The sequence below is a fragment of the Salmonella sp. 5800 genome, assembly GCF_046558195.1.
GTDB classification, from domain to species: domain Bacteria; phylum Pseudomonadota; class Gammaproteobacteria; order Enterobacterales; family Enterobacteriaceae; genus Salmonella; species Salmonella enterica.
Genome location: NZ_JBGDOX010000007.1, coordinates 230,686 through 287,066 on the forward strand (window position 1 = coordinate 230,686; position 56,381 = coordinate 287,066).

58 protein-coding genes and 1 pseudogene (1 of these 59 running past the window's edge) are annotated in these 56,381 nt (G+C 52.3%); 19 read left to right on the forward strand and 40 right to left on the reverse strand.

Features of this window, described 5'->3' with window-relative positions:
- Nucleotides 1-166 carry the 3' portion of a hypothetical protein gene (locus ACLJZ5_RS15005; protein WP_024797771.1) on the forward strand. 29 nt of this gene lie to the left of the window's left edge, so only the last 166 of its 195 coding nucleotides appear in the window; its start codon lies beyond the left edge, outside the window; it ends in the stop codon at nt 164-166.
- 227 nt (nt 167-393) lie between these two features.
- A complete protein-coding gene (gene iolT1 / locus ACLJZ5_RS15010) occupies nt 394-1,827 on the forward strand; it encodes a myo-inositol import MFS transporter IolT1 (RefSeq protein ID WP_000107709.1) in 1,434 nt (477 codons plus the stop codon).
- A gap of 50 nt (nt 1,828-1,877) precedes the next feature.
- Here the strand turns inward: iolT1 and iolR are convergent, their stop codons facing one another.
- On the reverse strand, nt 1,878-2,711 hold the full coding sequence (gene iolR / locus ACLJZ5_RS15015) for a myo-inositol utilization transcriptional regulator IolR (RefSeq protein ID WP_000033840.1): 834 nt from the start codon (nt 2,709-2,711) through the stop codon (nt 1,878-1,880).
- Between the two features lie 490 nt (nt 2,712-3,201).
- The gene (mpl, locus tag ACLJZ5_RS15020) at nt 3,202-4,581 is read right to left on the reverse strand and encodes a UDP-N-acetylmuramate:L-alanyl-gamma-D-glutamyl-meso-diaminopimelate ligase (RefSeq protein WP_001219833.1); all 1,380 of its coding nucleotides are present in this window, start codon (nt 4,579-4,581) and stop codon (nt 3,202-3,204) included.
- Between the two features lie 174 nt (nt 4,582-4,755).
- Here mpl and fbp point away from each other — a divergent pair, with 174 nt between their 5' ends.
- The 4 genes from fbp (at nt 4,756) to ACLJZ5_RS15040 (ending at nt 9,289) form a co-directional block, all read left to right on the forward strand.
- Nucleotides 4,756-5,754 (forward strand): class 1 fructose-bisphosphatase, encoded by a 999-nt coding sequence (fbp, locus tag ACLJZ5_RS15025; protein ID WP_000853764.1) that lies wholly within the window; start codon nt 4,756-4,758, stop codon nt 5,752-5,754.
- A 226-nt stretch (nt 5,755-5,980) separates the two neighbouring features.
- Nucleotides 5,981-6,511 carry an inorganic diphosphatase gene (ppa, locus tag ACLJZ5_RS15030; protein ID WP_000055079.1) on the forward strand — a complete coding sequence of 177 codons (531 nt, stop codon included), beginning with the start codon at nt 5,981-5,983 and terminating at the stop codon, nt 6,509-6,511.
- Between the two features lie 409 nt (nt 6,512-6,920).
- Nucleotides 6,921-8,084, forward strand: coding sequence for a metallo-dependent hydrolase (locus ACLJZ5_RS15035; protein WP_000977207.1), 1,164 nt, complete (start codon nt 6,921-6,923; stop codon nt 8,082-8,084).
- Nucleotides 8,081-9,289: an MFS transporter gene (locus tag ACLJZ5_RS15040; RefSeq protein WP_024797772.1), complete on the forward strand. Its 1,209-nt coding sequence runs from the start codon at nt 8,081-8,083 to the stop codon at nt 9,287-9,289. The genes ACLJZ5_RS15035 and ACLJZ5_RS15040 overlap by 4 nt, the downstream gene beginning before the upstream one ends.
- A gap of 54 nt (nt 9,290-9,343) precedes the next feature.
- On the opposite strand, the gene ACLJZ5_RS15045 is transcribed toward ACLJZ5_RS15040, so the two are convergent.
- The 3 genes from ACLJZ5_RS15045 to tamA are packed head-to-tail and all read right to left on the reverse strand — an operon-like array spanning nt 9,344 to nt 15,200.
- A complete protein-coding gene (locus ACLJZ5_RS15045; protein ID WP_001219167.1) occupies nt 9,344-9,688 on the reverse strand; it encodes a gamma-glutamylcyclotransferase in 345 nt (114 codons plus the stop codon).
- Between the two features lie 2 nt (nt 9,689-9,690).
- Nucleotides 9,691-13,470, reverse strand: coding sequence for an autotransporter assembly complex protein TamB (tamB, locus tag ACLJZ5_RS15050; protein WP_024797773.1), 3,780 nt, complete (start codon nt 13,468-13,470; stop codon nt 9,691-9,693).
- On the reverse strand, nt 13,467-15,200 hold the full coding sequence (tamA, locus tag ACLJZ5_RS15055; protein ID WP_001120235.1) for an autotransporter assembly complex protein TamA: 1,734 nt from the start codon (nt 15,198-15,200) through the stop codon (nt 13,467-13,469). The genes tamB and tamA overlap by 4 nt, the downstream gene beginning before the upstream one ends.
- 212 nt (nt 15,201-15,412) lie before the next feature.
- Here tamA and msrA point away from each other — a divergent pair, with 212 nt between their 5' ends.
- Together msrA and ACLJZ5_RS15065 are read left to right on the forward strand one after the other, a co-directional pair.
- Nucleotides 15,413-16,051: a peptide-methionine (S)-S-oxide reductase MsrA gene (msrA, locus tag ACLJZ5_RS15060; RefSeq protein WP_000051464.1), complete on the forward strand. Its 639-nt coding sequence runs from the start codon at nt 15,413-15,415 to the stop codon at nt 16,049-16,051.
- A gap of 182 nt (nt 16,052-16,233) precedes the next feature.
- Nucleotides 16,234-17,577, forward strand: a complete 1,344-nt coding sequence (locus ACLJZ5_RS15065; RefSeq protein WP_000934970.1) for a hemolysin family protein — start codon at nt 16,234-16,236, stop codon at nt 17,575-17,577.
- Nucleotides 17,578-17,660: 83 nt separating this feature from the next.
- Here ACLJZ5_RS15065 and ACLJZ5_RS15070 read toward each other — a convergent pair whose 3' ends face one another.
- Entirely contained in the window at nt 17,661-17,867 is a 207-nt protein-coding gene (locus ACLJZ5_RS15070) for a DUF1107 domain-containing protein (protein WP_000689229.1), read from the reverse strand.
- Nucleotides 17,868-18,192: 325 nt separating this feature from the next.
- Here ACLJZ5_RS15070 and ACLJZ5_RS15075 point away from each other — a divergent pair, with 325 nt between their 5' ends.
- Nucleotides 18,193-18,750 (forward strand): YtfJ family protein, encoded by a 558-nt coding sequence (locus ACLJZ5_RS15075; RefSeq protein ID WP_000175305.1) that lies wholly within the window; start codon nt 18,193-18,195, stop codon nt 18,748-18,750.
- Here ACLJZ5_RS15075 and cysQ read toward each other — a convergent pair.
- A complete protein-coding gene (cysQ, locus tag ACLJZ5_RS15080) occupies nt 18,740-19,480 on the reverse strand; it encodes a 3'(2'),5'-bisphosphate nucleotidase CysQ (RefSeq protein ID WP_000893398.1) in 741 nt (246 codons plus the stop codon). The two genes, ACLJZ5_RS15075 and cysQ, sit on opposite strands and share 11 nt — an antisense overlap.
- Before the next feature lie 267 nt (nt 19,481-19,747).
- Here cysQ and ACLJZ5_RS15085 point away from each other — a divergent pair, with 267 nt between their 5' ends.
- Nucleotides 19,748-21,691, forward strand: a complete 1,944-nt coding sequence (locus ACLJZ5_RS15085) for a bifunctional 2',3'-cyclic-nucleotide 2'-phosphodiesterase/3'-nucleotidase (RefSeq protein ID WP_000589377.1) — start codon at nt 19,748-19,750, stop codon at nt 21,689-21,691.
- 57 nt (nt 21,692-21,748) lie between these two features.
- Here the strand turns inward: ACLJZ5_RS15085 and ACLJZ5_RS15090 are convergent, their stop codons facing one another.
- Nucleotides 21,749-22,135, reverse strand: a complete 387-nt coding sequence (locus tag ACLJZ5_RS15090) for a winged helix-turn-helix transcriptional regulator (protein ID WP_001201297.1) — start codon at nt 22,133-22,135, stop codon at nt 21,749-21,751.
- Nucleotides 22,136-22,222: 87 nt separating this feature from the next.
- On the opposite strand from ACLJZ5_RS15090, the gene ACLJZ5_RS15095 reads away from it, so the two are divergent.
- The 3 genes from ACLJZ5_RS15095 (at nt 22,223) to ytfE (ending at nt 24,882) form a co-directional block, all read left to right on the forward strand.
- Complete coding sequence (locus ACLJZ5_RS15095; protein ID WP_024797774.1) at nt 22,223-23,071, forward strand: SDR family oxidoreductase; 849 nt, start codon at nt 22,223-22,225, stop codon at nt 23,069-23,071.
- Between the two features lie 80 nt (nt 23,072-23,151).
- Nucleotides 23,152-24,117: a DMT family transporter gene (locus ACLJZ5_RS15100; RefSeq protein WP_000623290.1), complete on the forward strand. Its 966-nt coding sequence runs from the start codon at nt 23,152-23,154 to the stop codon at nt 24,115-24,117.
- Nucleotides 24,118-24,219: 102 nt separating this feature from the next.
- Complete coding sequence (gene ytfE / locus ACLJZ5_RS15105; RefSeq protein WP_000331471.1) at nt 24,220-24,882, forward strand: iron-sulfur cluster repair protein YtfE; 663 nt, start codon at nt 24,220-24,222, stop codon at nt 24,880-24,882.
- A 111-nt stretch (nt 24,883-24,993) separates the two neighbouring features.
- On the opposite strand, the gene cycA is transcribed toward ytfE, so the two are convergent.
- Entirely contained in the window at nt 24,994-26,403 is a 1,410-nt protein-coding gene (gene cycA, locus ACLJZ5_RS15110; protein ID WP_000228322.1) for a D-serine/D-alanine/glycine transporter, read from the reverse strand.
- 295 nt (nt 26,404-26,698) lie between these two features.
- Complete coding sequence (gene fklB, locus ACLJZ5_RS15115; protein ID WP_000235161.1) at nt 26,699-27,319, reverse strand: FKBP-type peptidyl-prolyl cis-trans isomerase; 621 nt, start codon at nt 27,317-27,319, stop codon at nt 26,699-26,701.
- A 219-nt stretch (nt 27,320-27,538) separates the two neighbouring features.
- On the opposite strand from fklB, the gene ACLJZ5_RS15120 reads away from it, so the two are divergent.
- On the forward strand, nt 27,539-28,174 hold the full coding sequence (locus ACLJZ5_RS15120; protein ID WP_001119448.1) for an OapA family protein: 636 nt from the start codon (nt 27,539-27,541) through the stop codon (nt 28,172-28,174).
- Nucleotides 28,175-28,223: 49 nt separating this feature from the next.
- Here ACLJZ5_RS15120 and ACLJZ5_RS15125 read toward each other — a convergent pair whose 3' ends face one another.
- The 5 genes from ACLJZ5_RS15125 to rpsF form a co-directional block, all read right to left on the reverse strand.
- A complete protein-coding gene (locus ACLJZ5_RS15125) occupies nt 28,224-29,150 on the reverse strand; it encodes a DMT family transporter (RefSeq protein WP_024797775.1) in 927 nt (308 codons plus the stop codon).
- 147 nt (nt 29,151-29,297) lie between these two features.
- Entirely contained in the window at nt 29,298-29,747 is a 450-nt protein-coding gene (gene rplI / locus ACLJZ5_RS15130; RefSeq protein WP_001196065.1) for a 50S ribosomal protein L9, read from the reverse strand.
- A gap of 41 nt (nt 29,748-29,788) precedes the next feature.
- Nucleotides 29,789-30,016 carry a 30S ribosomal protein S18 gene (gene rpsR, locus ACLJZ5_RS15135; protein ID WP_000135199.1) on the reverse strand — a complete coding sequence of 76 codons (228 nt, stop codon included), beginning with the start codon at nt 30,014-30,016 and terminating at the stop codon, nt 29,789-29,791.
- Between the two features lie 4 nt (nt 30,017-30,020).
- The gene (gene priB / locus ACLJZ5_RS15140; RefSeq protein WP_001519453.1) at nt 30,021-30,335 is read right to left on the reverse strand and encodes a primosomal replication protein N; all 315 of its coding nucleotides are present in this window, start codon (nt 30,333-30,335) and stop codon (nt 30,021-30,023) included.
- Between the two features lie 6 nt (nt 30,336-30,341).
- On the reverse strand, nt 30,342-30,737 hold the full coding sequence (gene rpsF / locus ACLJZ5_RS15145; protein WP_001216673.1) for a 30S ribosomal protein S6: 396 nt from the start codon (nt 30,735-30,737) through the stop codon (nt 30,342-30,344).
- 386 nt (nt 30,738-31,123) lie between these two features.
- On the opposite strand from rpsF, the gene yjfY reads away from it, so the two are divergent.
- Entirely contained in the window at nt 31,124-31,399 is a 276-nt protein-coding gene (gene yjfY, locus ACLJZ5_RS15150; protein WP_023217933.1) for a DUF1471 family protein YjfY, read from the forward strand.
- Between the two features lie 53 nt (nt 31,400-31,452).
- Here yjfY and ACLJZ5_RS15155 read toward each other — a convergent pair whose 3' ends face one another.
- From ACLJZ5_RS15155 to ulaA, 7 genes are all read right to left on the reverse strand, one after another.
- Nucleotides 31,453-32,010 carry a YagU family protein gene (locus ACLJZ5_RS15155; protein WP_000026294.1) on the reverse strand — a complete coding sequence of 186 codons (558 nt, stop codon included), beginning with the start codon at nt 32,008-32,010 and terminating at the stop codon, nt 31,453-31,455.
- Nucleotides 32,011-32,097: 87 nt separating this feature from the next.
- Nucleotides 32,098-32,784 carry an L-ribulose-5-phosphate 4-epimerase gene (locus ACLJZ5_RS15160; RefSeq protein ID WP_024797776.1) on the reverse strand — a complete coding sequence of 229 codons (687 nt, stop codon included), beginning with the start codon at nt 32,782-32,784 and terminating at the stop codon, nt 32,098-32,100.
- Nucleotides 32,784-33,638 (reverse strand): L-ribulose-5-phosphate 3-epimerase UlaE, encoded by an 855-nt coding sequence (gene ulaE, locus ACLJZ5_RS15165; protein ID WP_000949530.1) that lies wholly within the window; start codon nt 33,636-33,638, stop codon nt 32,784-32,786. The genes ACLJZ5_RS15160 and ulaE overlap by 1 nt, the downstream gene beginning before the upstream one ends.
- Nucleotides 33,639-33,647: 9 nt before the next feature.
- Nucleotides 33,648-34,298, reverse strand: coding sequence for a 3-keto-L-gulonate-6-phosphate decarboxylase UlaD (gene ulaD / locus ACLJZ5_RS15170; protein ID WP_000056761.1), 651 nt, complete (start codon nt 34,296-34,298; stop codon nt 33,648-33,650).
- 13 nt (nt 34,299-34,311) lie between these two features.
- A complete protein-coding gene (ulaC, locus tag ACLJZ5_RS15175) occupies nt 34,312-34,776 on the reverse strand; it encodes a PTS ascorbate transporter subunit IIA (protein WP_000776531.1) in 465 nt (154 codons plus the stop codon).
- Nucleotides 34,777-34,785: 9 nt separating this feature from the next.
- Nucleotides 34,786-35,091 (reverse strand): PTS ascorbate transporter subunit IIB, encoded by a 306-nt coding sequence (gene ulaB / locus ACLJZ5_RS15180; RefSeq protein ID WP_000218358.1) that lies wholly within the window; start codon nt 35,089-35,091, stop codon nt 34,786-34,788.
- Between the two features lie 15 nt (nt 35,092-35,106).
- Entirely contained in the window at nt 35,107-36,504 is a 1,398-nt protein-coding gene (ulaA, locus tag ACLJZ5_RS15185) for a PTS ascorbate transporter subunit IIC (RefSeq protein ID WP_000404876.1), read from the reverse strand.
- 362 nt (nt 36,505-36,866) lie between these two features.
- Between ulaA and ulaG the strand changes: the two genes are divergently transcribed.
- Entirely contained in the window at nt 36,867-37,931 is a 1,065-nt protein-coding gene (ulaG, locus tag ACLJZ5_RS15190; RefSeq protein ID WP_000049161.1) for an L-ascorbate 6-phosphate lactonase, read from the forward strand.
- 104 nt (nt 37,932-38,035) lie between these two features.
- A complete protein-coding gene (ulaR, locus tag ACLJZ5_RS15195) occupies nt 38,036-38,791 on the forward strand; it encodes an HTH-type transcriptional regulator UlaR (RefSeq protein ID WP_000133620.1) in 756 nt (251 codons plus the stop codon).
- Here the strand turns inward: ulaR and yjfP are convergent.
- Nucleotides 38,788-39,537, reverse strand: coding sequence for an esterase (gene yjfP, locus ACLJZ5_RS15200; protein WP_024797777.1), 750 nt, complete (start codon nt 39,535-39,537; stop codon nt 38,788-38,790). The two genes, ulaR and yjfP, sit on opposite strands and share 4 nt — an antisense overlap.
- A 183-nt stretch (nt 39,538-39,720) precedes the next feature.
- Between yjfP and bsmA the strand changes: the two genes are divergently transcribed.
- Both bsmA and yjfN read left to right on the forward strand, forming a co-directional pair.
- Nucleotides 39,721-40,050: a biofilm peroxide resistance protein BsmA gene (gene bsmA / locus ACLJZ5_RS15205; RefSeq protein ID WP_000586836.1), complete on the forward strand. Its 330-nt coding sequence runs from the start codon at nt 39,721-39,723 to the stop codon at nt 40,048-40,050.
- Nucleotides 40,051-40,180: 130 nt separating this feature from the next.
- Nucleotides 40,181-40,456, forward strand: coding sequence for a DUF1471 family protease activator YjfN (gene yjfN / locus ACLJZ5_RS15210; RefSeq protein WP_001518964.1), 276 nt, complete (start codon nt 40,181-40,183; stop codon nt 40,454-40,456).
- Nucleotides 40,457-40,500: 44 nt separating this feature from the next.
- On the opposite strand, the gene ACLJZ5_RS15215 is transcribed toward yjfN, so the two are convergent.
- The 17 genes and pseudogenes from ACLJZ5_RS15215 to hfq all read right to left on the reverse strand — a co-directional run bounded on the left by ACLJZ5_RS15215 (nt 40,501) and on the right by hfq (nt 56,340).
- On the reverse strand, nt 40,501-42,123 hold the full coding sequence (locus tag ACLJZ5_RS15215) for an isovaleryl-CoA dehydrogenase (protein ID WP_024797778.1): 1,623 nt from the start codon (nt 42,121-42,123) through the stop codon (nt 40,501-40,503).
- 84 nt (nt 42,124-42,207) lie between these two features.
- On the reverse strand, nt 42,208-43,371 hold the full coding sequence (locus ACLJZ5_RS15220; protein WP_024797779.1) for a glutathionylspermidine synthase family protein: 1,164 nt from the start codon (nt 43,369-43,371) through the stop codon (nt 42,208-42,210).
- 2 nt (nt 43,372-43,373) lie between these two features.
- Entirely contained in the window at nt 43,374-44,012 is a 639-nt protein-coding gene (locus tag ACLJZ5_RS15225) for a DUF1190 domain-containing protein (protein ID WP_024797780.1), read from the reverse strand.
- Between the two features lie 9 nt (nt 44,013-44,021).
- On the reverse strand, nt 44,022-44,420 hold the full coding sequence (locus tag ACLJZ5_RS15230) for a DUF350 domain-containing protein (protein ID WP_000547736.1): 399 nt from the start codon (nt 44,418-44,420) through the stop codon (nt 44,022-44,024).
- 17 nt (nt 44,421-44,437) lie between these two features.
- On the reverse strand, nt 44,438-45,121 hold the full coding sequence (locus ACLJZ5_RS15235; protein WP_077914045.1) for a YjfK family protein: 684 nt from the start codon (nt 45,119-45,121) through the stop codon (nt 44,438-44,440).
- Nucleotides 45,122-45,242: 121 nt separating this feature from the next.
- Nucleotides 45,243-45,330, reverse strand: a pseudogene (locus tag ACLJZ5_RS15240) (hypothetical protein); the annotation flags it as partial.
- A complete protein-coding gene (locus tag ACLJZ5_RS15245) occupies nt 45,330-46,028 on the reverse strand; it encodes a PspA/IM30 family protein (RefSeq protein ID WP_410958970.1) in 699 nt (232 codons plus the stop codon). The pseudogene ACLJZ5_RS15240 and the gene ACLJZ5_RS15245, both read right to left, overlap by 1 nt.
- A 14-nt stretch (nt 46,029-46,042) precedes the next feature.
- Entirely contained in the window at nt 46,043-46,447 is a 405-nt protein-coding gene (locus tag ACLJZ5_RS15250; RefSeq protein WP_000312605.1) for a YjfI family protein, read from the reverse strand.
- 131 nt (nt 46,448-46,578) lie between these two features.
- Entirely contained in the window at nt 46,579-47,310 is a 732-nt protein-coding gene (rlmB, locus tag ACLJZ5_RS15255) for a 23S rRNA (guanosine(2251)-2'-O)-methyltransferase RlmB (protein ID WP_001293274.1), read from the reverse strand.
- A 90-nt stretch (nt 47,311-47,400) separates the two neighbouring features.
- Nucleotides 47,401-49,839, reverse strand: coding sequence for a ribonuclease R (gene rnr / locus ACLJZ5_RS15260; RefSeq protein WP_000076354.1), 2,439 nt, complete (start codon nt 49,837-49,839; stop codon nt 47,401-47,403).
- Nucleotides 49,840-49,876: 37 nt separating this feature from the next.
- Nucleotides 49,877-50,302 (reverse strand): nitric oxide-sensing transcriptional repressor NsrR, encoded by a 426-nt coding sequence (gene nsrR / locus ACLJZ5_RS15265; protein WP_001177632.1) that lies wholly within the window; start codon nt 50,300-50,302, stop codon nt 49,877-49,879.
- A 219-nt stretch (nt 50,303-50,521) separates the two neighbouring features.
- On the reverse strand, nt 50,522-51,820 hold the full coding sequence (gene purA / locus ACLJZ5_RS15270; protein ID WP_000527972.1) for an adenylosuccinate synthase: 1,299 nt from the start codon (nt 51,818-51,820) through the stop codon (nt 50,522-50,524).
- A gap of 102 nt (nt 51,821-51,922) precedes the next feature.
- The gene (locus ACLJZ5_RS15275; protein WP_001089290.1) at nt 51,923-52,120 is read right to left on the reverse strand and encodes a DUF2065 domain-containing protein; all 198 of its coding nucleotides are present in this window, start codon (nt 52,118-52,120) and stop codon (nt 51,923-51,925) included.
- A gap of 78 nt (nt 52,121-52,198) precedes the next feature.
- On the reverse strand, nt 52,199-53,203 hold the full coding sequence (gene hflC, locus ACLJZ5_RS15280) for a protease modulator HflC (RefSeq protein ID WP_001232417.1): 1,005 nt from the start codon (nt 53,201-53,203) through the stop codon (nt 52,199-52,201).
- A gap of 2 nt (nt 53,204-53,205) precedes the next feature.
- Nucleotides 53,206-54,465, reverse strand: coding sequence for an FtsH protease activity modulator HflK (gene hflK / locus ACLJZ5_RS15285; protein WP_000312505.1), 1,260 nt, complete (start codon nt 54,463-54,465; stop codon nt 53,206-53,208).
- A 214-nt stretch (nt 54,466-54,679) separates the two neighbouring features.
- Complete coding sequence (gene hflX, locus ACLJZ5_RS15290) at nt 54,680-55,960, reverse strand: ribosome rescue GTPase HflX (RefSeq protein ID WP_000460338.1); 1,281 nt, start codon at nt 55,958-55,960, stop codon at nt 54,680-54,682.
- Between the two features lie 71 nt (nt 55,961-56,031).
- The gene (gene hfq / locus ACLJZ5_RS15295; RefSeq protein WP_001051875.1) at nt 56,032-56,340 is read right to left on the reverse strand and encodes an RNA chaperone Hfq; all 309 of its coding nucleotides are present in this window, start codon (nt 56,338-56,340) and stop codon (nt 56,032-56,034) included.
- Nucleotides 56,341-56,381: the final 41 nt, after the last annotated feature.

Here is a 56,381-nt window from a genome sequence, read left to right on the forward strand (position 1 = left end):
ATTAGAAGAAAAATTCCATGCAAAAGATCACGAAATGGAGATGTTCCAGGAAAGAACAAAAAGTACGGCCCCTGACAAATTGAGTTCAGGCATTGTCACGAAAGCAATAAAATCAAGTAAATTCATCAATATATATGAAAGCACTGCGCAAAACGCAGCATCTTAACGATAAAAAACGCCAGGATTATGAAATTCGAAATGTGATACCCATAACAAAACATAAGTTTCATTATTGATCGTTTTGAAATTAAAACATAGGTTGTGAAACGAGAGTTCTCAATAGCTATAAGATCGTCGGCAGAGCTACGGCAATGACCGACATAAGATGAATTTGTCTATTTGTTCACTAAATTCAAACAGATAGATGAAGTTTATTCTGGAGATAATCTACCTATGTCCACATCAGATAGTTGTTATAATACGGGTTACATATTACGCATCTGCGCGATTGCCGCACTGGGCGGAATATTATTTGGCTACGATACTGCTGTTATTTCAGGTGCGATTGGTTCACTGACCAGCTACTTTCATCTATCTCCTGCTGAGACCGGCTGGGCGGTTTCCTGCGTTGTGGTGGGGTGCGTTATTGGTTCGTTTAGCGCCGGATATTTATCCAAACGTTTTGGACGCAAGAAATCATTGATGGTTTCAGCGCTGTTATTCACTATTTCCGCAGTGGGCACCTCCCTCTCCTACACGTTCACCCATTTTGTGATTTATCGCATTATCGGTGGACTGGCAGTCGGCCTGGCGGCAACAGTATCACCGATGTATATGTCTGAAGTCTCACCGAAAAACATGCGCGGCAGAGCATTAAGTATGCAGCAGTTCGCTATCGTTTTCGGTCAGATTCTGATCTTCTACGTTAACTACAAAATAGCATCGATTGCAGCAGATACCTGGCTCATTGAACTTGGCTGGCGCTATATGTTTGCTGCGGGTATTATTCCCTGCATTTTGTTCTGTATTTTAGTCTTTTTAATCCCGGAATCTCCCCGCTGGATGATGATGATTGGTCGCGAGGAGGAGACGCTAAAAATACTGACCAAAATATCCAACGAAGAACATGCCAGACATCTTCTTGCCGATATAAAAACCTCACTGCAAAATGACCAACTAAACGCCCATCAAAAACTCAATTACCGCGACGGGAACGTGCGTTTCATCCTGATCCTGGGCTGCATGATCGCTATGCTGCAACAGGTAACAGGGGTTAACGTCATGATGTATTACGCGCCAATCGTCCTTAAGGATGTGACCGGTAGCGCCCAGGAGGCCCTGTTCCAGACAATCTGGATCGGCGTGATTCAGCTTATCGGTTCCATTATTGGCGCAATGATTATGGATAAGATGGGGCGTTTGTCGCTGATGCGTAAAGGCACTATTGGCAGCATCATCGGCTTGTTGCTCACTTCATGGGCGCTGTACAGCCAGGCAACCGGTTATTTCGCGCTATTCGGTATGCTGTTCTTTATGATTTTCTACGCGCTTTCCTGGGGCGTGGGCGCATGGGTGCTTATTTCTGAAATATTCCCTAACCGGATGAGGTCGCAGGGAATGAGTATTTCGGTCGGATTTATGTGGATGGCAAACTTTTTAGTTTCGCAATTCTTCCCGATGATTAATGAAAACCCGTATTTACTTTCGCATTTCCACGGCGCATTTCCAATGTGGATATTTGCCATCTGCTGCATCTTCAGTTACTTCTTTATCTGCCGTTACCTGCCGGAAACAAAAGGCATTTCGCTGGAGAAAATGGAGAGCGTAGTGTTAGCAAAACGCAGAAAAAAACTGCAGCCAATTCAAACCGAACGTTATTCTGATTAAGTTTCACCACAATGCCGATGATCGCTAAATACGATCATCGGCTTGTTTTTTTACTCCGTCGCCAGCGCCAGTGAAACCGCTAACGTTTGCGCCAGACACATGGACGCGACCTGAGAACGGAAACCATCGACCTGCGCTTCACGTACCACAAAACAGACTTCACTGAACGCTGCCAGCGGGCTGACCTGGCTATCGGTTATCGCAATATGGTGCGCACCGCGTTTCGCGCCAAGCTCGACTAATTCCACCACTTCCTGCGCGTAAGGCGAGTAGCTGATGGCAATAACGACATCGTCGGGGCTGACCATACTTAGCTGTTCAGAGAACATTCCGCCAATACCGTCAATTAAAAATGCCCGTCTCTCCAGATGACGCAATGCGTAGGTTAAATAACTGGCCACGCTAAACGAACGACGTAATCCAATCACATAAATATTGTCGGCTTTCGCTAACAGATTTACCGCCGCATCCAACTGCTCATTTTTAATCTGCACCGGTAATTGTTGTAATACCTGTGCATTCACCATTGAAAATAGCTTCAGAATTTCACCCGGCTTTTCCGGGGTAGGTTCCCCTTCATCCGCATTTTTCTGTCTGAACAGACGCGCCCGCTCGGTATAGCTTACAGTTTCCTCCATCAGGTGCTGGCGAAATACCTGTTTCATTTCATTAAATCCGCTAAAACCAAACGCATTAGCAAAACGAATCAGTGTCGAAGGGGGAACATCGGCATGTTGCGCGATGGAAGCTACCGTGTCAAAAGCAACGCTATTACTGTTATCCAGAATATACTGAGCAACTTGTTTAAGACGTTTGCTAAGGCTGTCATAGCGACTGCGGATATCATCCTGCAGTAAGGAAAGTTGAGTTTGATGTTTAGACATGCATGATACTCTAATAGAACGAAAATTTCGTAAATAACCATATTAGCACAAATGAACTGAACATACAGTTAACAACATTCAAATTGCGCTGTGGTTACCTTCAGTACAGAATTTGCTGGCGGGCTGGGTTCTGAGCAATCTGAATCTGACCGCATAAATGCGACAGGATCAGCATTGTTATGACTGGACGATGCCCGCAGCCAGGCGGCATCGCAAACGTTGAAAGGCAGAAGATGACGTTTATAAATCACGAAACCTTCATCTGTTATTGCGAACTGGCTCTTTTCGTCCCGCATACGGCAACCGGCGGAACACTCTTAGTGTATTACACTGATTACTTTAAGGATATGCGTCTACTCTTTTTCAATACTGAGCGGCAAATGATTTTTCAGTATTGCTTTAACGTCTCCCGGCGAGCGGAATGCGCTTTCGATGGCAAGATGCCCCATATAAAACAGCCAGCCACAAGGCTGGCTGACCGCATAGTCATTTAATACGCTGTTACGTTCTGAGCTTTTTTCGCCAGCCCATCCAGCAATTTCTGATGGATGCCGCCGAAACCGCCGTTGCTCATCACCAGGATGTGATCGCCAGGCTGTGCGGTTTTCACCACCATTTCCGCCAGCGTATCGACATCGCCACTCCAGTGAGCAGGCTGTACGCAGGCTTCAGCGACTTCCGCCACTTGCCACGGAATATGCGGCGGCTGCAGCAGGAACACTTCATCCGCACGCCCTAACGACGGTGCCAGGTCATCCTTGCATAACCCCATCTTCATCGTGTTAGAACGCGGCTCCAGCACTGCGATAATGCGCGCGGTGCCGCCCACTTTACCGCGCAGCGCCGCCAGCGTGGCCAGAATTGCCGTCGGGTGGTGAGCAAAATCGTCATACACCGTCACGCCGTTCGCTTCGCCGCGTAGCTCCAGACGGCGGCGGGCGTTAATAAATGACCCCAGCGCGCTGGCCGCTTCTGCGGGCGCGACGCCCACGTGGCGCGCGGCGGCAATCGCCATCAGACCGTTGTGCATGTTATGTTCGCCGACCAGGCCCCATTTCACATCGCCGACTTTTTCGCCGTCCAGCCACACTTCCCACTCGGAAGCATCCGTAGTCAGCTTCTTCGCCTGCCAGTGTCCCTGCTCGCCCACCAGCTCTTGCTCGCTCCAGCAGCCCAGCGCCATGGTCTGTTTCAGGTTGATGTCGTTTTCCGGCCAGATGATGCGCCCCTGCCCCGGCACGATGCGCACCAGATGGTGGAACTGCTTCTGGATCGCTTTCAGATCGTCGAAGATGTCGGCATGATCAAACTCAAGGTTGTTGAGGATCAGCGTCCGCGGGCAGTAATGCACAAATTTAGAACGTTTATCAAAGAACGCGCAGTCGTACTCATCCGCTTCGATAACAAAGAACGGGCTCTCGCCCAGGCGCGCGGAAACCTCAAAGTTGCCCGGTACGCCGCCAATCACAAAGCCCGGTTTGTACCCGCACGCTTCCAGTATCCAGGTCGCCATGCCTGCGGTCGTGGTTTTGCCGTGGGTACCGGCGACCGCCAGTACCCAGCGATCGCGCAACACAAAGTCGTGCAGCCACTGTGGACCAGACATAAAGGGAATGTTTTTTTCCAGCACCGCTTCCACGCACGGATTCCCGCGCGTCATCGCATTGCCGATAATCACCAGATCCGGCTGCGGATCGAGCTGGCTGGCGTCATAACCCTGGATCAGATCAATGCCTTGCTTCTCAAGTAAGGTACTCATCGGCGGATACACATTGGCGTCCGAACCCGTTACTTCATGACCAAGCGAGCGAGCCAGCATCGCCAGCCCCCCCATGAAAGTGCCACAAATTCCCAAAATATGAATGCGCATACGTCACTATCCTTTTTTTATCTGCGAGCCATTTTACGCACATGTCTGGCAAGTGAGAAACGCATTTCAGGTAAATCTGTACTTTGCTGGCGCGATTCACCTGAGCGCATCATCTGAAATGTTTGTTAAGATTGTTACGGTCGCTTTACTCCAATCAATTGCAGGGAAAGTGTTATGAAAACGTTAGGTGAATTTATTGTCGAAAAGCAGCACGAGTTCTCTCAGGCTACCGGTGAGCTCACTGCTTTGCTGTCGGCAATAAAATTGGGCGCCAAGATCATCCACCGCGATATCAACAAGGCCGGTCTGGTCGATATCCTGGGTGCCAGCGGTGCTGAGAACGTACAGGGCGAGGTTCAGCAGAAACTCGATCTGTTCGCGAACGAGAAACTGAAAGCTGCACTAAAAGCGCGCGATATTGTAGCGGGCATCGCATCGGAAGAAGAGGACGAAATTGTCGTCTTTGAAGGCTGCGAACACGCGAAATATGTGGTGCTGATGGACCCTCTGGATGGCTCTTCTAACATCGACGTTAACGTCTCTGTCGGTACGATTTTCTCGATTTATCGCCGCGTGACGCCCGTCGGCACGCCGGTCACCGAAGAAGATTTCCTGCAACCCGGCAACAAACAGGTCGCTGCGGGATATGTCGTGTATGGCTCGTCCACCATGCTGGTTTACACCACCGGCTGCGGCGTACACGCTTTCACCTACGATCCGTCGTTGGGCGTGTTCTGTCTGTGCCAGGAACGTATGCGTTTCCCGGAAAAGGGTAAAACCTACTCCATTAACGAAGGCAACTACATTAAATTCCCGAATGGCGTGAAGAAGTACATCAAATTCTGCCAGGAAGAGGATAGTTCAACAAGTCGCCCTTATACCTCACGTTACATTGGCTCTCTGGTGGCCGATTTCCATCGCAACCTGCTGAAAGGCGGCATCTATCTCTACCCCAGCACCGCCAGCCATCCGCAGGGAAAACTGCGTCTGCTGTATGAGTGCAACCCGATGGCGTTCCTCGCAGAACAGGCCGGCGGCAAAGCAAGCGATGGTAAAGAACGTATTCTGGATATCATTCCGGAAAGCCTGCACCAGCGCCGCTCGTTCTTCGTTGGCAACCGCCATATGGTTGACGATGTGGAACGCTTTATCCGCGAATACCCGGACGCGTAATCTTTACCACCATGCGGAATAACGCATGAAGCCGCCATTGGGCAATAACATGTCCGATGGCGGCGTTGCCTTATCAGGCCCGTGATTTTTCCGGTTCTTAACCTTTGTCGTTTATGCTCCGCAACGACGCGCCAGATGAGGCGGAAACGAAAACAAGCGAAGACTTTCGGCGTGAGTTGGCTATAATACTCGCCACTTGTTTGTCATAAATTCAAAGGAAACAGACATGAGCTTACTCAACGTCCCGGCGGGTAAAGAACTGCCGGAAGATATCTACGTCGTTATCGAGATCCCGGCTAACGCAGATCCGATCAAATACGAAGTTGACAAAGAGAGCGGCGCGCTGTTCGTTGACCGCTTCATGTCCACCGCGATGTTCTATCCGTGCAACTACGGTTACATCAACCATACCCTGTCTCTGGACGGCGACCCGGTAGACGTTCTGGTCCCGACGCCGTACCCGCTGCAGCCAGGCGCCGTCATCCGTTGCCGTCCGGTTGGCGTACTGAAAATGACCGACGAATCCGGTGAAGATGCGAAACTGGTTGCCGTACCGCACACCAAACTGAGCAAAGAGTACGATCACATTAAAGATGTGAACGATCTGCCGGAACTGCTGAAAGCGCAGATCACTCATTTCTTCGAGCATTATAAAGATCTCGAAAAAGGCAAATGGGTGAAAGTTGACGGTTGGGACAACGCCGAAGCGGCTAAAGCGGAAATCGTTGCCTCCTTCGAGCGCGCAGCGAAGAAATAAGTTCGCTTTTACATAAGCGTCAAGATAAAGGCTCTCATAGTAATGAGGGCCTTTTTATTGGCTAATGAATAGAACACAATTTTTATCATTATTAGTTTAACATTCACGGAATGAATAAGACTTTACCTTATTTTTTATTAAAAAGGGTTGAATACGCTCACATTTTCTCTAAAAAGCTTAAGATAATAATTGTTTTGTGAATGCCCGCAGACTCCACTGGACTTACGCCCTAAATATTAGCAAGCGCCAAATTCTTATTTAGTGCATAGGCCCGATTACCTTTTTAATAAGGTATCCTAAGCTCTCCCTACCAATAACCGTATTTTTAATCCAACATAATATCCGCTCAAAACACACTTTTTAATATATTTTTAAGGGCTGCCATAATTATTTACTATTTTAAGAGATTATGATGAAAAATGATATATTAATTACCGGTGGACATATCATCGATCCCGCTCGTAATATTAATGAGATTAACAATTTACGCATCATTAACGATATTATCGTTGATGCCGATAAATATCCTGTAACTTCGGAGACCCGGATTATCCATGCCGACGGTATGATCGTCACTCCCGGTCTTATCGATTATCACGCGCATGTTTTTTATGACGCGACGGAAGGCGGCGTCAGGCCTGATATGTACATGCCGCCGAATGGCGTCACCACCGTCGTGGATGCAGGTTCTGCCGGTACGGCAAACTTTGATGCCTTCTACCGAACGGTGATTTGCGCCAGCAAAGTTCGAATCAAAGCGTTTCTGACCGTGTCGCCGCCGGGCCAAACCTGGTCACAAGAAAATTATGATCCTGACAACATTGATGAAAATAAGATCCACGCGCTGTTTCGTCAGTATCGCAACGTTCTTCAGGGATTAAAACTCAAGGTTCAGACTGAGGACATTGCTGAATATGGATTAAAACCGCTGACTGAATCCCTTCGTATTGCCAACGATTTAAGGTGCCCCGTGGCAATACACTCGACTCATCCCGTCGTTCCCATGAAAGAACTTGTCTCCTTGCTACGCCGCGGCGATATTATCGCTCATGCGTTTCACGGCAAAGGTAGCACCATTCTTACTGATGAAGGCGCTGTCTTAGCCGAAGTCCGTCAGGCAAGGGAAAGAGGCGTTATATTTGATGCCGCCAATGGTCGCAGCCATTTTTCAATGAACACGGCACGCCGAGCCATCGCCAATGGCTTTCTTCCGGATATCATCAGTAGCGATCTCTCAACCATCACTAAACTCGCCTGGCCTGTTTACGCCTTACCATGGATTTTATCGAAATATTTAGCACTCGGCGTCGCGCTTACCGATGTCATTAACGCCTGTACCCATACCCCAGCAGTTTTATTGGGCATGGCAGCAGAAATTGGTACGCTGGCCCCTGGGGCATTTGCCGATATCGCCATCTTTAAATTAAAAAACAGGCATGTTGAATTTGCCGATATTCATGGTGAAACGCTCACGGGGACGCATGTGCTGGTACCACAAATGACCATAAAATCCGGTGAGATATTATTTCGTCAAATTGATTTTGGCGCGCGGCCAAACGGAGTTGAAAAATGACCTCAATGCAAAAATGGCTACGGATCGGCGCGACATTAATGTTCGGCCTTTTTGTTGCTTATCTTGACCGTTCTAATCTTTCCGTTACGTTACCTACGATTACACACGACCTGAATATTGATGGCGCAACGGCCAGCATTGTATTAACCATATTTCTTATTGGCTATGCCTTTTCAAATATTTTTGGCGACGTATTTACCCAGCGATACGATCCGAAAAAAATAGTCATTCTGATGGTGCTAATCTGGTCGATTGCGACCGTTTTTGTCGGATTTACCTCGTCAGTGTACGTTATTTTGATTTGTCGGCTGGTGCTTGGCATTACCGAAGGCATTTATTGGCCGCAGCAGTCCCGCTTCGCCAGCGACTGGTTTTCAGACAAAGAACGGACGCAGGCGAACAGCATTATCCAGTATTATGGACAGTTCCTGGCATTAGGCCTGGGATTTATGATTTTGTCCCCGCTGGATGCTGCCTTCGGTTGGCGAAATGTTTTTATTATCACTGGTGTGATCGGCATTGTTGTTGTGGTTCCACTTTATATAACAATGCTGAAAAAACAGGAAGAAGCGCCTTATTATCGTGCGCCGGCGCCAACAGAGAAAACTAAACTTACCCTGGAATCGCTGGGCGGAACCCCTTTCCTACTCCTTATTTTTACCTACATCACTCAAGGGATGTTGTTCTGGGGAATTACGTTATGGATCCCCATGGTTGTCAATTCTCTCGGCTATACCGGATTCAGTAAAGCATTGGTCAGTTCTCTGCCTTATCTGACTGCGGTTATACTGGCAATCCCTATCTCATGGATCAGTGATAAGACACAAAAACGTGTACTTATTGCTTCACTGGGCCTACTAATCCCCGGCGTGATGTTATTTCTCTTGCCATTTGTCGATGCGCCAGGCTTTAAAATCACGCTCATTACCCTGGCGATGGGTTATTATGCCGCCAGCTTTACCCCCAATATCTGGTCGATTATCCAGTCGAACGTTAAACCCCATGCGATTGGCCCAGCCTCCGGTATTATTAATGGCATCGGCGCCGGCGGCGGCGGTACGCTGGCAGGCCTAATGGTCGGCTATTTTTACCGGACAACCGGCAGCTATATGCAGGGATTTATGGTTCTCGGATGCATTGTTATCCTGGGCGGCGCGTCATTATTGATCTACGGCAGAATAAGAGCTCACCATGCCCGGCGCTAGCGCCATCAGCCAGAATGTAAAAAAACAACGCCACCCGAGGGTGGCGTGTTCAGTTCAGGGCTGGTTTCTGTCTAACCAGTCACCGCTTTCAATCAGAGTTAACCCATCAACAGGACGTTGATATACATACATCCATGCGCTGCCGTAAGGCGTCTGGATTAACTGGCGTGCGTATTCACCGCCCCTGGTGCGCAAAGCATCAAGTTCGGCCAGCGTGGCGTTATCAATTCGATAAACTTCACCGTATACCGCTCCGTTTCCCGGAACTGCGCCTGGATAGTGGCCCAGACTATACAACTGGTAGTTATCGATACGGTAATCGCCAAGCAATTGGGCATTGGTCATCCAGTGACTGTTGCCTTGTTTCTGTCGTAAACTGCCATAGACAAATATTCGCATTGCTAAAACTCAAACTGATAGAGCAAATCAAGTGCCTGATCTACGCCAGACACTGCTTCCAGATATAGCTTAGGCATCAGGCGATAACGTAACGTGAGCGTCGCCAGAGAGTCAAATATCCCTACACCATACTTCACCTGTAGACCCGGCAGTACATAGCCGCTGACCACAACCTGAGACGAATCGCCCACCCCTTGCGTGTCCAGCGCCAGATTACTTACGCCGAATGTCTCTCCGATTTTACCCACAACCTGACCACTTTGCGCAACCCCCAAGCCAATAAGCATGGAGGTCATTGCTGCGCTATCACTCTGATTGCTGTCCAACCCCTGCCCACGCAGCAGATAAGAAAGCGCTTCAGCCTGCGGCATCGCCGGATCGGAGAAGATTTCCGCTTTGGGTTCATCAGCAGTGCCTGTGACACGCACGCCCGCAATGACATCGTCTTCGGTGGCGTCAGGGTTACGGATCGCTTCGATATTGAGCAGCGGCTGATCCGGCGGGCCGGAGAACAGCAGCTCGCCTTTACGGACAAGCAGGTCCTGGCCGTAGGCGCGGAATCGGCCGTCAGGAATATTGATTTGACCATTCAGCCCCAGCCCCTGCTTATCCTGCGCGACTTTCAAATCGCCGGTCAAACGCGCTTTAAGCCCGAAGGCGTCGATGCGCACGTTGTTGCCGACGTGGACCGTCAGATTACTGTTGATGGGAATAGACGCTGTCTGCGGCGTTTCTGGTTGCAGGTCATTGTTGAGCATAACCACATCGCTGGAGACGCCGACCGCGCTCTCCGGCAGGTCGTGCACCACAATTCGCGCCCACGGAACGTCCACACGCCCATCCAACGTGAACAGCGAAGGCGTCGCGTCAAAGACCACATCCGGCGAGACATCCAGGCGCACCATCGGCGGAACGGTAATCCGCACCCGGCTGCCTTTCGCCGTCACCCGCGCGCGCCAGTTGTCAATCTGACTCCAGTCGGCGTTGCCGTTCAGGTTAATTTGCCCTTGTTGTGTTCGCACGATACCGGCGAGCGTCGAACGCGTCCCGCTAAAGTTCATGGTGAGCTGGCTCGGCTGCATCTCAAACGGCATAAAATTACCGTCAATATCCAGCGCGCTAAGCTGCAACTGACCAAACAACTGCGGGCTTTGTACATCGCCGCCCAGACGTAGCCTGGCGTTTAACATTCCCGCCGCTTTTTCTCCGCGCGAAAAGACAGGGTTGATCATCGCCAGATTGAGATTGCGCATGTTGACGTTACCGCCGAGATTGCGCCGCCCCTGAGGATCGGTTACCTGCACCTGGCCATCGAATTGACCATTGTTCGTCAGGCGAATCAGCCATCCCAGCTCGGCGCGATTATTGTGCAGATCGGCGCTGAGGTTCAGCGTCTCAAACGCGACCGGTAACGGCGCGTCATTGACGGTCTGCGTGACCTTCACGTTACGACCGGAAAGCGTGACCTTCCCCTGCGGCAATCCCTCCTGGGTGGTATCCCACGACACGTCCGCTTTCCCGCTAAAGACCCCGCTGGCCTGCGTGGTATCAGGCATAAATGGCTTCAGCATCGCCAGATCAAAGCGGTTGAGATTGACCACCGCCCGTCCTGCGGCGCCCGCATCAATGGTTTGCGGTACGCACAGCTCGGCGTTCGGGTTCAGCCAACAATGCGGCCCAATACTGATTTTCTGTTCTTTATTACGGTAGTCCAGCGCAATCGCGCGGGTCAACGACCATGGCCCCACTGGCGTCTGGAAACGGGTGTCGCTTAACGTCCCTTTCCAGCGCGCCGCCTCGCGATCAAAACTGCCTGTCAGGGAGAGTTGACCGGATACCGGCTCTCCCTGAACACGGAGCTGTAGCTGATGCTGCTTCTCGCTGCCTTTGGCGTCAAGCGTCACCAGATTGATGTTAACGTCGGGCTGCGAAATCCGCTCTACGCGAACGTTGAGATGGCCCGCTATCTGATCGGTGGATTTAATATCGCCCTCAATGCGCGCCTGGGCGACAGACAGCTCCTGCCAGCGCAAGCCGCGGGCGGTGATATCCGCCAACAGCTGCGGCGCTTCTACCGTACCGCGGACTTTAACGATTCCTTTTGCCATGCCGCCCAGCCCTGGCAGCGCATTATCCAGCCCTGGCGCATCGATGGCGGCGTCAAGATTCAGCTCCTTAACGCCAAGCTCGCCTTTTATATCGGCGCTGTTTGGGCCCAGCGCAAGGTGCAGCCCCGGGATCGTCCACTGCATGTAGCTGTTGCCCTTTAGCGTCCCGTTGACGTTAACGCTGTTCTGCTTCACATTGCCGGTCAGCTTGAGCTCCGGGACATCCATCTGCCAGGTGCCGCCGTAGAGGCTGCCTTTGGTTTTCATGACGCCGTTAAGCTTCGCGGGCCAGTCCGGGATCTCTTTAGCGGTATTGATGCCATTCAGCGTCAGTTCGCCGCGCCAGCTAATCGCCTGCTGCCAGTCCACCAGCGCTTTCAGTTCGGTTTTTCCCTCCAGAGCGGCGACGGTGAGTTTATCGAGATTAATCTGCCGCTCATTCCCTTTGGCATCCAGCGTGATGGTCGCCGGCGGAATATCTTGTCCTTTCACGGCGGTTCGCATCGACAACGTATAGTCGGTCATCTTACCGCTCAGTTTGAGCTTCAGATCGTCAGCCTGAAACTGGGTATCACCCGTCAATGGCCAGGCAATGCGTTGGCTGACGACTTCAAGATTGAGCGGTAAACCGGCCTCCGCCAGCCGCGTCTGGGCGCGAAGCGCGACATCCATCGGCCCGGAAAGGTTCACCCCGACCTCCAGTTGTTCGCGTAACGCGCCGCCGACCTTGAGTTTTATCTTTTCACCCTTTAGCGGATCGATATTCAGCGTACTGTTGAGCGTAATATCGACCGGCCAGTTATTGGCGAGCTGCGCCGTACCGGAGGCTTTCACCGTGCCCTGGTTGGCGTCGATATCCAGAGTATCCAGCTTCATATTACCGTCGATACTGCTGACTTTAAGCAGCATCGTGCGCACCGTCAGATCGGTATCGCCGGTGATACGTAGCTGCTCGCCGCGAAATGACTCGATATTCAGATTGAGCGGCAGGTGAACATCAGTCATCTCCGGCATTACCGGTTTTGCAAACAGATCTTTTAGCGTTTCGCCAAGCGGCTTTTCATCCGGTTGAGGTTTCTCGATTTTGGGTTCAACCACCTCTTCCTGCGCCACGTCAGCGACCTTCGGCAGCGCAATCAGCAGTCCCTGAAGCCGCGTCGGTTTCAGGGTCAGGTTCTTCTCCTGCCATGCCAGCCCGGAGGTAAAATCCAACACCGAAACGGTAGTGTCATCAATCTTGATATTGATGTTATTCAACGCCACGCGCGACAGCGTGATGGGCCAGGGGGTGGAGAGGTTCAGCGGTCCGCTTTCTTCCTCTTCTTGCGCCGGTTCGGAAGGCGGCATTTTTTTGCTGTCGATAGCGACATTAATGTTTTTTAACGCCAGATCATTGACGCACAGGCTACTGCGCCACAGGCAATCAAGCCCGACGGCCAGATGAATTTCGCCCGCATTCACCGCAACGCCCGGCTGCTCATAGCGGATATTTTTTAATGATAAGTCCCGCCAGCCGCCGGTGACCTGCCCAATCTCCAGCCCCGGCACCCAGCGGTTCGCCGCACTGAATACCAGATGCAGCCCCGTCGTCGTCCCGACCAGAAACGCAACGCTCGCCAGTAACACCACAATGAAAATCAACACGCCGAGGCTTATTTTCTTCCGTAAACTCATAATTCAGGCCCCAGACCGATATAAAACTGTAAACCGTGTTCGTCTTTGTCGCCGACCGGTACGGCAAAATCGAGTTTGATAGGCCCAACCGGCGACGCCCAGCGCACGCCGACCCCGGTCCCGGTTTTGAAATCGCTACGGCGAATATCACTCACCGCCTCGCCGCTATCGACAAACACTGCCCCCCACCATTTACCGGTGACGTTATACTGGTACTCCAGCGATCCGGTTGCCAGTTTTGAGGCGCCTTTAAGATTGCCGTCGCTATCTTTAGGCGAAATAGATTTGTATTTATAGCCGCGAATACTGCGGTCGCCCCCGGCGAAGAAACGTAAATCCGGCGGAACTTTGTCGAAATCACCGGTTTCTATCCAGCCCAAATTGGCGCGCATCACAAAACGGTGGCGATCGTACAAAGTCCGAATCCAGACGTTTTGCGCCTGCAGCACGGAGAAATCCACGTCGGAGCCCCAGGCCGTATTCGAATAGTCTACTGAATAGCGCTGCGAATCGCCCCAGGTTGGCATCAGTCCCCCTCGCGAGCGGGTTCGGCTGATCATCACGCCCGGGTAGAACAGCATGGTGGTATTGGTGACGTTCCCCTGGGTAAAGTGGTCGAAACTCCAGCGCAGGTTAATCGCCCGCTGCCAACCGCTGGAAAGGTCCCAGTAACGCGAAACAGCAAGCGTGGTCGAGTCCTGCTCCGTATCATTCAAATCGGTACGTTTAAAACCGCCCTGTACCAGATAGTATTGCTCCAGCGGGTTTTTCAGCAGCGGCATTTTATAACTAAAATCCAGCACCTGTTCCGGCGCAGAAATACTGGTGCTGGTGGTCAAGCTATGACCGTAGGAGTTCATCCACGGTTTTTTCCACGACGCTTTCACGCGCGGCCCGACGTCGGTGGAGTACCCCACCCCAGTTTCAATCGTGTTTTCGGTTCGCGGCGATACCACGCCTTTTAACGGCAGAATTTTTGTTTTACGCGATTTCTCAAATTCCGGCGCCACCACGACAGAATTAAACCATCCGGTAGCGGAAAGTCGGCGGTTTAGTTCCGCCAAATCTTTCGACTCGTACTCATCGCCCTCTTTAAACGGCAACAGATTTTGTAAATATTCATCACGAATCTGCGAACCTTCGAAGGTGACAGGTCCGAAGCGATAGCGCTCACCGCTATCATAATCAATATCCCAAAACGCCTGATGACGGCCCAGAGCAATTCCCAACTGACTTTTAACGAATTCGCTGTCGAAATAGCCTTTACGTAGCGACACGCTGGTTAACGACTTCTTAAAATTGTCATAGTCTCCCTGGTTCAGCACCGTGCCGATTGCCGGACGCGTTTTCAGTAAGGCCAGATAATCTTTGTCCGTGCGCGCGCCGCCGCGTAAAATGACTTCTGTACCGCCAATCAACACCGGCTGGCCGGGCGTAACCCTGGCGATTAATACCTGCCGTCCTTTCGCAGGCGGTGGAAGCAGGTCGAATTTGATAGTGGGTTCGTAATAGCCTAACGCTTTAAGCCCTTCGCGAATCGCATCATCAACTCGGGCGCGAAAGCGCCGATCCGGCGTCACCTCATCGCTCTGAATCGTAGAGAGCTGTGCGCGAACGTTTTTTTCCAGCTCTCCGGATAGCCCTTCGACTTTCAGACGAACATTTGCGGCTACCGCAGAACTGCTCAGGCACAGTAAGCTAACCCAACATAACTGACGGATATGTGGCACATTTTCTCCTGAATATCCCCTATTCCCACCCCTGGAAAAAATCACACTACCGCTCCGCGGCTTAACATAAAATCAACAATTGCGATTGAAAAGCAGACGACTGCCCAAATATTTCTTATGGTTAAATCCAGATACATTAATGTTGTTATTGTGTGCAAAGATGCGTCTCGTTACAACCTTAACGCCAATTAACGCTTTCGGGAGAATAGCTCATGAGTTTATTTGATAAAAAACATCTGGTTACTCAAGCAGATGCGTTACCAGGACGCAACACCCCGATGCCGATCGCCACTCTGCATGCGGTAAATGAACACTCTATGACCAATGTCCCTGCCGGGATGGAGATCGCCTACTTCGCTATGGGCTGTTTCTGGGGCGTAGAACGTTTATTCTGGCAATTACCCGGCGTATATAGCACCGCGGCAGGGTATGCGGGCGGTTACACGCCTAATCCAACCTACCGGGAAGTCTGCTCCGGGCAGACCGGTCATGCCGAAGCGGTACGGATAGTGTACGATCCTGCCGTTATCCGTTATGAGCAGCTTTTACAGATTTTCTGGGAAAATCACGATCCAACGCAGGGGATGCAACAGGGTAACGATCACGGTACGCAATACCGTTCTGCGATTTATCCCTTAACGCCGGAACAGAGTGCCGCTGCTCACGCCAGTCGCGAGCGCTTTCAGTCGGCAATGGCCGCCGCCGGAAACCATCGCCCTATTACCACGGAAATCGCCCATGCGACGCCGTTTTACTACGCCGAAGATGAACACCAACAGTATCTGCACAAAAATCCATACGGTTACTGTGGGATTGGCGGGATCGGCGTTTGCCTGCCGCCTGACGCGTGACGACGCTGGCGTAGGGAGAACTTGTCGGAGTTGAAAATGAACCCTCTGGCGACTTTACAGTAGCTTACGCTATACTAGCCCTGAACTTATCGGCTCACTGCTACGAGCCGGTTTTCATTAAACGTTACCACACGGATTTATAAACTTCCCTTCCGAGGATCTGGCGTTTCGCCGGATAAGATATGTTAAACAGTATATTCATTATATTCTGCCTGATCGCTGTAAGTGCGTTCTTCTCCATCTCCGAGATCTCGCTTGCCGCATCACGTAAGATTAAACTTAAGTTATTAGCTGATGAAGGCAGTATCAACGCACAACGCGTATTGAAAATGCAGGAAAATCCCGGCATGTTTTTCACCGTTGTGCAAATTGGCCTGAACGCCGTCGCTATTCTTGGCGGTATCGTCGGCGATGCGGCATTTTCGCCCGCCTTTTCCGCCCTTTTCTCGCACTATATGTCGCCAGAACTCTCCGAGCAGCTGAGCTTTATTCTCTCTTTCTCGCTGGTGACGGGGCTGTTTATCCTGTTCGCGGATTTAACCCCGAAACGCATCGGTATGATTGCGCCAGAAGCTGTGGCTTTGCGTATCATCAACCCGATGCGCTTCTGCCTGTTCGTTTTTCGCCCGCTGGTGTGGCTGTTTAACGGCATGGCAAACAACATCTTCCGCCTGTTCAAAATTCCAATGGTGCGGAAAGACGACATTACTTCTGATGATATTTACGCAGTGGTGGAAGCCGGCGCGCTGGCGGGCGTCTTGCGCAAGCAAGAGCACGAACTGATTGAAAATGTGTTTGAACTTGAATCCCGCACCGTACCGTCTTCCATGACGCCGCGCGAAAGTATCATCTGGTTTGATCTGCACGAAGACGAGCAAAGCCTGAAGAAAAAGGTCGCCGAACATCCGCACTCAAAATTTTTGGTGTGTAATGAAGATATCGACCACATCATCGGCTATGTAGACTCCAAAGATCTGCTGAACCGCGTGCTGGCGAACCAAAGTATGGCGCTGAATGGCGGCGTGCAAATTCGCAATACCTTGATTGTGCCGGATACGCTGACCCTTTCTGAGGCGCTGGAAAGTTTCAAAACGGCGGGCGAGGATTTCGCGGTCATTATGAATGAATACGCACTGGTCGTCGGTATCATTACGCTGAACGATGTGATGACCACGCTAATGGGTGACCTGGTCGGCCAGGGACTGGAAGAGCAAATTGTGGCACGCGATGAAAATTCCTGGCTGGTTGACGGCGGCACGCCGATTGACGACGTCATGCGCGTGCTGGATATCGATGAGTTTCCGCAATCCGGCAACTATGAAACCATTGGCGGCTTTATGATGTTTATGCTGCGCAAGATCCCAAAACGTACTGATTCGGTGAAGTTTTCCGGCTACAAATTTGAAGTGGTGGATATCGACAACTACCGTATCGATCAGTTGCTGGTGACGCGTCTCGACAATAAAAGCAACGTACCGGCACCGAAACTGCCCGATGCGCAAGGTAAAGAAGACAGCGCGGCCTGAAATCCGTTTGCCAGAAACATCAACGGCTCCTGATTCAGGAGCCGTTTTTTTTACTTTTTTAACCTACTGCATAGCACTTTTGGTTACGCCATCTCAGTTTGCAGACGCATAACCTGACGGTTAACTTCAGACATCACAGACAAGTGCTGCTTGTCTCTCACTTTTGGGATAAGAATCTTACCCTTATCGAACTCAAAAGCGCCAACATCCTTGATATATAACCGTCCACGGAACAGGATCTTCACGTACTTCGCCACCTGTAGCGGGTTGTAGCGTTGGAAAATTTTCATTGTTGTCTCCTGCAGAGTATTACGCCCTTGCGGTGCCACAATCGGCCCAACAGTTTTAAGGCGCAAATTTTAATGCCATATGACTATAGACCATATCTACGTCGTTTCCAGTGTGCATAAGTATATTTACCTTTTGATTACAGTTATTCAGAATTATCTAAACATCAGCTCATTTTTCTCAGTATATGCCTTCATTTTTCACAGGAAGTGTGCGCCCGCCCGCAAACTGGCATCCCCTTTGCGGGAAAAAGCATCAATCGCACATATGATTAACTATCGGCCTAAAGTGGTCGGATCACCTGCAAAAAATAAAGAAGGAATGACCATGACCCTACGTAAAATTCTGGCGATGTCGTGTCTGCTACTCCCCATAATGGCTTGTGCGCATAACCTTGAAGTTAACCAACGGGTGCCGCCGGTAGGCATTGCCGATCGTGGCGAACTGACGTTGAATAAAGATGAGTTTAGTTATAAAAACTGGAATAGCGCGCAGCTGGCGGGAAAAGTGCGCGTCCTGCTGCACATTGCGGGTCGAACGTCAGCGAAGGAAAAAAACGCCACGCTGATTGAAGCGATTAAATCAGCCAAGCTCCCGCATGACAGATACCAGACGACCACAATTGTGAACACTGATGATGCGATCCCAGGCTCCGGTATGTTCGTGCGTAGCAGTATAGAAAGTAATAAAAAGCTCTATCCGTGGTCGCAATTTATTGTCGACAGCAATGGCGTGGCGCGTAACGCCTGGCAATTAAAAGAAGAGGGGTCCGCCGTCATCGTGCTTGACAAAGACGGTCGGGTTCAATGGGTGAAAGATGGCGCGTTAACCCAGCAAGAGGTACAGCAGGTGGTCGACCTGCTGCATAAGCTCCTCAGTAAATAGTCACCCGGAAGCCGGGGTTAAGGAACGATTCACGAGGGGTATAGTCCAGCGTTTTTCCCTGCCAGTCGTGAACGTGTGCCCCGGCTGCAACGGCAATGGCATGACCTGCGGCAGTGTCCCAGACGCTGGTCGGCCCAAATCGGGGGTAAAGCTGCGCCTGGCCTTCCGCCACAAGACAGAATTTCAGCGAAGAACCAATAGAGGTTGTCTGATGTTCGCCAAGCTGTTGGAGATATTCGGTGAGCTCATCATCCGTATGCGAACGGCTAATCACCACCAGCGGCGGGCGGGCATCCCGGACCTGAATCTGCTTACGCACCCCGCACTCCTCTTTCCAGGCCTTACCTTCCGCCGCGTAGTACATCACTTTCAGCACCGGCGCATAGACAACGCCCAACACCGGCTTGCCCTGCTCAATCAGCGCGATATTGACCGTGAATTCGCCATTGCGCTTGATGAACTCTTTGGTGCCGTCGAGCGGATCGACCAGCCAGTAGCGCTGCCAGTGCTGGCGCACTTCCCAGGCGGGCGGATCTTCTTCTGAAAGCACCGGAATATCCGGCGTGAGCGTGCGTAACCCTTCGAGAATCACGGTATGTGCAGCGATATCCGCCGCAGTGACTGGAGAATCGTCCTGCTTGCGGGCGTACTCCATCGGTTTGGCTCCATCATAAACCTGCATAATGGCATCGCCCGCGTTCCGTGCAAGCTGGCATACTTGTTCTAACATTCTCCACCTCTTTATGACAGGGGCGTTAACTCGTTGTTTTACTTATACCCGATCGTTAAGGGTTCCGCCAACTGTGATACCGTCTGCGGTTTTGATAATACCTTTCATGGCATGATTCACCCTTCTGTGAACACTCGCAAAAAATCGGCCGGATGGGGCGGTTTCGCCTTCTTCTGGCGACGGTCGGAACGATATCGGGTTTCACTGTTTATCATCGCTATTTTTCACTATCCGGCTTTTCTATTGCGTTCTTAAAAGGTGCCTCTGATGATTAAGTTTAGTGCAACGCTTCTGGCTACGCTGATCGCCGCCAGCGTGAATGCGGCCACCGTCGATCTCCGTATCATGGAAACTACTGATTTACATAGCAACATGATGGATTTCGATTATTACAAGGATACCGCAACCGAAAAATTCGGATTGGTACGTACCGCAAGTTTGATTCATGCCGCCCGAAATGAAGTCAAAAACAGCGTGCTGGTGGATAACGGCGACCTGATTCAGGGGAGCCCTCTGGGCGATTATATGGCGGCAAAAGGGCTCAAAGACGGTGATATTCACCCGGTCTATAAAGCGCTCAACACTCTGGATTACGCGGTTGGAAACCTCGGCAACCATGAGTTTAATTATGGTCTGGACTATCTGCATAACGCGCTGGCTGGCGCGAAATTCCCTTATGTTAACGCCAATATTATCGACGTTAAAACCCAAAAGCCGCTCTTTACGCCTTATCTGATTAAAGAGACGAGCGTTATTGATAAAGACGGCAACCCGCAAACTCTGAAAATCGGCTATATCGGCTTTGTTCCGCCGCAAATCATGATTTGGGATAAAGCGAATCTGAGCGGCAAAGTTACCGTCAATGACATTACGGAAACCGCCCGGAAATATGTGCCCGAAATGCGCGAGAAAGGCGCTGATATCGTGGTAGTCATTGCTCATTCAGGCCTTTCTGCCGATCCGTACCACAGCATGGCGGAAAACTCGGTTTATTACCTCAGCGAAGTTCCCGGCGTCGACGCGATTATGTTTGGCCACGCCCATGCCGTCTTCCCCGGTAAAGATTTTGCCGACATCAAAGGCGCGGATATCGCCAAAGGTACGCTTAACGGCATTCCTGCGGTAATGCCTGGCATGTGGGGCGACCATCTGGGAGTGGTCGATCTGGTGCTCAATAACGACAGCGGCAAATGGCAGGTTACGCAGGCGAAAGCGGAAGCGCGGCCTATCTATGACGCCGCCGCTAAAAAGTCGCTGGCAGCGGAAGACAGTAAGCTGGTCGGTATTCTGAAAGCCGATCACGATGCCACCCGCGAGTTTGTCAGCAAGCCCATCGGCAAGTCCGCCGATAATATGTACAGTTATCTTGCTCTGGTGCAGGACGATCCTACCGTACAGGTGGTGAATAACGCGCAAAAAGCGTATGTGGAACACTTTATTCAGGGCGATCCGGATCTGGCGAAACTGCCGGTGCTGTCCGCCGCCGCGCCGTTTAAAGTTGGCGGGCGTAAGAACGATCCTGCCAGCTTTGTCGAAGTGGAAAAAGGCCAGTTGACCTTCCGTAACGCCGCCGATCTTTATCTCTATCCGAATACGCTGGTGGTGGTGAAAGCCAGCGGCAAGGAGGTAAAAGAGTGGCTGGAATGTTCTGCCGGACAATTTAATCAGATTGATATTCACAGCAACAAACCGCAATCGTTGATCAATTGGGATGGCTTTCGCACCTATAATTTCGATGTCATTGACGGCGTGAATTATCAAATCGATGTGTCACAGCCCGCCCGCTATGATGGCGAATGCCAGATGGTGAATCCGCAGGCGGAACGTATTAAAAACCTGACCTTTAACGGTAAGCCTGTCGACCCGAACGCTACGTTCCTGGTCGCCACGAATAACTATCGCGCTTACGGCGGCAAGTTTGCCGGCACGGGCGACAGCCATATCGCCTTTGCGTCTCCGGATGAAAATCGCGCCGTGCTGGCGGCATGGATTGGCGCAGAGTCAAAACGCGCGGGCGAAATCCATCCGGCGGCGGATAATAACTGGCGTCTGGCGCCAATCCACAGCGATACGGCGCTGGATATCCGCTTTGAAACATCGCCAGGCGATAAAGCCGCTGCCTTCATTAAAGCGAAAGGGCAGTATCCGATGAAGAAGGTTGCCGTCGATGATATCGGTTTTGCCATTTATCAGGTGGATTTAAGCAAGTAACGTGTGTCCCGTATGGCGCTGCGTTTATTCGGCCTGACTGGCAGGCCGAATAAAGCGCTAGCCGCCATCTGATAAACGCTCCCGCTGCGCCAATACCTGCGGCAAATTCAGTTCTATCCAGTCCGCCAGCGCGGCGACTTTATCACTCACCTGCTCGCCAAGCGGCGTCAGGCTGTACTCCACATGTGGCGGAACAACTGGATATGACACCCGGTTGAGAAATCCGTCCTGTTCAAGCGCCTGTAACGACTGCGCCAGCATCTTTTCACTCACGCCTCCCATCTTGCGGCGCAGGTCGCTAAAACGGTGTGTACCGTCGCGTAACGCGACCAGAATCAGTACGCCCCAGCGACTGGTGACATGTTTTAACACCTCACGGGACGGGCACTGTTCAGCAAAGAGATTGCCTTCACGCAGCTGCCGGGAAAGAGTATGAGCGCGCATTGATACTTACCTTTTTGTACGTACTTACTAAAAGTAAGTTTAGGTGGTAGCGTAATAAAACACAAGACCAACACTGAGGAGTTCACCATGATTGCTATCACTGGCGCAACAGGCCAACTGGGCCAACACGTTATTGAAAACCTGCTAAAAACGATGCCCGCCAGCCACCTCGTCGCGATCGTCCGTAACCCGAAAAAAGCCGCCCCGCTCAGTCAGCGCGGGATTGCCGTTCGCCAGGCGGATTACGCTAACGAAGCCGCGCTGACCACCGCCTTACAGGGCGTTGATAAACTGCTGCTCATTTCATCCAGCGAAGTGGGACAACGCACCGCGCAGCACCGCAACGTCATTCAGGCCGCCATTGCCGCGAAGGTGAAATTCATCGCCTATACCAGCCTGCTACATGCGGATAAATCGCCGCTGGCGCTCGCCGATGAACATATTGAAACGGAAAAAATGCTGGCTGAGTCAGGTATTTCTCACACGCTATTACGTAACGGCTGGTATACGGAAAACTACCTGGCGAGCGTCCCTGCCGCGCTGAAGCATGGCGTCTTTATTGGCGCAGCGGGAGAAGGGAAAATCGCCTCCGCAATGCGCGCTGACTACGCCGCCGCCGCCGCGCGCGTCATCCGTGAAGAGGGTCACGCCGGGAATGTCTACGAACTGGCGGGTGATGACGCCTGGACATTAAGCCAGTTGGCGGATGAACTTACTCATCAGAGCGGAAAAAAAATCGTCTACCAGAACCTGAGTGAAGTCGATTTTGCCGCCGCGCTGAAAGGCGCAGGCCTGCCTGACGGACTGGCGGATATGTTAGCCAATTCTGACGCTGGCGCGGCGAAAGGCGGCTTGTTTGATGACAGCCATACGCTGCGTAAACTCATCGGTCGCCCGACGACGACGCTCACAGAAAGCCTTCGCTCCGTACTGTAAGTGTTAAAATTTAGTTAATTTATGTGGCATCCTCATAGACCTTCTCTGATAATGACGGAACGGTTTATGAGGAGAATCTGATGATTAGCGGCGTGCTATACGCCCTGCTGGCAGGGCTAATGTGGGGATTGATTTTCGTCGGCCCGTTAATCGTGCCGGATTACCCGGCCCTCTTACAGTCAATGGGACGCTATCTGGCGCTGGGGCTGATTGCCCTGCCGATTGCCTGGTTAGGCCGCACGCGGTTACGCCAGTTGACGCGCAAAGACTGGTCCACCGCCCTGTCGCTGACTCTGATGGGCAATGTAATCTATTACGCCTGCCTCGCCAGCGCCATTCAGCGAACCGGCGCGCCGGTTTCGACGATGATCATCGGGACATTGCCGGTCGTCATTCCGCTTTTCGCTAACGTTCTCTATAGCCAACGAGACGGCAGATTATCCTGGCGGCGTTTAGCGCCCGCGCTGGCGCTTATCGGTTTTGGCCTGCTGTGCGTCAATATTGCTGAACTTAGTCAGGGATTGTCCGATGTTAGCGGCTGGCGCTATGGTTCAGGCATTGTGCTGGCGCTGATTTCCGTAGCGTGCTGGGCATGGTATGCGCTGCGCAACGCCCGCTGGCTGCGGGAAAATCCCGACAAACATCCCATGATGTGGGCAACGGCGCAGGCGCTGGTTACGCTGCCGGTCTCGTTAATCGGCTACGCGGCGGTCTGTCTGTGGCTGAGTATCCAGAAACCGCTGTTTACCCTGCCCTTTGGCCCGCATCCCGCGCTATTTATCGGTCTGATGATCGCCATCGCGGTGCTGTGTTCCTGGGTGGGCGCGCTGTGCTGGAATATCGCCAGCCAAAAATTGCCAACCGTTATTTTAGGGCCGCTCATTGTTTTTGAGACGTTGGCGGGACTGCTCTATACCTTCATTCTGCGCCAGGAAATCCCGCCATTCCTGACGTTAAGCGGCATTGCGCTCCTGGTGGCGGGCGTGGTCATTGCCGTGAGAGCGAAACCGGAAAAAGCGACCGTCGTTCCGGTCACGGAACGCTAATCTCATCCTGGCTTAAATTATACGCACCCCGAAAGAGTTATAGCCTCGCCTTAAAGATGCATCTAAAATACAACTTATATTGTTGCAAATGAGGTAACGGCTATGGCTTATCGCGATCAACCTTTAGGCGAACTGGCGCTCTCTATTCCCCGCGCATCGGCGCTGTTTCGCCAGTACGATATGGATTACTGCTGCGGCGGAAAACAGACGCTGGCGCGCGCCGCCGCGCGTCACGACGTCGATATTGACATCATTGAAGCACAACTGGCGCAATTGGCTGAACAGCCCATCGAAAAAGACTGGCGCGCTGTTCCGCTGGCGGACATTATTGACCATATCGTTGTGCGCTATCATGACCGACACCGCGAACAACTGCCGGAGCTTATCCTGCAGGCAACCAAAGTGGAACGCGTTCACGCGGATAAGCCAAACGTCCCACGCGGCCTGACAAAATATCTCACCGCGCTGCATGAAGAGCTTTCCAGCCATATGATGAAAGAAGAACAGATCCTGTTCCCAATGATCAAACAGGGTATGGGTCGCCAGGCAACGGGCCCGATAAGCGTAATGGAAAGCGAGCATGACGAGGCGGGAGAGCTGGTAGACGTCATCAAACACGTCACCCAAAATGTAACGCCGCCGCCAGAAGCCTGCACCACCTGGAAAGCGATGTATAACGGCATTAATGAGATGATTGATGATCTGATGGAGCACATCAGCCTGGAGAATAACGTGCTGTTCCCACGCGCGCTGGCCGGGGAATAATCGCCAGCCGGGCATTTTGCCGGATGGCGGCTGTAAACGGCGCCTTATCCGGCCTCCAAATCAACGCTACGCTGTAAGCCCGGTAAGCGCCAGCGCCACCGGGCAAAACAATTAACGCATTCCCGCCATCCGTTTCTTACCTATCAACAGCCAGCCCAGACCCAACGCGATAAACCACAGCGGCGTCACGATCAGCGCCTGGCGCGTATCGTCTTCCAGCGTCAGTAATACCAGCACGAACGCAAAGAACGCCATACAGACCCAGCACATCAGCTTACCGAGCGGCATCTTATAGATGGATTTTTCATGCAAGTGGGGGCGCTTTTTGCGGTACACCAGGTATGAACACAGAATGATGGTCCAGACAAACATAAACAGGATAGCCGAAACCGTAGTGATCATGGTGAATGCGCCAATCACGCTCGGGTTGACCATCAGCATAACCACGCCGCCCAGCAGGCAGATACAGGAGAAGGTCAGGCCTTTCGCCGGTACCGCGCGTTTTGATAGCTTAGCGAACGCTTTTGGCGCCACGCCTTCTTGCGCCAGGCCAAACAGCATACGGCTGGTCGAGAAGACGCCGCTGTTGGCGGAAGACGCCGCCGAGGTCAGCACGACAAAGTTGATCACGCTCGCGGCGGCAGGCAGACCCACCAGTACAAACAGCTCAACAAACGGGCTCTTATCCGGCACCACGGAACTCCACGGCGTCACCGACATAATGACAATCAGCGCAAAGACGTAGAACATGATGATACGGATCGGTATTGAGTTAATCGCGCGCGGCAGCGATTTTTCCGGATCTTTAGTTTCTGCGGCGGTAGTACCGACCAGCTCAATGCCCACGAAGGCGAATACCGCAATCTGGAAACCGGCAAAGAACCCGCTAATACCTTTCGGGAACCAGCCGCCGTCATTCCACAGATGCGCGAAAGACGCTTCAACGCCGGTCGGCGATTTAAAGTGCATCGCAATCATGACCAGCCCGACCACAATCAACGCCACAATGGCGACGATTTTGACCATAGCAAACCAAAATTCCATTTCACCAAACATTTTAACGGTGGCGAGGTTGAGGCTTAGCAGCAGGATCACTACCGCCAGCGAGGCGACCCAATCGGAAAGGCCGGGAAACCAGAACTGCGCGTAGGCGGTAATCGCCACCACGTCAGCCATACCGGTCACTACCCAGCAAAACCAGTACGTCCAGCCGGTGAAATATCCCGCCCAGGGGCCAAGCAGGTCGGAAGCAAAATCGCTAAACGATTTATATTCCAGATTCGAGAGCAGCAATTCCCCCATGGCGCGCATCACGAAAAAAAGCATAAAACCGATGATCATATACACAAAAATGATCGACGGTCCGGCGAGGCTGATCGTTTTACCCGATCCCATAAACAGACCGGTACCAATAGCGCCGCCAATAGCGATAAGCTGTATATGACGGTTTGTAAGATTGCGCCGTAGCGACTGTTCAGCCGGAGCCTGTTCGTCGGCTGCGACTTTTACCTGATCTACCATGTTTTTCTTCCTGTACCTGTCTGTGTTGTGCGGGCTCTACGGCCTTTGGTCTATGATACGACGATCCTGTTGTCAGGACTCATCGATATTAGGTAAGAATCGGCGGGATGAATACTAAGATTCAAATACAATGTTAATTTTATGTTTAAAATGAGTGTTATATCACTTTGATAATGCGAATTAGCTCACAAAAATACACGTAACGACGCCATTTGCAAAATAAAATATTGGCATCTGCTGAAGTCAGGGTTGCCGGATAAGACGTTTACGCCGTCATCCGGCAAACCCGGGGCGCTTACAGAATTTCCAGCAGTTCCACCTCAAACACCAGGGTGCTGAATGGCGGAATAGATGCCCCGGCCCCACGCTCGCCATAGGCCAGCTCCTGTGGGATAGTCAGTTCCCATTTGGAACCTACCGGCATCAGAGTCAGCGCTTCAATCCAGCCGGCGATCACGCCATTTACCGGGAATTCAGCCGGCTCGCCGCGCGCGACGGAGCTGTCAAATACGGTGCCATCAATAAGCTTACCGGTGTAATGCACGCGTACGCGGTCGGTACGCGCCGGAATCGCGCCTTCGCCCTGCGTCAGAACGCGGAACTGTAAACCAGATTCAGTACTGTTCACACCGTCTTTTTCGCGGTTTTCTTCCAGGTATTTCACGCCTTCAGCCGCCATCGCTTTGAAACGCTCACGACGCACCGCGTCCGCACGCTCATGAATTTCACGCAGCGCACGATGCACCACATCAACAGGAACCGCCGGGTGTTTACCTTCCAGCGCATCAGCAATGCCTGCAACCAGCGCTTCAGGCAACAGCCCTTCAAGACCGGATTCGCTGAGCTGCTGCCCTACCTGCAAACCAATGCCGTAGCTCGCTTGCGCTTCAATAGTGTCAAAAGTCGGGGTGGCCATTATTTTTCCTTCATCGGATATCAAAAAAGTAGCGGGCAGCATAACAGCCACGCTTCTTCTGGTAAAACTTTGTCTCAGGGAGGATGACAAATCGCAGGGAAAAAGAAACAATAGATTATCCGTATTGATGTCACGAAAGCGGATAGCACTACCAGTATCATAGCGTTAGCCATCTATACTCTATGATTAAGGAACGAGATGCGGAGCAGGAGGTAAACCATGCCCGGGCGCTTTGAATTAAAACCAACCCTGGCGAAAATCTGGCACGCGCCGGATAATTTTCGCATCATGGAGCCGCTGCCGCCTATGCATCGTCGTGGCATTATCATTGCCGCTATCGTGCTGGTGATCGGCTTCCTGCTGCCCGCCAGCGAGACCAGCGACTCGCCTGTCGTCACGCGGGAAGCGCAATTGGATCTGCAATCGCAATCACAGCCGCCGACAGAGGCCCAGCTTCAGGCGCAGCTGGTCGCGCCGCAAAACGATCCGGATCAGGTGGCGCCCGTTGCGCCGGAACCTATCCAGGAAGGCCAGCCGGAAGAACAAAACCAGCCGCAAACGCAGCCTTTCCAGCAGGATAGCGGCATCGGTCAACAGTGGCGCTCGTACCGGGTAGAGTCTGGTAAAACTCTGGCGCAACTGTTCCGTGACCACGGACTGCCCCCGACAGACGTTTATGCAATGGCGCAGGTAGAAGGCGCTGGCAAACCGCTGAGTAACCTCAAAAATGGTCAAATGATTAAAATTCGCCAGAATGCCAGCGGGGTGGTGACAGGTTTAACGATAGATGGCGATAACGGTCAACAGGTGCTGTTTACGCGTCAGCCTGACGGCAGTTTTATTCGCGCACAGTAACGCCGGCTGCGCCTTACCCCGCCTATACCCTATTCGTTCAGGTGAAGCATTACCGCTTCACCTTATTCACCCACCAGATCCCCGAACATACCAGCACCAGCGCAATCATGTATTTCCACTCCAATATATTCTCGCCGAGAAAAATAGCCGAAAGAGCCGCGCCGGAAACCGGGATCAGAAAGTTAAACGGCGCAATCATCCCCACGCGATTATATTTGAGTAAAATGCTCCATAGCGCAAAAGCGACCGACGAGAGCAGCGTCAGGTAGACTAAAATCGCCACCGACGAGAAGCCATGTATCGTCAGCGTACCGCCAAAAACGTAACCGCCAATGACCAGTACCAGACCGCCAATCCCCAATTGATAGCCAGTCATGACCATCGGATCGACCGTCTGCGAGAGACGTTTGCCATACAACGTGGCCGCAGAAAGAATAAACGCCGCCAGCACCACGGAGCCTTCTCCCGGCAGATTAAAGCTGAAATCCAGGCCGTTGCTGACGTTCACCACCATGACGCCCGCAAAGCCCAGAATACAGCCGAGCGTTTTGTTGTAGCTCAATCGGTCGTTCTGATAAATAAAGTGCGCCAGCAATACGCTGAAGAATGTGCCTGTCGCGTTCATGATTGAGCCTTTCACGCCGGAGGTGAACGCAAGGCCGATATAGAAAAAGAGATATTGCAGCGACGTCTGAGTCAGCCCCAGTAACGTTAACTGAGCAAACTGGCGCGGACGAAACCGACCAATCGGTTTACGCTGAAGCAGCGCGAACAGTAGCAGCAACACACCCGCAAACAAAAAACGATAACCAGCAAAAACAATTTTAGAAGGGATATCGTCGGTGGCTATCTGAAAGAGGTCATAACCGCTTTTGATGGCTGGATAAGCGCTGCCCCATAGCAGGCAACAAAATGCGGCACACACATAAACGACGTTTTTGCGGGCAAACGGGGAGGCCTGGCGTTGGGTATCCATTCTTTCACCAAGAAATTAAAATAATGTTTTATTTTTGATTATCGCGAAAAGAGGGGGAGATAGCCAGTCGAAAAGCGATGGGGTTAAAAAAGCAAAACGTCGGCGCAGGGCCGACGTTTCGTTGCTAGCAAAAACGAGAATGACTGATTACTCAGCAACCACGTTGATGATAACTTTCGCGAATACTTCGCTGTGAACCTGGAAGTTCACTTCGTGTTCGCCAGTGGTACGCAGAACGCCGTTCGGCAGACGAACTTCGCTCTTAGCCACGTCAACGCCAGCTGCAGTCACAGCGTCAGCGATGTCGCGAGTACCGATGGAACCGAACAGTTTACCTTCGTCGCCTGCTTTAGACGCGATAGTAACGGTTTCCAGGGCGTTGATTTTCTCTGCGCGTGCATTTGCAGCAGCCAGAACGTCAGCCAGTTTAGCTTCCAGTTCAGCGCGACGTGCTTCGAAGTATTCAACGTTTTTCTTGGTAGCCGGAACAGCTTTACCCTGTGGTACCAGGAAGTTACGAGCATAGCCCGCTTTAACGTTAACCTGATCACCCAGGCTACCCAGGTTTGCTACTTTATCAAGCAGAATAACTTGCATTACCTTATCCTCTCAAAGTCGTATTAATGGACCGTGACCGATTACTGATGGCGATCAGTGTACGGCAGCAGAGACAGGTAGCGAGCGCGTTTGATAGCGCGAGCCAGCTGACGCTGGTATTTTGCACGGGTACCGGTGATACGGCTTGGGACAATCTTACCGCTTTCGGTGATGTAGTTTTTCAGCGTAGCGATATCTTTATAGTCGATCTCTTGAACGCCTTCCGCGGTGAAACGGCAGAACTTGCGACGACGGAAATAACGTGCCATATGGCTAGTCTCCAGAATCTATCAATTCAATCTGCTCGGCATGCAGAACCATTTTGCTCAGACCGTTCTTTGCCTTGTGGCAAGAAATAAACCCCTGAACGGTTATGCGGCTGCCGACCGTTATACTGTGAGTAATGGCCTGGTTTTCGTGTCCGCTAACAATAACGGGCATTTGGCACCACGCCTGCCGGTGAAAGCCGGCTTCCTCTTGCACAGAACGATGCTCAAGCACGAACTGGCAATGCGGAATTCCTGATGGACTGACCTTTCGAAGGGGGGCCCTGCACACAGTGCCGGACAACGCCAGACGGTTGGTCATCAGAAATTACTCTTCAGAATCCCCAGCTTCAGCATCATCTGCGGTTTCGTTAGCGAAATCATCGCGACGCTCACGGCGCTCGTCTTTCGCTTTAACCATCGGAGAGGCTTCGGTAACAGCGTGCTTAGTACGCATAACCATGCTGCGGATAACGGCATCGTTGAAGCGGAAGGTAGTTTCCAGCTCATCGATCACTTCCTGCGGCGCTTCAACGTTCATCAGAACATAGTGCGCTTTGTGCAGTTTGTTGATCGGGTAAGCCAGCTGACGGCGGCCCCAGTCTTCCAGACGGTGGATCTTGCCTTCTGCGCCAGTGATGGCGGCAGAGTAACGCTCGATCATACCCGGAACCTGTTCGCTCTGGTCAGGATGGACCATAAAAACGATTTCGTAATGACGCATCGAATTGCTCCTTACGGATTATTCAGCCTCCTGTCTGGGTCAGCCGCGGCCCATGGAGGCAAGGAACGTGTTAAAGGTCGGCTGAAAAATGACGCGTTATAATACTGACACGCCCGGCGAAACTCAAGGCAATAGTTCGATTATTTATGTGCCTGCCGATCAGTTCTGAAATGTAAAAGATTAAGGATGAGATACCGACCTGTTAACCACCATAACAGCTAGCGAGTTGACGATTTATCAGGCATCAGCGGGAAATGCGGTAATTTTTTGAACAACTGCATCAGAAATGGTCGCTATCGCTCCTGCTGGTAGCGATTAAAATAACATCAGAGGTTCACAAAAAAGGAGGCAGGGCCAGGTCAGCAACCGCCGCCGAGGAGGTCACTATGTTCTTCCGTATTTTCCCCCTTCTGGCTGGATTTTTGCTCAGCGTAAATACAATGGCAGCCATTGAAATTGATAATCGTCAGGCCAGAAATATGGACGATATACAGAGCTTAGGCGTGATTTACATAAACCATAATTTCGCGACTGAAAGCGAGGCCCGCCAGGCGCTGAAAGAAGAAACTAATGCGCGAGGCGCAATGTACTACCACCCGATTTTGTTACGGGAGCCCGGTAGTAACGGCAACATGCATGCCAGCGCGGAGATTTATCGCTAGTATCAGGAAAATGCCATAGTTTTGCCCCCTGGTCAGGGGGCATTTTTTTTCGCTTATCGGGTTGTTAATGGCACTTCGGCATCCGGCTCATGCGTTATGCGGTTTCGCAGATCGCGGCGCATTAACTCAATCACCCAAAACCAAAATACATGTCCCAGAATTTCAGAAGCGTACTCGTCAAAAGGAAGTTGTGTAAGCGGAGGCGTTAAGTTCAGCGCCGGGCAGAATATGCCATGCACGACAACCGTAACAATCAGCCCCGCCAGTATCCCCTGCCATAATTTAACTTTCGGGAAAATTTCCGCGACGACGCAGTAACCTATTGCGAATACCAGCGAAAAGATAATGTGAGTTACCATCACAGGGTTAATAACATGCTCAGAAAAGGTATAAACCGTTTGTGTTGGGTCAATGCCTAAATAATCCCGCAAAAAAATATACGGTGGATTAAACTCATCGCGCCCGCCGGAAAACGTTCGCGGCGGTAAAGGAACTTCCGCGCCCCATTTTACAAATGCTGAAATAATACCCGCTGCAAAACCAATTAACGCAGCTACTCCATACCGACGCCGCTGTGGGTCAGTTTTAACAAACAATCCGTTGATAGACACAATAGTATGATTCTATAGAGTGTTATGAAAGAAGCTCCGGAATCTGACCAATTACATCCCTGAGGGATAGGATCCCGGAGCGTTGTTTTACTTCTGCCCGTAATACGCATTCGGGCCATGCTTACGCATGAAGTGCTTGTTCATCAGATAATCGTCGATGGGGTTGAGGCCAGGGTTAATGCCGCGCGCAATCCACGCCATCTTCGCCACCTCTTCCATCACCACTGCGTTATGTACCGCATCGTGCGCATCTTTCCCCCAGGCGAACGGCCCGTGTTGATACACGACAATACCTGGCGTATGCAGCGGTTCCACCTCGCCCAGCGTTTCGATGATCACCTTACCGGTGTTCAGCTCGTACTCGCCCTGCACTTCTTCTTCGCTTAACGCCCTGGTACAAGGAATATCGCCAAAGAAATAGTCCGCGTGCGTGGTGCCGAGCGCTGGAATAGCCATCCCCGCCTGCGCCCATGCCGTGGCGTGGGTGGAGTGGGTATGAACGACGCCGCCAAGCGACGGATAGCGTTGATACAGCGCCAGATGGGTAGCGGTATCGGAAGAAGGACGATAACGTCCCTCCACCACTTTGCCATCCATATCCACCACCACCATGTCATCTACCTTCATGGTTTCATAGGCGACACCGCTTGGCTTAATCACCACCAATCCGCGTTCGCGATCGATAGCGCTGACGTTGCCCCAGGTAAACGTCACCAGTCCATAACGGGGCAAATCCATGTTAGCGTCAAATACCTGCTGCTTGAGCTTTTGCATTAGGCTGCCTCCACCAGACCGGCGCTGGCCATGCGCGCTTTCACCCAGTCACGCGCTTTCGCTACCTCTGCCGCCGGGTTCTCTGCTGTTTCGCTCCACATCTCAATCAGATAGGGCCCGCAATAGCCACTCTGTTTGAGCGTTTCGAAGCAGCGTTCGAAATCGACAACGCCTTCGCCAAACGGCACATTTTTGAACACGCCGGGTTTAGTATCTTTGACGTGTACCGCGACGATATGCCCGATTCCCGCCTGTAGCTCCATCTGTACGTCGTTATCCCAGGCAGACAGATTGCCGATATCCGGATAGAGCTGGAACCACGGGTTATTGAGGTAGTGAGCATAGCCCAGCGCTTTACTGATGGAATTCATCAATGGGTAATCCATGATCTCCATCGCCAGCGTCACCTGGGCGCGGCTGGCCATATCAACGCTCTCTTTTAACCCATCGCGGAAGCGGCAACGCGTTTCGTCATTGGCCTGCTGATAGTAAACGTCGTACCCCGCCAGTTGAATGACGCGAATCCCGACGTCCTGCGCAAACTGAATCGCTTTACGCATAATCTCCAGCCCCTGCGCCCGTACCGCGTCATCTTCGCTACCGAGCGGAAAACGACGATGCGCGCTCAGACACATGGACGGCACGCGCACGCCGGTTTCAGCAACCGCGCTCACCAGCGCCAGGCGCTGCTCGCGACTCCAGTCGAGCCGCGCCAGTCGGGCGTCGGTCTCGTCCACCGACATTTCAACGAAGTCAAAACCCAGCGTTTTCGCCAGCCGCAGGCGCTCCAGCCAGCACTCCCCGGCAGGGAGCGCTTTTTCATAGATGCCGAGCGGAATTTGTTTCGACAGCATAGCCGCTCCTTAGCCCCACAGTTGGGCAATGGAGCGTTTGAACTGCCGTGCGGCTTCTACCGGCGATTCGGCATCGCGAATGCTACGCCCCGCGATAAAGACATGGATCGGAATGCCTTTGAACAGCGGCAGGTCTTCCAGCGCTAGTCCGCCGGTCACGGTCACTTTAAAGCCCATATCGGAGAGCCGCTTAATCGCGGTAATATCCGCCTCGCCCCACGCCACGCCTGCGGCCTGCGCGTCACGGCTGCGGTGATAAACCACTTGCTGAATGCCCGCATCGCGCCACTGCTGCGCCTGTTCCCAGGTCCAGTAACCGGTCAGTTCGATCTGCACGTCGCCGTTAAACTCTTTTGCCACATCCAGCGCGCCTTTTGCGGTGTTGATATCCGCACAGCAAATGACCGTCACCCAGTCCGCATTGGCTTCGAAACACATACGGGAGAGGATCTTACCGGCATCGGCAATTTTGGCGTCCGCCAGCACGATTTTGTGCGGATAGAGCGCTTTCAGATCGCGAACCGCACGCACGCCTTCGCCCACGCACAGAATGGTGCCCACTTCGATAATGTCGACTTCTTCGGCAATCAGGCGAGTGGTTTCATAGGCGCTATCCATAGTCTGGTTGTCCAGCGCGACCTGCAACATTGGTAATGACATTTTTAATTCCTTCTTAAGCTGCCGCGTTGGTGCGGTCAATGAGATCCAGGACTTCCTGCGCGGTGCGGCAGGCGCGTAAACGGTCAAAATTAGCTTCGTCTTCAAACAGGTTGACGATCTGCATGATGCCCACTTCCTGGTGAGTGTTGGCATCAACCGCCGCCATGGTGATCAGAATATCGACCGGGTCGTTATCTTCGTGGTTGAACTCCAGCGGCTTTTTCAGGGTCACCAGCGAAAAACCGGTTTTCTTCACCCCTTCTTCCGGGCGGCCATGCGGCATCGCCAGGCCGGGGGCAATCACAAAATAGGGGCCAAACTGCTCAACGCCATCCAGAATCGCCTGGTAATAGCGCGGCTCTACCACGTCGGCAGCCACCAGTAAATCGACGCCGATCTTGACGGCTTCCTGCCAGGTATTCGCTTCAGCCTGCAGGCGGATAGAATTATTCTCCGCCAGTGAATCACGTAATTTCATGTTGCATCCTTACTTCACGTCTTGCGGGAAATGTTCTTTGATCACTTCCAGCAGTTTCGGGCCAAAATCCGCAGGCGACAGCATGTTGCGCACGCCAACCACATATTTGTTGCCGGTCACGCTGATTTCGCCTGCAATATGGGTAGAAGCGATGATGATATCCGCGCCGCTCAACTCGCTTTTGTACTCGCCAACCGCGCAGCTGTTTACCGTGTGGTCAATGTTTGATTGGGTTAAAAACTGGTCCACTTTCATTTTCATGATCATGGAACTGCCCTGTCCGTTGCCACACACAGCCAGAATACGTACGGTCATAATCAAAACTCCTTATTAAGCAGACTGTTCTGCCAGTTGTTTTTCTGCATCTTCTTCTGCGCGCAGTGCGCGGCCAGCGAAGAACATATAAGCCAGTGCAATTACAATGATGACGGCCATAAAGGCGATACCGAGGGAGAAGAAGCCCTGCATCATCGGCGGTGCCAGAATCGACCAGTCCGCCATACCCATCCAGGCGCTCATCCCCGTGAGTTTCACCGCCCAGACGCAACCAAAGATTTCGATCATCCCCATCACCAGACAAATCTTCAGCGCCGCACGCCAGCCGCCGAAGTGGTTAGCGAACACGCCGATAGTGGCGTTAGAGAAGAACATCGGGATAAAGCCAGGAATAATCAGGATCGAGGAGCCGCAGGCAACCAGGATGCCAACCGCAATCAGCTGGCCGATGGTGCCCCACATAAAGCCCCAGACCACCGCGTTAGGCGCGAAGCTATAAATAGCCGCACAGTCAATCGCCAGTACTGCGCCCGGAATCAGACGCTGGGAGATACCGTTAAAGGCCTCAGAGAGCTCGGCGACAAACATACGCACGCCCTGAGTAATAATGAAAATCGCCACCGCAAAGGAGAAACCGGTTTGCAGGATGTAGACCGTCCAGTGCACTTTGCCCGCCATCGCCTGCACGGTGTCGATACCGAAGGAGAGCAGAATGGCACCAAAGAAGATGGTCATTACAATCGCCGTGGAGACGATGTTGTCGTGGAAAATGTTCAGCCAGCCCGGCAGTTTGAGATCTTCAACGCTCTCCTCTTTTTTGCCCAGGAACGGCGCGACTTTATAGGCAATCCAGGAAGCAAACTGCTGCTGGTGACCGATGGAGAAACCGCAGCCGTCCGTCACTTCCTGAGTCGGCTTGTACATCATGTTGGAGGTAATACCCCAGTACAGGGAAACCAGTATCGCCGTGCAGATAATGGTGGTCCACATGGAATAGCCGAAGATATAGAAAGAGACCGCAATCAGCCCCGCCTGCTGGAACATGATGTGCCCGGTCAACATGATGGTGCGAATACCGGTAATGCGTCGCAACAAGACGTAACAAATATTCAGCGCCAGCGCGAGCAACACCGCGTAGCCTACCCAACTATACGCATCACCCATCCGCTCGATCGTTGCCATCATCGAAGCATAGGTATCGGAAATCGCGCCGTTGATGCCGTAAACCTCAGACATTTTCGCCACCACCGGTTTAAAGGTGCTGGTCAGAATGCCGGACCCGGCCTGTAGCAGCATGAAGCCAATGATGGTTTTGATCGTCCCTTTGATGATCACGCTGACGCTTTTACGCAGCAGGATATAGCCCAGGCAGGTCACAATACCCAGTAATAGCGGGGCATTGGTCATTACCTGATTAAAAAAAATGGTAAAGATGTTGTAGAGGATCTCCATAACGATCTCCGGTAGACAAGGTTGCTGAGTCGCAGGCGCTCAGAATAATGTCCCTCCACTGTAATTTTCAAAAGTAATCACAACAAGATTGAATTTGATTAAATGTGACGTAGCGCGCAAATAATTAGCACACTTAATACATGGTTTACTTATAAATAACTCATTTCTTCATTAAAATAAGTAAAATCATAAAGATGAATACATCCCCATGACGCCAGAAAAGATTAAGTTTTCTTCTGGCTGCGTTCTCCCCTACCCAAAAGTCAAAAAATAGCCCATTGCCTTCTTGAGAAAATAGTGTCAGGATTAATCAAAACAAATCACGTTTTGAACTATTTTGAACAAACATGAAGGTAAATGCGATGAGTAAAGTACAAAGCATCACGCGTGAATCATGGATTCTGAGCACGTTTCCGGAGTGGGGAAGCTGGCTGAACGAAGAGATTGAGCAAGAGCAGGTCGCGCCGGGTACGTTCGCTATGTGGTGGCTGGGCTGTACCGGTATCTGGCTAAAATCTGAAGGCGGCACTAACGTATGCGTCGATTTCTGGTGCGGTACCGGTAAACAGAGCCACGGTAACCCGTTGATGAAAACCGGCCATCAGATGCAGCGTATGGCTGGCGTCAAAAAATTACAGCCTAACCTGCGCACCACGCCGTTTGTTCTCGATCCTTTCGCTATCCGTCAGATTGACGCCGTACTGGCGACCCACGACCATAACGATCATATTGACGTCAATGTCGCGGCTGCCGTAATGCAGAATTGCGCCGATGATGTTCCGTTTATCGGCCCGCAGACCTGCGTGGATTTATGGGTTGGCTGGGGCGTGCCGAAAGAACGCTGCATCGTGGTAAAACCGGGCGATGTCGTGAAAGTGAAAGATATTGAAATTCATGCGCTTGATGCCTTTGACCGTACCGCATTAATCACCCTGCCTGCCGATCAGAAAGCCGCTGGCGTACTGCCGGACGGCATGGATGTACGCGCGGTTAACTATCTGTTTAAAACGCCGGGCGGCAATCTCTATCACAGCGGCGATTCTCACTATTCCAACTACTACGCGAAACACGGCAACGAACATCAAATTGATGTCGCGCTCGGTTCTTACGGTGAAAACCCACGCGGTATTACGGACAAAATGACCAGCGCGGATATTTTACGCATGGCGGAATCGCTGAATACCAAAGTGGTGATCCCGTTCCATCACGATATCTGGTCGAACTTCCAGGCCGATCCGCAAGAGATCCGCGTGCTATGGGAAATGAAGAAAGATCGCCTGAAGTATGGTTTTAAACCGTTTATCTGGCAGGTTGGCGGCAAGTTTACCTGGCCGCTGGATAAAGACAATTTCGAATACCACTATCCGCGTGGGTTTGACGATTGCTTTACCATTGAACCCGATCTACCGTTCAAATCCTTCCTGTGAGTCGATATCATGCCGGGATTACCCGGCATTTTTTCCATTTACTTTAGTATTTCCAGGCTATTTCAAATATCATCTTTTCAAATCAATTTGTATCGGAATAGCTCATGACTGAAGCACAAAGACATCAAATACTGCTGGATATGCTGGCACAGTTGGGCTTTGTTACCGTCGAAAACGTGATTGAGCGTCTGGGGATCTCCCCGGCGACAGCGCGCCGCGACATCAACAAGCTCGACGAAAGCGGGAAACTTAAAAAAGTGCGCAACGGCGCAGAGGCCATTACCCAACAACGGCCCCGCTGGACGCCGATGAATCTGCACCAGGCGCAAAACCACGATGAAAAAGTACGCATCGCGAAAGCGGCGTCGCAGCTGGTAAACCCGGGTGAGAGCGTAGTGATTAACTGCGGCTCCACCGCTTTCCTGCTGGGGCGCGAAATGTGCGGGAAGCCGGTACAGATCATTACCAACTATCTGCCGCTGGCGAATTATCTGATCGATCAAGAGCATGAAAGCGTGATTATCATGGGGGGTCAGTACAACAAAAGCCAGTCGATTACCCTGAGCCCGCAAGGAAGTGAAAACAGTCTCTATGCTGGCCACTGGATGTTTACCAGCGGAAAGGGCTTAACCGCGGATGGCCTGTACAAAACCGATATGCTAACCGCCATGGCGGAACAAAAAATGCTCAGCGTCGTCGGGAAACTGGTCGCGCTGGTCGATAGCAGTAAAATTGGCGAGCGCGCGGGAATGCTGTTCAGCCGCGCCGATCAGATCGCTATGCTGATTACCGGCAAAAATGCCAATCCGCAGGTTTTGCAACAGCTTGAAGCCCAGGGTGTAAGCATACTCCGCGTTTAAAGATGCTGTCGGAAAAACGCTACCGTCGCCGACAACGCTTCTGGCGTAATGCGATGCCGCACGCCTGCGGCCCATAAACAGGTCACATGCTTATCCAGCTTCGCCCCGGCGAGTGCCTGCTGGAGCCGGAAGGTTTCGATAGCAGGCACCACGTCATCCTCCTGACCATGCCACAACAGAAGCGGCCTGTCGGCCAGTCGCTCTAACTGGTGTGTGACTTCCCATTCACGTAGCGGCGCGATGATATTGTCGAATTCCGCCTGCTGTACCGGGTTCTGCGGGGATAACGGCGGGAAAAGCGTCCGGGCGAGCCCGGTAAAATAGCCCGACCCCATTAAACTGGCCCCGCATTTTACCTCTTGGTGACGCGTCATAATGCCCAGCGCCGTCATACCGCCCATGGATGCGCCGCCCACCGCTAACCGCCCGTCAAGTAGCCAATTTTCCGCCTGAATCGCCGCACGTAACGTCGTAAATTCCTGCATGTTTTGGTGCAGAATCTGCCAGAATCGGTGTATCCGTCCCTGTGAGTCGCCGCCGAAGCGAGCGCCATGCTCCGGCGCATCCGGCATGACTACCCGGAATCCTGACTGTGCCAGGGCAACGGCAAAATAACTATAAACCAGGCTGGAGGAGGTGAAGCCATGATAGAACACCACACAGGGAAGCGGCACGGTGCGTTTCCCTTCCGGGAAGGCATGTAGTACGACGCCTCCGGCTAATTGTCGTGTTTCAATCGCTATCATTATTCTCTCCTTTTTATCCGGTATGCCACGGAGAAATACTTAACGCAAGTTTATGGATAGCGCAATAATTCATAATGTTTGAGAACTGGGTTACGCTTTCGCAACGTTTTCATTCGAAAATCGCGTGACAGGTAACACTTCGGGAACATTCCCCCTAAAGGGAAATCAATAAGGCATTACACTATGATTATCAGGAAACGAGATAGAGTTATGCGTCGGTTTGCTTCATTGATAGCAGCGCTGTTATTAAGCGCGTGTAGCGTGCTGCAGGGTACGCCGCAACCTGCACCGCCTGTCGCCGATCACCCGCAGGAAATCCGTCGCGATCAAACGCAAGGACTACAGCGGATGGGGACCGTAAGCGCGCTGGTTCGGGGCTCCCCGGATGATGCAATAGATGAAATCAGAGCGAAAGCCGTCGCTGCGAAAGCCGATTATTACGTTATCTTAATGGTTGATGAAACGGTTGTAACCGGCCAGTGGTATTCACAAGCCATTTTGTATCGTCAATAACAGTAGATTGATTTTTAGTCAGTTTTACATTGCTTTGCGTCCCTATGCGTTTACCTGTGCACAATAAACAAACAGGTTTACCGTGATGGAGCGTCCTGTTAAATGCGGGGTATGTAATAAGGAGCTGACGATGAAACAAGAACTTGCCTTATCCTCACTGCTGCTTTCTGCCGGACTGGTGAGTACGACGGCACAGTCTGCCGAATTCGCCAGTGCTGACTGCGTAACGGGTCTGAATGAAATCGGCCTGATCTCGGTCAGTAATGTTGCAGGAAACCCACAGGATGTAGAGCGGATTATCGCCCTGAAAGCCGATGAACAGGGTGCGTCCTGGTACAGAATTATTCAAATGTATGAAGAACAACAGTCGGATAACTGGCGCGTACAGGCGATACTCTATGCCTGATGCCGCGTGGCTCGCGCCGGATGGCATGTACCACAGGCCAAACGTTACCGCAGTCCCCCGGTCGCCCTTAACAGTAAATCATTTTGTACCTGGGCAGACAGCGGCATTTCGCCGCGTGTATCCAGCATCATCTGACACCACGCTTGCGCCAGCGGCGGCGAGGCATGACGCAGCATTTCCGCTCCGCATCCCAGCAAGAAAAGCTGCTGCGTAATCTCTCTGCCCATTGCTTCGTCCGGTTTGCGTAAACGTTGCTGTAGCTGGCGTACCGCGCGGTCGTAATGGCGATCCTGACCTTTGACTTCCGCAAAAGCTTCACTCAATACGTCATCGACGCCGTGTTGTTTTGTCAGCACCCGAAGTACATCCAGACACATGATATTGCCGGAACCTTCCCAGATACTGTTCACCGGCATTTCACGGTACAGGCGCGGGAGTTCGCTCTCTTCGCAATACCCCATCCCGCCGAGAACCTCCATCGCCTCAGCCACAAAAGGGATTCCCTGCTTACAGATGGCGAATTTCGCCGCTGGCGTGAATAATCGCGCCCATAATGCCTCTTTCGCCTCGCGACGTTGCTCCCAGGCGCGCGCCAGCCGAAACAAAAGCGCCGTCTGCCCCTCCAGGCATAGCGCCATACGACTTAAGGTTTGTCGCATCAACGGTTGTTCGATCAGCGGCTTACCAAAAGCCTGACGCTGATGAGCATGGTAAATGGCGACTGAAAATGCGCGCCGCATTAAGCCATGACTCCCGAGCGCGCAATCAAGACGCGTCATACCGCCCATCTTTAAGATATGCCGAATCCCTTCGCCCTCTTCTCCCAGCCGCCAGCCGACGGTATCCTGAAACTCGACCTCGGCGCTGGCATTAGATCGATTACCGAGTTTATCTTTCAGGCGCTCAAGACGAACAGAGTTCCGTTGCCCGTCTGGCAGGAAACGCGGCACAAAGAAACAGGATAGTCCTCCTTTTGCCTGCGCCAGCACAAGGTGCGCATCACTTTGCGGCACAGAGAAAAACCATTTATGTCCCACCAGCCGATATGAATCATCCGCCAGCCGCTCCGCGTGGGTCGTATTACTGAGTACGTCAGATCCGCCCTGCTTTTCCGTCATTCCCATGCCGATGAGCAGGCCCCGTTTTTGCCCGCCCGGCAGCAAATGCGAATCGTAGCGATCGCTGCGCAGCGGCGCCAGCCAGTCATGGAAAGTGGCGGGAAGCATCTGCAATAGCAACGGCGTCGCGGCAAAGGTCATCGTGACAGGACAGAGTGTTCCCGCTTCTACCTGAGCATGTAATACAAAACGCGCCGCCCGGGCGACAAAACTTCCCGCCCTTGCCTCTTCCTCCCAGGCCAGGTTATGTACCCTATTAGCGCAAAGCCCCTGCATCAACAGGTGCCAGGCGGGGTGAAAGCGAACGTCATCCAGGCGCTGTCCCTGGGGATCGTAACGCAGCAACTCAGGAGGATGCGCGTTCGCCAGACGCCCCAGTTCCAGTGATTCCGCCGTTCCCAGTTGTTGGCCAATGCTGGCGAGAAGATCGCTATCCCATCCCGCGCCTTCCCGGGAAACCGCTTCACACAGCGCGCCATCAGACAGGAATAAGTTGCTGTTATTGAGCGGAGCTGGTTGATTAAAAACGGTATGTGTTTGCCAGGACATGGTGTCTCCCTCCTTCAATGGCGCTGAAGTCAAGTATGGTCATGACTGCGCCATTGACGCCGGAGCAAGATCACAAAAGTATGATTAACCGGCAATATAATGTGGGACGAAACGGGAAGTGTCTTTGGTAATCAGCGTATTGTCCTCGCGAATCCCCATTCCGGAGGCTTCATCGTCAATGATCCAACTGCCAATCAGCGTATAGCTATCGCCAAAGCGCGGCAAAGGCTGAAACGCCTGGTAAATCATCGGCTCGTCAGCGTAGTCGCCGTCGGCATGATCGATAACATTTTGCCGCTCGTCGAAAATCGTGACGTTGCCGCCTTCACGTGAATAAATCGGCTTCCGCACGCTGCTTTCACCTGGCGCTGCGAGCGATTTTTCGCCCTCAAACCAGGCCGGCAGCAGATTCGGATGGCCAGGGAAAAAGCGCCACAATAACGGCAACAGCCCTTTGTTACTCAGAATACTTTTCCACAATGGCTCAATCCATTGCTCACGACGTTTTCGCAACAGCGGGCCGTTGTCGTCGCGCATCATCCACTCCAGCGGGTAGAGCTTAAAGGCGCGGCGAATCACGTTATCGTCCAGATCGGTCAGCACGCCGCCTACGCCAAGCCCCAGTTCTTCAATATAGATAAATCGCGTTTCCTGGCCCGCCTGCTGCGCGCAATCCTGAAGGTACAGCACCGTCGTGCGATCTTCGTCGGTATCTTCACAACAGCAAAAGTAGAGCGGTTCCCGACTGTACAGCTCGCTGAAGCGGGCGATCAGCCGCTCCTGTATCGCGTTGTATTGATCGGCATCACGCGGAATGGCGCCGCTACGACGAGCATCCTCCAGCCATAGCCATTGAAAGTAGGAGGATTCATAGAGCGATGTCGGCGTATCCGCGTTGTATTCCAGCAATTTAACCGGATCTTTGCCGCACCAGACGAAATCCATCCGTCCGTAAAGCGAAGGATCGCGGCTGCGCCAACTTTCGGCGATGACATCCCAGTACAATGGCGGGATCGCCAACTGCTGCATGATCTGCTCATCCCGGACGGTCCGCTCGACAACCTCCAGACACATCTGATGAAGCTCTGCGGTCGGTTTTTCGATCTGTTCTTCAATTTGCCGTAATGTAAAACGGTAGGCCCGGCTTTCATCCCAGTAAATTTCGTTATCGATAACATGAAAGTCAAAACCGTGATCGCAGGCGATCTTATCCAGATCCCGGCGTACCGGTACGTTATGTCGTAGCATGGTTAGCCTCCCCAGTGCCCGCGGGCGCTGGAAGAACGGCCATAGCCGCCGCGGGAGACGGTGGACGCTTTCCGTGTCGTATAACCAGGGCTGGTCGCGGTATCGCTTTTCCCTGTACCGCTGCGCCACGCATAATCGCCGGACGTGGTGCGCCAGACGGGACGGGAGGCGTAGGATGAACCGCCGCTGCTATAGATGTATTGTTCGTCACGGTTTTGACGAATCGCGCGGCTGAGCAAAAAGCCGCTTAATACCGGAACCCAACTCCGATCGGTGCTATCAAAGTAGCAATCGCCAAACTGCGACTGACAGCTCTCCTGCGTCAATTGCTTAGGCACATTCGCGTAAAATTCTGTTTTCGCATTATTCCAGCCGTCAGCGCAAACGCTGGCGCTATTGCCATCGTCAATACAGTCGTTCACCGTGGCGTAAAACGTCCCATCGCCGTCGTTGTCAGTATTGCCGCCATCACCGCACCCTTTCAGGAGAAAAAAGGCCGCTCCGCCCATAATCGCCAGCGTCAGGCATTTTGGCGTGTAGCGATTTCGTTGCCGCTCAAAGGGATTAACCGGTTCGGCTATCCGTCTTATTGCCGAATGGCCTACGCCGGATGTGCTTCTGGATTTTCGTTTTTTTGCCATGATCTTCCGTTACCATGTCATACAGGCAGCGTTAAAAATACCGCCAGCCAGCGCTGCGGTTCCCATAAATAGCCCCGCCGCCACGTTGTGATGAATAATTTTTTCGCTCAGCGTAGGCATGTATAACCTTACGCAGCCATAAATCAGCAGCTGAATCACCAGCGCAATGCCGCCCCAGGCAAAATAGTCCGGGATGCTGACCGAGTTTATCGCCGCGCTGGATAAGGGGATGACATAGCCCAGCAACGTACCGCTAAAGGCCAGCGATGCCGCAGTATTGTTATTTTTTATCAACTGCCATTCATTATGCGGTGTTATCTTTGAGTAAATAAAAAGAAATGCGATGACCATTGCCGCGCCAATAAAAAAATAGGCGCAGAAAGCCAGTAATGCGTCCAGTATATGCATAATTTCCCTGTATGTGCTTAACCAATAACCGTCAGTGAGGTGAGCGGGATATCCACGCCGAGGGCGCGTGAAAACACCCATTCAGGCTCACCGCGCTCGTTAAATGATTCTTCCCCGTTCAATAGAAGATACTCCCAGGCGTCGTCCATCACCTGGCGCTGGAAGCCCATCGTAAAATTGTGAACGTCCCATTTCTCTGCCTGCTGATTTTCAACCTTTTCCAGCATGTAGACAGGTTCAATATTGCCCGGCTCTTCATGGTTAAAAAAGCGTTGCCAGCGCCGTTCTTGCCAGTTGAGCGTCATCGGCCCTATTGCCGCTGGCGCAATGGCTGAACGCCAGTGGCGTTCCTCGTTAATACCGAAACTTTCCTCATATACAAAAAGTTTGATGTCATCAATGTCGTCAACACCCGTGCCGCCAGTGGTGTTAATTTGTAGAAACTCATCGCCAGAGGTGTAGTAGCGAAAAATCTGACTGCCGCCGCCTAAATCTATGCGACTAACTGCCGCGACAGTGTATTTTTCACCCGGTAGCGCCACCAGCAACGACGACTCCAGTAGCCGGAATGCCAGCGTATCCAGCGTGAAACCGGCGTTAAGATGTAATCCTAATGGTCCGCGAATCGGCGCTGGCGCGCTTGTTTTACCGAGCAAACGCTGAAAAAATTGCATCATAGGGGAACCTCTATCTCTTGCCATGCGACCTCTTCAGCCAGAATGCGATTGTCGTTAGGCATAATGCCATTTGAGATCGCGCATTCATGTGCCGTCTCGTATGAAAGCGACGAGCTCAGCACGGTAGCGCGCTTTCGCGCTACCGATAACAAAGCAGATACTGCCCGATAAACAGGCCAGGTCAGTCTGGACAAATGCCGCTGGCAGGTTTTGACCATCCATGTAAAGAGCATTACTCGCCTTGTTGACGCTGCAAGCGCGCCAGCACATCCTGGGCGCAGCTTTTGTTGGTTGCGCCAATACCGGCCTGCGCCAGTTTTTCGTCCAGGTCGCGTCCATCGGCGACTTTTTCCAGCTGCGCGGCGGCATCCAGCCGGGCCTGGCGTTCAGCCTGACGCGTTTGTAAACGTTTAAGCGACTCCGCCGCCGTAGACACATTCGACGCGGCTCCGACGGTCGAAGTCGTCACCGCCTGCTGGGCGCGCTGCATGGCTTCTGTCGCCTTAACCACTTCAAGTTGCTGCTCAAACTGCGCAATCCGCTGGCCTGTCGCCGTTACTGCCTTTTCCACCGCATCGCGAGAGGCTTCCAGATTAGTCAGCACCTGTTCTTCGGCAAGAATGGCATTTTCCAGACAGGCTATCTCTTCCGCCACTTCGTTGAGTAAAGCGGCGTCGACATTCTTACTCATTGCCGCCAACGCCCGTGTTTCAAGGCTGGCTTTACGCTCACGTAAATCATTCAGCTTGTCATGGCTTAGCTTCACCCGCGCCAATAAATCCACTCTGGATTTACCCGCTTTATCCAGCTCGGCTTTTGCGTCGCGAATATGCTGCTCCAGCATACGTACACCCTGTGCTTCATCAATGGCCTCTTCTGTCTGAGCAACGAATGATTTACCTAACGTGAACAAACTTTTTAAAATTCCCATGTAAGCCGCCTGTATTATTCCTGTGAATAGACTTGTGTTATTTCAGCGATATCCAACGCATTTTCTACAAGCGTGGTGATTTCCAGCGTCACGTCGGCAAGCGACGAATTTAACGACAACGCGCCAAAAGCGACATAATATTCCTCCTGTTTTACCTGGGTAATACCGACCGAAGACAGCGGTAAAACCTTCTGATTTCTCAGTAAGAAAAGATTAAATTCCGCGGTATCTCTAATCGTATTTACCGGACAGATATAAGTCTCGATAACTATTTGTTGCGAGGTAAATAAAACCGCCAGTGGTAAATCGCCATAATCATTCATTTTTATTATTAATGAGGATTCATTATTTTCTATATCAATATCTAATTCGGCGATGTTGTTTAATGCATCCGCCAGCGTCCGTGGAGTCCATGCCATATTTTTATCTCTATCTCATTTTTATAAATAAAAGAAATTACAGGGTGGGTTTTTCTTTTTATATTACCAGCCAGAGATAAAAAAAAACCATCCGATTATGGATGGTTTTTTCTTAAAAAATACTATTAGCGTCAGGTTCGCTGGCGAACGGCTTCAAACAGACAAATCCCGGTCGCCACAGAGACATTCAGCGACGACACGCTACCAGCCATAGGAATGCTGATCAGCTCATCGCAGTGCTCACGGGTCAGACGACGCATACCTTCACCTTCTGCGCCCATGACCAGCGCCATGCGGCCAGGCATTTTGCTCTGATACAGCGTATGGTCAGCCTCGCCCGCCGTTCCGACAATCCAGATATTCTCTTCCTGCAACATGCGCATCGTGCGCGCCAGGTTGGTGACGCGGATCAATGGCACGCTTTCCGCTGCGCCGCAGGCGACTTTCTTCGCCGTCGCGTTAAGTTGCGCGGAGCGGTCTTTCGGCACGATTACCGCATGTACGCCTGCGGCATCGGCGCTGCGCAGACAGGCGCCAAGATTATGCGGATCGGTGACGCCATCGAGGATCAACAAAAAGGGGCGATCGTGTAATGCGATCAGATCCGGCAGATCGTTTTCCTGATACTGCCGGCCTGGTTTCACGCGAGCGATAATACCCTGATGCACGGCACCGTCGCTTTTCTCGTCGAGATATTGGCGGTTTGCCAGCTGGATAACCACGCCCTGGGACTCAAGGGCGTGAATCAGCGGCAACAGACGTTTATCTTCACGGCCTTTTAAAATAAAGACTTCCTGAAAACGTTCAGGGGCGCGCTCCAGCAGGGCCTGCACTGCGTGGATGCCGTAAATCATTTCGCTCATTAATGTACTCATTGTTTACGTTTTGCCGGGGGCGCTACGCTTGCCCGGCCTACAGATAATTCACCCTCTTCTGTTTGAAGAGGGTATTGCTCACTCTGCCGCTTTTTTCTTCGCCGCACGCTTCGCTTTGGTCGCTGCGGCTATTTTCTGCGTTTTAGCCGATGGCTTTTTTGCTTTTCTCGCGTCTTTCTTCGCTGCTTTCGGCTTCGCTTTTTTCTCGCCGCGGAAGGCGCTATCAGGCTCGAAGTTAACTTTTTTACCTACCTGACGACGTTTACCGGCGTTTTTACTTTCACCTTTTTTCGCTTTTTCACGCGCCGTTTTGCCGACGTTACGCGGTGCGCGCTCGCTGGAGATCAGGCTAAAGTCAATTTTCCGTTCGTCCATATTCACCGCTTCGACGCGTACCTCGACCCGGTCGCCCAGGCGATATGTCTGCCCGCCGGACTCGCCAATCAGACGTTGCCCTACCTGATCGAAGCGATAGTAATCGTTATCCAGTGAGGAAACGTGTACCAGCCCATCGATAAACAGTTCATCAAGACGGACAAAGAAGCCGAAACCGGTGACGCTGGCAATCACGCCCTTAAAGACGTTGCCTACCTGATCCAGCATAAAGTCACATTTCAGCCAGTCGGAGACATCACGCGTCGCTTCATCAGCGCGGCGTTCCGCCATCGAACAGTGCTGGCCGAGCTGCAACATCTCTTCCATCGAGTAGTGATAACCGCCCGTTTCTGTGGTGTTGCCCTTGTTCCCTTGCTCTTTCGCCAGCAGGTACTTAATGGCGCGGTGCAAAGAAAGATCCGGATAGCGGCGAATCGGCGAGGTAAAGTGCGCATAAGACTGCAACGCCAGGCCAAAGTGCCCGCGGTTTTCCGGATCGTAAATCGCCTGCTTCATTGAACGCAGCAGCATAGTTTGCAGCATTTCGGCGTCCGGCCGGTCGGCAATCGATTCAAGCAGTTCGGCATAATCACGCGGTTCCGGTTTATTTCCGCCCGGCAGCTCCAACCCCAGCTCCGCCAGTACGGAGCGGAATGAGGTGATCGCTTCGGTGGTGGGCTTATCATGAATACGGAATAACGCCGGCTCTTTAGCTTTTTCGACAAAGCGCGCCGCCGAGATATTCGCCATGATCATGCACTCTTCGATAAGCTTATGTGCGTCATTACGCTGGGTCTGTTCGATACGCTCAATGCGACGATCGGCGTTAAAGATAAACTTCGCCTCTTCGCTCTCAAACGAGATCCCCCCGCGCTCTTCACGCGCTTTATCCAGCACTTTGTAGAGGTTGTGCAGCTCTTCAATATGCTTCACCAGCGGCGCATATTGTTCACGCAGATCCTGATCGCCCTGCAGCATATGCCAGACTTTGGTATAGGTCAGACGCGCATGGGAGCTCATCACCGCTTCATAGAATTTGTAGCCGGTCAGCCGACCTTTCGCCGAGATGGTCATTTCACAGACCATACACAGCCTGTCAACCTGCGGGTTTAGCGAACACAGGCCGTTGGAGAGCACCTCCGGCAACATTGGGACAACCTGTGACGGGAAGTAAACCGACGTGCCGCGATTGCGCGCCTCGCGATCCAGCGGCGTTGGCGGCCGTACATAATAGCTCACGTCAGCAATAGCGACCCACAAACGCCAGCCGCCGCCGCGTTTTTTCTCACAGTAAACCGCGTCGTCAAAGTCACGGGCATCTTCGCCATCAATCGTGACCAGCGGCAAATCGCGCAGATCGACACGACCGACTTTCGCCTCTTCCGGCACCTCTTCTTTCAGCCCGGCGACCTGCTGCTCTACCGCCTGCGGCCAGATGTAAGGTATTTCATGGGTACGCAGCGCCATATCAACCGCCATACCGGTGCCCATATTGTCGCCCAGCACTTCGACGATTTTCCCTACCGCTTTAGTACGGCGAGTTGGACGTTGGGTCAGTTCAACCACGACCACGAACCCCATCCGCGCGCCCATGACGTCTTCTGGCGGGATAAGAATGTCGAAGCTGAGACGGCTGTCGTCCGGCACTACAAAGCCGACGCCCGCATCGGTGAAATAACGTCCGACTATCTGACTGGTTTTCGGTACCAGTACACGGACGATACGCGCTTCGCGGCGACCTTTACGATCGGCGCCCAGCGGCTGCGCCAGCACCTGATCGCCATGAATACAGGTTTTCATCTGCTCGCTGGAAAGATACAAATCGTCTTTGCGGCCTTCGACACGTAAGAAACCGTAACCATCACGATGACCGATCACGGTGCCTTTCAGCAGGTCGAGGCGTTCCGGCAGCGCATAGCATTGGCGGCGGGTAAAGACCAGTTGTCCGTCGCGCTCCATCGCGCGCAGGCGGCGACGCAAGGCTTCAAGCTGCTCTTCGCCTTCAATATTCAGTTCTACGGCCAGTTCTTCGCGACTGGCCGGTTTTTCACGTTTCGTTAAATGTTCGAGGATAAATTCCCGGCTCGGGATAGGATTCGCGTATTTTTCTGCTTCGCGTTCCTGGAAAGGATCTTGTGACATTGAGGTTCCTCCATTGTCATCTCTAATGAAGTTTACTTCACTCCACCAGTAATAATTTATAAAGCGGTTGATTCTCTTCAACCAAATCGGCAAGCGTGTAGTTATCCAGCTCCTTGAGAAAACTCTGCACGGCCTTAGAAAGCGCCTGTTTCAGACGACAGGCAGGGGTGATGTGGCAAAACTCGCTGCTACAGTTGACCAGTGATAAGGGTTCCAGCTCACGCACCACATCGCCAATACAAATAGTATTAGCCGGTTTACCCAGGCGGATACCGCCATTTTTTCCCCGAACGGCGGTGACAAAGCCCGCCCGGCTAAGCTGATTGATAATTTTGACCATATGATTACGGGACACACCGTAGACTTCTGTCACCTCAGAAATGCTGGTCATTCGTCCATCTGGTAACGACGCCATATAGATTAGCGCACGTAAGCCGTAATCGGTGAAACTCGTTAACTGCACATCAACCTCAGGAAAAGGGAAAACGGGATATAACTTATCTGTATTGATGATAAACCAGCCACCTGTCAGGCTGCTAATTTATTTCGGTTCAGGAAGGAAAAAAGCGGGGAACAATGACGCATTTGAACCGAAGGGTGATGCAAAGCATCTTATCCGGCTATCAAATGCGTACTCATCATAGACCCGGTAAGCGTAGCGTTACCGGGCATCATCCATCAATTACGCGTCGAACGGATCGCGCAGAATCATCGTCTCAGTACGATCGGGGCCGGTAGAAATAATATCAATCGGCACGCCGGTCAGTTCTTCGATACGTTTGATGTAGTTTAGCGCCGCCTGCGGCAGGCCGCTACGATCTTTCACGCCGAAGGTGGATTCAGACCAACCCGGCATGGTTTCGTAAATCGGCTCTACACCTTTCCAGTCGTCAGCTGCCAGCGGAGTGGTAGTCACTTCGCGACCATCCGGCATACGGTAAGCCACGCAGAGTTTCACCTCTTTCAGGCCATCCAGCACGTCCAGTTTGGTCAGGCAGAAGCCAGACAGGGAGTTCAGCTGTACCGCACGACGAACGGCAACGGTGTCCAGCCAGCCGGTACGACGACGACGGCCGGTAGTGGCGCCGTATTCGTTACCCTGCTTGCAGAGGAACTCGCCGGTTTCATCAAACAGTTCGGTCGGGAACGGACCTGCACCTACACGAGTGGAGTAAGCCTTGAGGATACCCAGAACGTAATCAACATAACGCGGGCCCAGGCCGGAACCGGTCGCCACGCCACCTGCAGTGGTGTTAGAAGAAGTTACGTACGGATAAGTACCGTGGTCGATATCCAGCAGGGTACCCTGCGCACCTTCAAACATGACGAAATCGCCACGCTGACGCGCCTGGTCGAGCAGGTCCGAAACGTCAACAACCATAGAAGTCAGGATGTCGGCAACAGCCATCGTATCATCCAGAACTTTCTGGTAATCAACCGCTTCAGCTTTGTAGTAGTTAACCAACTGGAAGTTGTGATATTCCATCACTTCTTTCAGTTTTTCAGCGAAGGTTTCTTTGTCGAAAAGGTCACCAACACGCAGACCGCGACGTGCCACTTTATCTTCATAAGCAGGCCCGATTCCACGACCGGTGGTGCCGATCGCTTTCGCGCCACGCGCTTTCTCACGCGCGTTATCCAGCGCAACGTGATAATCAAGGATCAGCGGACAAGCTTCAGACAGCAGCAGACGCTCACGAACGGGGATGCCACGGTCTTCCAGTTCTTTCATCTCTTTCATCAGCGCGCTCGGAGACAGCACAACACCGTTACCGATGATGCTGGTTACATTCTCGCGAAGAATACCTGATGGAATAAGATGGAGAACGGTTTTTTCACCGTTGATTACGAGAGTATGGCCTGCGTTGTGACCGCCCTGGTAGCGTACAACATATTTAGCCCGTTCAGTCAGAAGATCGACGATCTTTCCTTTACCTTCGTCACCCCATTGGGTGCCCAGTACGACGACGTTGTTACCCATTTTTCAAAATCACCGTTTGCTTAAAAATGGATTCTACCATCGCTTTTTCAGATATACAGCACTTTTTGCACTCAATCTGCGGCAAATCCGACCACTTTTTGCTCAGCCAATCGTTTTCCTCAACATGTAGTAGACCACAACTCCCGCGACCACAAGTCCGCCGCCAAAACGACGTAAAACATTTTCCGGCAGTTGCGCCAGTGCCGAAACCATTTTTTTCCATGCGCCGGGATACAACATCGGTCCCAGCCCTTCGAGGACTAATACCAGAGCAAGCGCCAACCAGATTGTTGAATTCATTTATCGCCCTTATAAAAGAAAACCACCGGCATCCTTTGGATGCGGTGGTTTTGCTGGTCTAAAACCGCTGACGCTATTTTAGCGTGTCGTCGAACTCGGTGTCTTCATGTAGCGGAAGAAATCGCTGTCCGGGCTCAGTACCATCACGTCCTGATTACCTTCGAAGCTCTTCTCGTAAGCGCGCAGGCTACGAATGAACGCGTAGAAATCAGGGTCCTGACTGAACGCGTCGGCAAACAGCTTCGCGGCTTCAGCATCACCTTCACCACGCATGATACGCCCCTGACGCTCGGCTTCCGCCAGAGTTTTCGTCACCTCATAGTCAGCAGCCGCACGCAGTTTTTCCGCTTCTTCCTGACCTTGTGAACGATGACGACGCGCGACCGCTTCACGCTCGGCGCGCATACGGTTGTAAATCGCCTCAGAAACCTCGGTCGGCAGGTTGATCTGCTTAATACGCACATCGACCACTTCGATACCCAACGCCGCCATACTGTTCGGGTTGATGACCGGTACTTTACCTTTGGTTTCCGCCGTGACGCGTTCCGCCGCTTCGGCAATCGCGTCATCCGCCGCCGGGGTCGCTACTTCATCATCGGTACCGGCTGAACCGGAGTTCAGCGCGTCGCGCACTTCCAGAGTCAGACGACCACGAGAATCGGTCACGATGTCTTTTACGTCCAGGCGACCAATCTCAGAACGCAAACGGTCCGAGAATTTACGTTTTAACAGCACTTCGGCTTGCGAAATATCGCCGCCGCCGGTCGCCAGATAGTAACGGCTAAAGTCGCTGATACGCCATTTGATGTAGGAGTCGACAATCAGGTCTTTCTTCTCTTTAGTCACAAAGCGATCGGCCTGGTTATCCATCGTCTGGATACGCGCATCAAGCATTTTCACTGATTCAATAAACGGGATCTTAAAGTGCAGACCCGGCGCGTAAACCAGCGGTTTGTTCTCATCGTCACGCAGAACTTTACCAAAACGCAGCGTAATGCCGCGCTCGCCCTCTTTGACCACAAAGACGGACATGTAGAGCACTACCAGCACGATGATGATAATCGCAATAACTGACTTACGCATCGTTATTCCCCCTGACGCTGGTAGTCGTTACGCTGCGCATTCGCGCGGCGTTGGTCCATAATATCGCCCTGATTTGAGGACGACGTGTTGCTTGCTCCGCTGGCGTTAGACTTTGTGGACGGCGGCAGGCGCAGCAGGTTGCTGGCGCTATTGTCGCTCTTTGCCGCCGGCGCATTCCCGCCTTTCAGCATCTGATCTAACGGCAGCACCATTAAATTACCGCTCTTGTCGTTAACCAGTACTTTACGGGTATGGCTCAGCACTTTTTCCATCGTTTCAATATACAGACGCTCGCGTGTAATCTGCGGCGCGGCTTTATATTCCGGCAAAATCTTCGCAAACCGGGCGACTTCACCCTGCGCTTCCAGGATAGTCTGGGTTTTATAGGCGCGTGCCTCTTCCAGAATACGCTGCGCCTGACCGTTGGCGCGCGGCTGAACTTCGTTGGTATACGCTTCCGCTTCACGAATGTACTGCTGCTCGTTTTCACGTGCGGCAATCGCGTCGTCAAAGGCGGCTTTCACCTCTTCCGGCGGACGCGCAGCCTGGAAGTTCACGTCCAGCAGGGTAATCCCCATGTTGTACGGTTTGATAGTCTCTTCCAGCTCGCGTTGGGTATCGCTACGAATAACGGTACGGCCTTCGGTCAGGATGCGATCCATCGTGTATTTGCCAATGACGCCACGCAGCGCGCTGTCGGTGGCCTGACGCAGGCTATCGTCCGGGCTGGTCACGCTAAACAGATATTTCTGCGGATCGGTGACGCGGTATTGCACGTTCATTTCAACGCGCACGACGTTTTCATCAGACGTCAGCATCACGCCTGACGCCGCCAGTTCGCGCACCGCTTCGACGTTCACCGGCGTAACGTCGTCAATAAATGTCGGCTTCCAGTTCAGACCTGGCTCTACCAGATGGCTGAATTTACCAAAACGCGTCACAACGCCGCGCTCGGCTTCTTTAATGGTATAAAAACCGCTGGCCGCCCAGATAATGACTACTGCCGCCGCGGCGATGGCGACAATACGGCCTCCCAGTTGCGGACGCGGGCCTTGCGATGAGCTACCGCCGCCGGAACCGGTGCCTTTACCGCCCCCAAAACCACCGAGTTTTTTACTCAGCTTACGGAAGATATCATCCAGATCGGGAGGTCCCTGATCGCGGCCACCTTTGTTTCCATTTCCCCCAGAGTTGCTGCCAGGTTTGCTGCTTCCCCACGGGTCGCGGTCCTGTCCGTTATTACCGGGCTGATTCCACGCCATGTTTGTGCTCCATATTTGTTATGCGGTGATCCCCGTTGTCTTTCGACCTCAGAGGATAAGGCGAAATTACTCCATGCTTCAGACGAACCGCCGTTACAGACATCATCTTTCAGGCTGCGTCCTGAGTGGCGGCTTTTTTACCCCAGGTCACTTCGTTGTGAGCTCCTGAAATTCTCTCAGCTACCGCTTCAATACGACCTGAATGACTTCGCGTCTAGATCACGTATTCGATCAACGCCGGTTCTTGTTTACAGAGGCGACGCCAGTCGACAATCGGCATTCGTACCTGCAGACTGACGCTACCGTCTTCCTCCATCCACTCTTTTTCTATTGCCTGAAGCTGATAAAACCGGCTTCTCAGACGCCCTTCCTGCGGCGGCAAACGCAGCGTATGCTGCGCCACCTCGCCGGAAAGACGCTCCGTCAAAGCCTGAAAAAGCTGTGGTATTCCCACGCCGCTTTGCGCTGAAAGCCAAACGCGGATGGGTTTATTCTCTTCATCTCTGTCGATACGCGGTTCAAAGTCGTCCAGCATATCGATTTTGTTCATCACCATTAAGGTGGGGATTTCGTGAGCGTCAATCTCTTCAAGAACGGTGTTTACCGCCTCGATGTTTTCCTGCACACGAACATCCGCCGCATCGACCACATGCAGCAGCAGCGTCGCCTGACGCGTCTCCTGCAGGGTAGCTTTAAAGGCAGCCACCAGATCGTGCGGTAAATGGCGGATAAAGCCTACCGTATCCGCCAGAACGGTTTCACCGACATCCGCTACATCAATACGACGTAACGTGGGGTCCAGCGTCGCAAATAGCTGATCTGCCGCATAGACCCGCGCTTCAGTGATCTGATTAAAAAGGGTGGATTTTCCGGCGTTGGTATAGCCCACCAGCGATACCGTCGGAACGTCGGCCTTGATGCGCGACTGCCGCCCCTGCTCACGTTGCTTCTCAACTTTCTCCAGGCGCGACTGAATCTGCACAATGCGATTACGCAGTAAACGACGGTCGGTTTCGAGCTGGGTTTCACCCGGACCGCGCAAACCAATCCCGCCTTTCTGACGTTCAAGGTGGGTCCAGCCACGCACCAGACGCGTAGCCAGATGGCGTAGCTGCGCCAGCTCAACCTGCAACTTACCTTCATGGGTACGCGCACGTTGGGCAAAAATATCTAAGATAAGACCGGTGCGATCGATAACCCGGCACTCGCACAAACGCTCCAGGTTTCGCTCCTGGGCTGGACTCAATGCATGATCAAACAATACGACCGCTGCGCCAGTCGCTTTCACGGCTTCCGCAATTTCAACTGCCTTACCTTCACCTACAAAGTACTTCGGGTGCGGTGCTTTACGGCTACCGGTAATCACCTGCATTGCTTCGACACCGGCGGAAGAGACCAGAGATTCAAACTCCTGGAGGTCTTCCATATCTTTGTCTTGCGAAAAATAGATGTGTACCAGTACCGCCTGCTCACCGGCATCATAACGGTCAAACAAGCGTAAACCCTCTTAATAACCAGCGGGGGCGATTATCCGACGCCCCCGACATGGATAAACAGCGCGTGAACTTATTCAGTCTCTTCGCTGTCCTGTTGCGCAGTAGAACCCTGCGCGTTGCTACCGTGATGGTAGTTATTGCTGGCGCCGCCACCGGCATTGTTGCTGTGATGGGAAACCGGGCGAGACGGGACAACAGTAGAAATCGCGTGCTTATAAACCATCTGGCTGACCGTGTTCTTCAACAGGATCACGAACTGATCAAAGGACTCGATTTGACCTTGCAGCTTAATACCATTCACCAAATAAATAGAAACTGGAACACGTTCCCGACGCAATGCGTTCAGGAACGGATCTTGTAAAGATTGCCCCTTAGCCATTCTCTTTTCCTTATATGCTTATTTGTACTTTGAACCTTTCG

Excerpts from the sequence above, each read along its gene's own strand:
- ytfE (WP_000331471.1), top strand. The coding sequence starts at position 24,220 with ATGGCTTATCGCGATCAACCTTTAGGCGAACTGGCGCTCTCTATTCCC.
- ACLJZ5_RS15235 (WP_077914045.1), bottom strand. The coding sequence starts at position 45,121 with ATGGCAAGAGATAGAGGTTCCCCTATGATGCAATTTTTTCAGCGTTTG.
- rlmB (WP_001293274.1), bottom strand. The coding sequence starts at position 47,310 with ATGAGCGAAATGATTTACGGCATCCACGCAGTGCAGGCCCTGCTGGAG.
- bsmA (WP_000586836.1), top strand. The coding sequence starts at position 39,721 with ATGATTATCAGGAAACGAGATAGAGTTATGCGTCGGTTTGCTTCATTG.
- yjfY (WP_023217933.1), top strand. The coding sequence starts at position 31,124 with ATGTTCTTCCGTATTTTCCCCCTTCTGGCTGGATTTTTGCTCAGCGTA.
- ACLJZ5_RS15225 (WP_024797780.1), bottom strand. The coding sequence starts at position 44,012 with ATGGCAAAAAAACGAAAATCCAGAAGCACATCCGGCGTAGGCCATTCG.
- iolR (WP_000033840.1), bottom strand. The coding sequence starts at position 2,711 with ATGTCTAAACATCAAACTCAACTTTCCTTACTGCAGGATGATATCCGC.
- ACLJZ5_RS15075 (WP_000175305.1), top strand. The coding sequence starts at position 18,193 with ATGACCCTACGTAAAATTCTGGCGATGTCGTGTCTGCTACTCCCCATA.
- ACLJZ5_RS15245 (WP_410958970.1), bottom strand. The coding sequence starts at position 46,028 with ATGGGAATTTTAAAAAGTTTGTTCACGTTAGGTAAATCATTCGTTGCT.
- yjfN (WP_001518964.1), top strand. The coding sequence starts at position 40,181 with ATGAAACAAGAACTTGCCTTATCCTCACTGCTGCTTTCTGCCGGACTG.
- ulaC (WP_000776531.1), bottom strand. The coding sequence starts at position 34,776 with ATGAAATTACGTGATTCACTGGCGGAGAATAATTCTATCCGCCTGCAG.
- ulaR (WP_000133620.1), top strand. The coding sequence starts at position 38,036 with ATGACTGAAGCACAAAGACATCAAATACTGCTGGATATGCTGGCACAG.
- ACLJZ5_RS15120 (WP_001119448.1), top strand. The coding sequence starts at position 27,539 with ATGCCCGGGCGCTTTGAATTAAAACCAACCCTGGCGAAAATCTGGCAC.
- ACLJZ5_RS15230 (WP_000547736.1), bottom strand. The coding sequence starts at position 44,420 with ATGCATATACTGGACGCATTACTGGCTTTCTGCGCCTATTTTTTTATT.
- rpsR (WP_000135199.1), bottom strand. The coding sequence starts at position 30,016 with ATGGCACGTTATTTCCGTCGTCGCAAGTTCTGCCGTTTCACCGCGGAA.
- hflC (WP_001232417.1), bottom strand. The coding sequence starts at position 53,203 with ATGCGTAAGTCAGTTATTGCGATTATCATCATCGTGCTGGTAGTGCTC.
- rpsF (WP_001216673.1), bottom strand. The coding sequence starts at position 30,737 with ATGCGTCATTACGAAATCGTTTTTATGGTCCATCCTGACCAGAGCGAA.
- ACLJZ5_RS15065 (WP_000934970.1), top strand. The coding sequence starts at position 16,234 with ATGTTAAACAGTATATTCATTATATTCTGCCTGATCGCTGTAAGTGCG.
- ACLJZ5_RS15160 (WP_024797776.1), bottom strand. The coding sequence starts at position 32,784 with ATGCAAAAGCTCAAGCAGCAGGTATTTGACGCTAACATGGATTTGCCC.
- iolT1 (WP_000107709.1), top strand. The coding sequence starts at position 394 with ATGTCCACATCAGATAGTTGTTATAATACGGGTTACATATTACGCATC.
- ACLJZ5_RS15085 (WP_000589377.1), top strand. The coding sequence starts at position 19,748 with ATGATTAAGTTTAGTGCAACGCTTCTGGCTACGCTGATCGCCGCCAGC.
- cycA (WP_000228322.1), bottom strand. The coding sequence starts at position 26,403 with ATGGTAGATCAGGTAAAAGTCGCAGCCGACGAACAGGCTCCGGCTGAA.
- ACLJZ5_RS15220 (WP_024797779.1), bottom strand. The coding sequence starts at position 43,371 with ATGCTACGACATAACGTACCGGTACGCCGGGATCTGGATAAGATCGCC.
- ulaG (WP_000049161.1), top strand. The coding sequence starts at position 36,867 with ATGAGTAAAGTACAAAGCATCACGCGTGAATCATGGATTCTGAGCACG.
- ulaE (WP_000949530.1), bottom strand. The coding sequence starts at position 33,638 with ATGCTGTCGAAACAAATTCCGCTCGGCATCTATGAAAAAGCGCTCCCT.
- ulaB (WP_000218358.1), bottom strand. The coding sequence starts at position 35,091 with ATGACCGTACGTATTCTGGCTGTGTGTGGCAACGGACAGGGCAGTTCC.
- ACLJZ5_RS15250 (WP_000312605.1), bottom strand. The coding sequence starts at position 46,447 with ATGGCATGGACTCCACGGACGCTGGCGGATGCATTAAACAACATCGCC.
- ulaD (WP_000056761.1), bottom strand. The coding sequence starts at position 34,298 with ATGTCATTACCAATGTTGCAGGTCGCGCTGGACAACCAGACTATGGAT.
- mpl (WP_001219833.1), bottom strand. The coding sequence starts at position 4,581 with ATGCGCATTCATATTTTGGGAATTTGTGGCACTTTCATGGGGGGGCTG.
- ACLJZ5_RS15040 (WP_024797772.1), top strand. The coding sequence starts at position 8,081 with ATGACCTCAATGCAAAAATGGCTACGGATCGGCGCGACATTAATGTTC.
- rnr (WP_000076354.1), bottom strand. The coding sequence starts at position 49,839 with ATGTCACAAGATCCTTTCCAGGAACGCGAAGCAGAAAAATACGCGAAT.
- hfq (WP_001051875.1), bottom strand. The coding sequence starts at position 56,340 with ATGGCTAAGGGGCAATCTTTACAAGATCCGTTCCTGAACGCATTGCGT.
- cysQ (WP_000893398.1), bottom strand. The coding sequence starts at position 19,480 with ATGTTAGAACAAGTATGCCAGCTTGCACGGAACGCGGGCGATGCCATT.
- ppa (WP_000055079.1), top strand. The coding sequence starts at position 5,981 with ATGAGCTTACTCAACGTCCCGGCGGGTAAAGAACTGCCGGAAGATATC.
- hflK (WP_000312505.1), bottom strand. The coding sequence starts at position 54,465 with ATGGCGTGGAATCAGCCCGGTAATAACGGACAGGACCGCGACCCGTGG.
- rplI (WP_001196065.1), bottom strand. The coding sequence starts at position 29,747 with ATGCAAGTTATTCTGCTTGATAAAGTAGCAAACCTGGGTAGCCTGGGT.
- purA (WP_000527972.1), bottom strand. The coding sequence starts at position 51,820 with ATGGGTAACAACGTCGTCGTACTGGGCACCCAATGGGGTGACGAAGGT.
- yjfP (WP_024797777.1), bottom strand. The coding sequence starts at position 39,537 with ATGATAGCGATTGAAACACGACAATTAGCCGGAGGCGTCGTACTACAT.
- ulaA (WP_000404876.1), bottom strand. The coding sequence starts at position 36,504 with ATGGAGATCCTCTACAACATCTTTACCATTTTTTTTAATCAGGTAATG.
- ACLJZ5_RS15070 (WP_000689229.1), bottom strand. The coding sequence starts at position 17,867 with ATGAAAATTTTCCAACGCTACAACCCGCTACAGGTGGCGAAGTACGTG.
- ACLJZ5_RS15275 (WP_001089290.1), bottom strand. The coding sequence starts at position 52,120 with ATGAATTCAACAATCTGGTTGGCGCTTGCTCTGGTATTAGTCCTCGAA.
- ACLJZ5_RS15035 (WP_000977207.1), top strand. The coding sequence starts at position 6,921 with ATGATGAAAAATGATATATTAATTACCGGTGGACATATCATCGATCCC.
- fbp (WP_000853764.1), top strand. The coding sequence starts at position 4,756 with ATGAAAACGTTAGGTGAATTTATTGTCGAAAAGCAGCACGAGTTCTCT.
- msrA (WP_000051464.1), top strand. The coding sequence starts at position 15,413 with ATGAGTTTATTTGATAAAAAACATCTGGTTACTCAAGCAGATGCGTTA.
- ACLJZ5_RS15045 (WP_001219167.1), bottom strand. The coding sequence starts at position 9,688 with ATGCGAATATTTGTCTATGGCAGTTTACGACAGAAACAAGGCAACAGT.
- priB (WP_001519453.1), bottom strand. The coding sequence starts at position 30,335 with ATGACCAACCGTCTGGCGTTGTCCGGCACTGTGTGCAGGGCCCCCCTT.
- ACLJZ5_RS15090 (WP_001201297.1), bottom strand. The coding sequence starts at position 22,135 with ATGCGCGCTCATACTCTTTCCCGGCAGCTGCGTGAAGGCAATCTCTTT.
- ACLJZ5_RS15095 (WP_024797774.1), top strand. The coding sequence starts at position 22,223 with ATGATTGCTATCACTGGCGCAACAGGCCAACTGGGCCAACACGTTATT.
- ACLJZ5_RS15100 (WP_000623290.1), top strand. The coding sequence starts at position 23,152 with ATGATTAGCGGCGTGCTATACGCCCTGCTGGCAGGGCTAATGTGGGGA.
- fklB (WP_000235161.1), bottom strand. The coding sequence starts at position 27,319 with ATGGCCACCCCGACTTTTGACACTATTGAAGCGCAAGCGAGCTACGGC.
- ACLJZ5_RS15125 (WP_024797775.1), bottom strand. The coding sequence starts at position 29,150 with ATGGATACCCAACGCCAGGCCTCCCCGTTTGCCCGCAAAAACGTCGTT.
- tamB (WP_024797773.1), bottom strand. The coding sequence starts at position 13,470 with ATGAGTTTACGGAAGAAAATAAGCCTCGGCGTGTTGATTTTCATTGTG.
- ACLJZ5_RS15215 (WP_024797778.1), bottom strand. The coding sequence starts at position 42,123 with ATGTCCTGGCAAACACATACCGTTTTTAATCAACCAGCTCCGCTCAAT.